Source organism: Variovorax paradoxus (assembly GCA_016806145.1).
In the GTDB taxonomy this organism is placed as follows: Bacteria; Pseudomonadota; Gammaproteobacteria; order Burkholderiales; family Burkholderiaceae_C; genus Variovorax.
The window spans coordinates 1,416,103-1,473,387 of record CP063166.1; the positions used below are offsets into that span (position 1 = coordinate 1,416,103).

51 protein-coding genes and 1 pseudogene (2 of these 52 cut by a window edge) are annotated in these 57,285 nt (G+C 68.1%); 41 read left to right on the forward strand and 11 right to left on the reverse strand.

Translation table 11 applies throughout. From position 1 onward, the window contains the following. From INQ48_06495 to ygiD, 4 genes are all read left to right on the forward strand, one after another. On the forward strand, positions 1-704 hold the 3' portion of the coding sequence (locus INQ48_06495; GenBank protein QRF58883.1) for an ABC transporter permease. Its footprint begins 208 nt before the window's first position; 704 of the gene's 912 nt are visible here — the last part of the coding sequence; its start codon lies off the left edge, out of view; it ends in the stop codon at positions 702-704. An 18-nt stretch (positions 705-722) separates the two neighbouring features. Then, the gene (locus INQ48_06500; protein ID QRF58884.1) at positions 723-1,793 is read left to right on the forward strand and encodes an ABC transporter ATP-binding protein; all 1,071 of its coding nucleotides are present in this window, start codon (positions 723-725) and stop codon (positions 1,791-1,793) included. After that, complete coding sequence (locus tag INQ48_06505; protein ID QRF58885.1) at positions 1,790-2,818, forward strand: dipeptide ABC transporter ATP-binding protein; 1,029 nt, start codon at positions 1,790-1,792, stop codon at positions 2,816-2,818. The genes INQ48_06500 and INQ48_06505 overlap by 4 nt, the downstream gene beginning before the upstream one ends. A gap of 163 nt (positions 2,819-2,981) precedes the next feature. Next, on the forward strand, positions 2,982-3,848 hold the full coding sequence (gene ygiD, locus INQ48_06510; GenBank protein QRF60638.1) for a 4,5-DOPA dioxygenase extradiol: 867 nt from the start codon (positions 2,982-2,984) through the stop codon (positions 3,846-3,848). 1 nt (position 3,849) lies between these two features. On the opposite strand, the gene zwf is transcribed toward ygiD, so the two are convergent. Continuing rightward, positions 3,850-5,319 (reverse strand): glucose-6-phosphate dehydrogenase, encoded by a 1,470-nt coding sequence (gene zwf / locus INQ48_06515; GenBank protein ID QRF58886.1) that lies wholly within the window; start codon positions 5,317-5,319, stop codon positions 3,850-3,852. Between the two features lie 156 nt (positions 5,320-5,475). On the opposite strand from zwf, the gene INQ48_06520 reads away from it, so the two are divergent. Genes INQ48_06520 through INQ48_06535 form a run of 4 tightly spaced genes read left to right on the forward strand, consistent with a single transcriptional unit; the run spans position 5,476 to position 10,522 of the window. Continuing rightward, entirely contained in the window at positions 5,476-6,489 is a 1,014-nt protein-coding gene (locus tag INQ48_06520) for an ABC transporter substrate-binding protein (GenBank protein QRF58887.1), read from the forward strand. A gap of 15 nt (positions 6,490-6,504) precedes the next feature. Then, positions 6,505-8,775, forward strand: a complete 2,271-nt coding sequence (locus tag INQ48_06525; protein ID QRF60639.1) for an iron ABC transporter permease — start codon at positions 6,505-6,507, stop codon at positions 8,773-8,775. 14 nt (positions 8,776-8,789) lie between these two features. Continuing rightward, positions 8,790-9,836, forward strand: coding sequence for an ABC transporter ATP-binding protein (locus INQ48_06530; protein ID QRF60640.1), 1,047 nt, complete (start codon positions 8,790-8,792; stop codon positions 9,834-9,836). Between the two features lie 23 nt (positions 9,837-9,859). Further along, the gene (locus INQ48_06535; GenBank protein ID QRF58888.1) at positions 9,860-10,522 is read left to right on the forward strand and encodes an HAD family phosphatase; all 663 of its coding nucleotides are present in this window, start codon (positions 9,860-9,862) and stop codon (positions 10,520-10,522) included. Here INQ48_06535 and INQ48_06540 read toward each other — a convergent pair. After that, positions 10,468-11,139 (reverse strand): lipocalin family protein, encoded by a 672-nt coding sequence (locus INQ48_06540; protein ID QRF58889.1) that lies wholly within the window; start codon positions 11,137-11,139, stop codon positions 10,468-10,470. The genes INQ48_06535 and INQ48_06540 overlap by 55 nt on opposite strands. A 268-nt stretch (positions 11,140-11,407) precedes the next feature. On the opposite strand from INQ48_06540, the gene tal reads away from it, so the two are divergent. From tal to INQ48_06555, 3 genes are all read left to right on the forward strand, one after another. After that, entirely contained in the window at positions 11,408-12,364 is a 957-nt protein-coding gene (gene tal / locus INQ48_06545) for a transaldolase (GenBank protein ID QRF58890.1), read from the forward strand. Between the two features lie 2 nt (positions 12,365-12,366). Further along, positions 12,367-13,932 carry a glucose-6-phosphate isomerase gene (pgi, locus tag INQ48_06550; protein QRF58891.1) on the forward strand — a complete coding sequence of 522 codons (1,566 nt, stop codon included), beginning with the start codon at positions 12,367-12,369 and terminating at the stop codon, positions 13,930-13,932. A gap of 107 nt (positions 13,933-14,039) precedes the next feature. Further along, positions 14,040-14,372: a DUF805 domain-containing protein gene (locus INQ48_06555; protein QRF58892.1), complete on the forward strand. Its 333-nt coding sequence runs from the start codon at positions 14,040-14,042 to the stop codon at positions 14,370-14,372. A 69-nt stretch (positions 14,373-14,441) separates the two neighbouring features. Here INQ48_06555 and INQ48_06560 read toward each other — a convergent pair whose 3' ends face one another. Beyond that, positions 14,442-15,500: a 4-hydroxythreonine-4-phosphate dehydrogenase PdxA gene (locus tag INQ48_06560; GenBank protein ID QRF58893.1), complete on the reverse strand. Its 1,059-nt coding sequence runs from the start codon at positions 15,498-15,500 to the stop codon at positions 14,442-14,444. Between the two features lie 35 nt (positions 15,501-15,535). Next, positions 15,536-16,531 carry a tripartite tricarboxylate transporter substrate binding protein gene (locus INQ48_06565; GenBank protein ID QRF58894.1) on the reverse strand — a complete coding sequence of 332 codons (996 nt, stop codon included), beginning with the start codon at positions 16,529-16,531 and terminating at the stop codon, positions 15,536-15,538. Between the two features lie 161 nt (positions 16,532-16,692). Between INQ48_06565 and INQ48_06570 the strand changes: the two genes are divergently transcribed. The 11 genes from INQ48_06570 (at position 16,693) to xylB (ending at position 28,636) form a co-directional block, all read left to right on the forward strand. After that, positions 16,693-17,592 carry a LysR family transcriptional regulator gene (locus tag INQ48_06570; protein QRF60641.1) on the forward strand — a complete coding sequence of 300 codons (900 nt, stop codon included), beginning with the start codon at positions 16,693-16,695 and terminating at the stop codon, positions 17,590-17,592. 174 nt (positions 17,593-17,766) lie between these two features. After that, complete coding sequence (locus INQ48_06575; GenBank protein QRF58895.1) at positions 17,767-19,077, forward strand: sugar ABC transporter substrate-binding protein; 1,311 nt, start codon at positions 17,767-17,769, stop codon at positions 19,075-19,077. 152 nt (positions 19,078-19,229) lie between these two features. Next, positions 19,230-20,087 carry a sugar ABC transporter permease gene (locus INQ48_06580; protein ID QRF58896.1) on the forward strand — a complete coding sequence of 286 codons (858 nt, stop codon included), beginning with the start codon at positions 19,230-19,232 and terminating at the stop codon, positions 20,085-20,087. A 149-nt stretch (positions 20,088-20,236) separates the two neighbouring features. Further along, positions 20,237-21,070 carry a carbohydrate ABC transporter permease gene (locus INQ48_06585; protein ID QRF58897.1) on the forward strand — a complete coding sequence of 278 codons (834 nt, stop codon included), beginning with the start codon at positions 20,237-20,239 and terminating at the stop codon, positions 21,068-21,070. A gap of 17 nt (positions 21,071-21,087) precedes the next feature. Then, positions 21,088-22,128, forward strand: a complete 1,041-nt coding sequence (gene ugpC / locus INQ48_06590; protein QRF58898.1) for a sn-glycerol-3-phosphate ABC transporter ATP-binding protein UgpC — start codon at positions 21,088-21,090, stop codon at positions 22,126-22,128. A 91-nt stretch (positions 22,129-22,219) separates the two neighbouring features. After that, positions 22,220-23,602 carry a mannitol dehydrogenase family protein gene (locus INQ48_06595; protein ID QRF60642.1) on the forward strand — a complete coding sequence of 461 codons (1,383 nt, stop codon included), beginning with the start codon at positions 22,220-22,222 and terminating at the stop codon, positions 23,600-23,602. Continuing rightward, on the forward strand, positions 23,599-24,387 hold the full coding sequence (locus INQ48_06600; protein ID QRF58899.1) for an L-iditol 2-dehydrogenase: 789 nt from the start codon (positions 23,599-23,601) through the stop codon (positions 24,385-24,387). Before INQ48_06595 ends, INQ48_06600 begins: the two co-directional genes overlap by 4 nt. A gap of 113 nt (positions 24,388-24,500) precedes the next feature. After that, entirely contained in the window at positions 24,501-25,172 is a 672-nt protein-coding gene (locus tag INQ48_06605) for a transaldolase (GenBank protein ID QRF58900.1), read from the forward strand. A gap of 23 nt (positions 25,173-25,195) precedes the next feature. Next, on the forward strand, positions 25,196-26,146 hold the full coding sequence (locus INQ48_06610) for a carbohydrate kinase (GenBank protein ID QRF58901.1): 951 nt from the start codon (positions 25,196-25,198) through the stop codon (positions 26,144-26,146). A gap of 42 nt (positions 26,147-26,188) precedes the next feature. Next, complete coding sequence (locus tag INQ48_06615) at positions 26,189-27,142, forward strand: AraC family transcriptional regulator (protein QRF58902.1); 954 nt, start codon at positions 26,189-26,191, stop codon at positions 27,140-27,142. A 36-nt stretch (positions 27,143-27,178) separates the two neighbouring features. Next, the gene (gene xylB / locus INQ48_06620; protein ID QRF58903.1) at positions 27,179-28,636 is read left to right on the forward strand and encodes a xylulokinase; all 1,458 of its coding nucleotides are present in this window, start codon (positions 27,179-27,181) and stop codon (positions 28,634-28,636) included. 45 nt (positions 28,637-28,681) lie between these two features. On the opposite strand, the gene INQ48_06625 is transcribed toward xylB, so the two are convergent. After that, a complete protein-coding gene (locus INQ48_06625; protein ID QRF58904.1) occupies positions 28,682-32,344 on the reverse strand; it encodes an indolepyruvate ferredoxin oxidoreductase family protein in 3,663 nt (1,220 codons plus the stop codon). A gap of 91 nt (positions 32,345-32,435) precedes the next feature. Here INQ48_06625 and INQ48_06630 point away from each other — a divergent pair, with 91 nt between their 5' ends. After that, entirely contained in the window at positions 32,436-32,954 is a 519-nt protein-coding gene (locus tag INQ48_06630; protein ID QRF58905.1) for an Lrp/AsnC family transcriptional regulator, read from the forward strand. Between the two features lie 105 nt (positions 32,955-33,059). On the opposite strand, the gene groL is transcribed toward INQ48_06630, so the two are convergent. Beyond that, the gene (groL, locus tag INQ48_06635; protein QRF58906.1) at positions 33,060-34,712 is read right to left on the reverse strand and encodes a chaperonin GroEL; all 1,653 of its coding nucleotides are present in this window, start codon (positions 34,710-34,712) and stop codon (positions 33,060-33,062) included. Between the two features lie 31 nt (positions 34,713-34,743). Then, a complete protein-coding gene (locus tag INQ48_06640; GenBank protein QRF58907.1) occupies positions 34,744-35,034 on the reverse strand; it encodes a co-chaperone GroES in 291 nt (96 codons plus the stop codon). Between the two features lie 206 nt (positions 35,035-35,240). Here INQ48_06640 and INQ48_06645 point away from each other — a divergent pair, with 206 nt between their 5' ends. The 4 genes from INQ48_06645 to arsH are packed head-to-tail and all read left to right on the forward strand — an operon-like array spanning position 35,241 to position 38,039. Then, the gene (locus tag INQ48_06645) at positions 35,241-35,567 is read left to right on the forward strand and encodes a helix-turn-helix transcriptional regulator (protein ID QRF58908.1); all 327 of its coding nucleotides are present in this window, start codon (positions 35,241-35,243) and stop codon (positions 35,565-35,567) included. A 17-nt stretch (positions 35,568-35,584) separates the two neighbouring features. Next, the gene (locus INQ48_06650) at positions 35,585-36,871 is read left to right on the forward strand and encodes an arsenic transporter (protein ID QRF58909.1); all 1,287 of its coding nucleotides are present in this window, start codon (positions 35,585-35,587) and stop codon (positions 36,869-36,871) included. 33 nt (positions 36,872-36,904) lie between these two features. Beyond that, positions 36,905-37,336: an arsenate reductase (glutaredoxin) gene (gene arsC, locus INQ48_06655; GenBank protein QRF58910.1), complete on the forward strand. Its 432-nt coding sequence runs from the start codon at positions 36,905-36,907 to the stop codon at positions 37,334-37,336. Continuing rightward, a complete protein-coding gene (gene arsH / locus INQ48_06660) occupies positions 37,305-38,039 on the forward strand; it encodes an arsenical resistance protein ArsH (protein QRF58911.1) in 735 nt (244 codons plus the stop codon). The genes arsC and arsH overlap by 32 nt, the downstream gene beginning before the upstream one ends. On the opposite strand, the gene INQ48_06665 is transcribed toward arsH, so the two are convergent. Continuing rightward, entirely contained in the window at positions 38,036-38,998 is a 963-nt protein-coding gene (locus INQ48_06665) for a LysR family transcriptional regulator (protein ID QRF58912.1), read from the reverse strand. The two genes, arsH and INQ48_06665, sit on opposite strands and share 4 nt — an antisense overlap. Before the next feature lie 105 nt (positions 38,999-39,103). Between INQ48_06665 and INQ48_06670 the strand changes: the two genes are divergently transcribed. From INQ48_06670 to INQ48_06680, 3 genes and pseudogenes are all read left to right on the forward strand, one after another. Then, on the forward strand, positions 39,104-40,075 hold the full coding sequence (locus INQ48_06670; GenBank protein ID QRF58913.1) for a tripartite tricarboxylate transporter substrate binding protein: 972 nt from the start codon (positions 39,104-39,106) through the stop codon (positions 40,073-40,075). 11 nt (positions 40,076-40,086) lie between these two features. Further along, positions 40,087-40,473 carry a hypothetical protein gene (locus INQ48_06675; GenBank protein QRF58914.1) on the forward strand — a complete coding sequence of 129 codons (387 nt, stop codon included), beginning with the start codon at positions 40,087-40,089 and terminating at the stop codon, positions 40,471-40,473. A 13-nt stretch (positions 40,474-40,486) separates the two neighbouring features. Continuing rightward, positions 40,487-41,478: pseudogene (locus tag INQ48_06680) on the forward strand (polysaccharide deacetylase family protein). A gap of 14 nt (positions 41,479-41,492) precedes the next feature. On the opposite strand, the gene INQ48_06685 reads toward INQ48_06680, so the two are convergent. Together INQ48_06685 and INQ48_06690 are read right to left on the reverse strand one after the other, a co-directional pair. Beyond that, positions 41,493-42,665: a calcium:proton antiporter gene (locus INQ48_06685; protein QRF58915.1), complete on the reverse strand. Its 1,173-nt coding sequence runs from the start codon at positions 42,663-42,665 to the stop codon at positions 41,493-41,495. Between the two features lie 148 nt (positions 42,666-42,813). Continuing rightward, the gene (locus tag INQ48_06690) at positions 42,814-43,449 is read right to left on the reverse strand and encodes a TetR/AcrR family transcriptional regulator (protein QRF58916.1); all 636 of its coding nucleotides are present in this window, start codon (positions 43,447-43,449) and stop codon (positions 42,814-42,816) included. A 367-nt stretch (positions 43,450-43,816) separates the two neighbouring features. Between INQ48_06690 and INQ48_06695 the strand changes: the two genes are divergently transcribed. The 11 genes from INQ48_06695 to INQ48_06745 all read left to right on the forward strand — a co-directional run bounded on the left by INQ48_06695 (position 43,817) and on the right by INQ48_06745 (position 57,225). After that, positions 43,817-44,464: a TetR/AcrR family transcriptional regulator gene (locus INQ48_06695; protein ID QRF58917.1), complete on the forward strand. Its 648-nt coding sequence runs from the start codon at positions 43,817-43,819 to the stop codon at positions 44,462-44,464. Continuing rightward, positions 44,461-45,225 (forward strand): response regulator transcription factor, encoded by a 765-nt coding sequence (locus INQ48_06700; GenBank protein ID QRF58918.1) that lies wholly within the window; start codon positions 44,461-44,463, stop codon positions 45,223-45,225. The genes INQ48_06695 and INQ48_06700 overlap by 4 nt, the downstream gene beginning before the upstream one ends. 33 nt (positions 45,226-45,258) lie before the next feature. After that, entirely contained in the window at positions 45,259-46,149 is an 891-nt protein-coding gene (locus tag INQ48_06705; GenBank protein ID QRF58919.1) for a response regulator transcription factor, read from the forward strand. 119 nt (positions 46,150-46,268) lie between these two features. After that, positions 46,269-46,802, forward strand: a complete 534-nt coding sequence (locus INQ48_06710) for a fimbrial protein (GenBank protein ID QRF58920.1) — start codon at positions 46,269-46,271, stop codon at positions 46,800-46,802. A gap of 175 nt (positions 46,803-46,977) precedes the next feature. After that, positions 46,978-47,760, forward strand: coding sequence for a molecular chaperone (locus INQ48_06715; protein QRF58921.1), 783 nt, complete (start codon positions 46,978-46,980; stop codon positions 47,758-47,760). Positions 47,761-47,770: 10 nt separating this feature from the next. Then, positions 47,771-50,332, forward strand: coding sequence for a fimbrial biogenesis outer membrane usher protein (locus INQ48_06720; protein ID QRF58922.1), 2,562 nt, complete (start codon positions 47,771-47,773; stop codon positions 50,330-50,332). Continuing rightward, positions 50,329-51,336 carry a fimbrial protein gene (locus INQ48_06725; GenBank protein ID QRF58923.1) on the forward strand — a complete coding sequence of 336 codons (1,008 nt, stop codon included), beginning with the start codon at positions 50,329-50,331 and terminating at the stop codon, positions 51,334-51,336. Before INQ48_06720 ends, INQ48_06725 begins: the two co-directional genes overlap by 4 nt. Positions 51,337-51,855: 519 nt before the next feature. Further along, positions 51,856-52,419: a fimbrial protein gene (locus INQ48_06730; GenBank protein QRF58924.1), complete on the forward strand. Its 564-nt coding sequence runs from the start codon at positions 51,856-51,858 to the stop codon at positions 52,417-52,419. 186 nt (positions 52,420-52,605) lie between these two features. Next, on the forward strand, positions 52,606-53,427 hold the full coding sequence (locus INQ48_06735) for a molecular chaperone (protein QRF58925.1): 822 nt from the start codon (positions 52,606-52,608) through the stop codon (positions 53,425-53,427). A gap of 4 nt (positions 53,428-53,431) precedes the next feature. After that, positions 53,432-56,092 (forward strand): fimbrial biogenesis outer membrane usher protein, encoded by a 2,661-nt coding sequence (locus INQ48_06740; GenBank protein ID QRF58926.1) that lies wholly within the window; start codon positions 53,432-53,434, stop codon positions 56,090-56,092. Between the two features lie 56 nt (positions 56,093-56,148). After that, positions 56,149-57,225 carry a type 1 fimbrial protein gene (locus INQ48_06745; protein ID QRF58927.1) on the forward strand — a complete coding sequence of 359 codons (1,077 nt, stop codon included), beginning with the start codon at positions 56,149-56,151 and terminating at the stop codon, positions 57,223-57,225. A gap of 9 nt (positions 57,226-57,234) precedes the next feature. On the opposite strand, the gene INQ48_06750 is transcribed toward INQ48_06745, so the two are convergent. Next, positions 57,235-57,285 carry the 3' end of a phospholipase D family protein gene (locus INQ48_06750; GenBank protein ID QRF58928.1) on the reverse strand. 1,551 nt of this gene lie beyond the right edge of the window, so the window shows 51 of its 1,602 coding nt (coding positions 1,552-1,602); the start codon falls outside the window, past its right edge; its stop codon occupies positions 57,235-57,237.

Sequence of the window (57,285 nt, forward strand, 5' to 3'; positions counted from 1 at the left end):
CGGCCAAGTACCTGCTGGGCACCGACGACCAGGGTCGCGACATCCTCTCGGCCGTGATCTACGGCGCGCGCATCTCGCTGATCGTCGGCGTGGTGTCGGTGGTGCTGTCGGTCCTCGTCGGCGTCGTGCTGGGCCTCTTGGCCGGCTTCTTCGGCGGCTGGCTCGACACCTTCCTCATGCGGCTGTGCGACGTGATGCTGTCGTTCCCGCCGATCCTGGTCGCGCTGCTGATCGCCGGCGTGGGCCGCGCGCTGTTCCCGCACGCCAACGATTCGCTGGCCTTCGGCGTGCTCATCATCTCCATCTCGCTGACCGGCTGGGTGCAGTACGCGCGCACCGTGCGCGGCTCCACGCTGGTGGAGCGCAGCAAGGAGTACGTGCAGGCCGCGCGCGTCACCGGCGTCGCGCCGATCCGCATCATGCTGCGCCACGTGCTGCCCAACGTGCTCGGGCCGGTGATGGTGCTGGCCACGATCCAGGTCGCGACCGCGATCATCACCGAGGCCACGCTGTCCTTCCTCGGCGTCGGCGTGCCGCCGACCTCGCCCTCGCTGGGCACGCTCATCAGCATCGGCAACCAGTACCTGTTCTCGGGCGAGTGGTGGATCACCGTGTTCCCCGGCGCGATGCTGGTGCTGATCGCGCTCAGCGTGAACCTGCTGGGCGACTGGCTGCGCGATGCGCTCAACCCGCGGCTGCGCTGAAGAAGCGGGAGACACGCCATGACACTGCTACAGGTCAAGAACCTCGTCGTCGAATTCCCGAACCGCCGCGGCACCCTGCGCGCGCTCGACGACATCTCCTTCGACATCGCACCGGGCGAGATCCTCGGCGTGGTCGGCGAATCGGGTGCCGGCAAATCGCTCACGGGCGCCTCGATCATCGGCCTGCTCGAGCCGCCGGGCCGCGTGGCCGGCGGCCAGATCCTGCTCGAGGGCCAGCGCATCGACAACCTCGGCTTCGATGCCATGCGGCCGATCCGCGGCCGCAAGATCGGCGCGATCTTCCAGGACCCGCTGACCTCGCTGAACCCGCTCTACACGGTGGGCCGGCAGCTCATCGAGACCATCCGCACCCACCTGCCCGTGACCGAGTCGGAAGCGCGCAAGCGCGCCATCGGCCTGCTGCAGGACACCGGCATTCCCGCCGCCGAGCAACGCATCGACCACTTCCCGCACCAGTTCTCGGGCGGCATGCGCCAGCGCGTGGTGATCGCGCTCGCGCTCGCGGCCGAGCCCAAGCTGATCGTGGCCGACGAACCGACCACCGCGCTCGACGTGTCGATCCAGGCGCAGATCATCCAGTTGCTCAAGCGCATCTGCAAGGACCGCGGCGCGGCCGTGATGCTGATCACGCACGACATGGGCGTGATCGCCGAGACCTGCGACCGCGTGGCCGTGATGTATGCGGGCCGCATCGCCGAGATCGGCCCGGTGCACGAGGTGATCCACCAGGCGGCGCATCCCTACACCGCGGGCCTGATGGCCTCGATCCCCGACATGGCGAGCGACCGCGAGCGGCTGAACCAGATCGACGGCGCGATGCCGCGGCTCAATGCGATCCCCAAGGGCTGTGCCTACAACCCGCGCTGCCCGCGCACCTTCGCGCGCTGCCTCGAGGAGCGGCCCGAGCTGATGCACGCGGGCGCCACGCGTGCCGCCTGCTGGCTGCACGACGCCACCGATCCGCACACCGGCCAGGCCGAGATCGCGGCGAAGCATCACGATGCGCTCGCGGCCGGCGAACGCGCCACGCCCGAGGCGGCCGAACCGATCGTGGAGGTGACGCGATGAGCGCCGTGATCGAACCCGGCAAGGCCGGCGGCGGCGAGCCGCTCGTGGTCGCCCACGACCTCGCGCGCACCTTCGACGTCTCGCCGCCCTGGCTCAACCGCGTGCTCGAGCGCAAGCCGCGCGTGCTGCTGCATGCGGTGGACGGCGTGAGCTTCTCGATCGAGCGCGGCAAGACACTCGCGCTGGTCGGCGAATCGGGCTGCGGCAAGAGCACGGTCGCGCGCCTGCTCGTGGGCCTGTACGCGCCCACGCGCGGCGGGTTGCAGTTCGACGGCCAGGACGCGCACGCGGCCTTCAAGACCGCCGAGGGCCGCAAGCTGCGCCGGCGCATCCAGATGATCTTCCAGGACCCCTACGCGAGCCTCAACCCGCGCTGGATCGTCGAGGACATCATCGGCGAGCCGCTGCGCGAGCACGGCATCTTGAGCGACAAGGCCCAGCTGCGCGAACGCGTGGGCCAGCTGCTGCAGTCGGTGGGCCTGTCGCCGCTGGACATGAGCAAGTACCCGCACCAGTTCTCGGGCGGCCAGCGCCAGCGCATCTCGATCGCGCGCGCGCTGGCCACGCAGCCCGAGTTCCTGGTCTGCGACGAGCCCACCTCGGCGCTCGACGTGAGCGTGCAGGCGCAGGTGCTCAACATCATGAAGGACCTGCAGCGCGAGCAGGGCCTGACCTACCTGTTCATCTCGCACAACCTCGCGGTGGTGCGCCACGTGGCCGACCAGGTGGGCGTGATGTACCTGGGCCGGCTGGTGGAGGTGGCGGACAAGCAGAAGCTGTTCGCGACGCCGCAGCATCCGTACACGCGCATGCTGCTCGACGCGATCCCGCAGATGAAGCACACGGGGCGCGCGCGCACGCCGGTGCAGGGCGAGGTGCCGAACCCGCTCATTCCGCCCGCGGGCTGCGCCTTCCATCCGCGCTGCCCGCACGCGAATGCGCGTTGCTCGGCCGAGCGGCCGAAGCTCCAGAGCATCCGCGGCGTGCAGGTGGCCTGCCATGCGGCGGAGGAGGGGCGGATCTGAGGATCGGGCCCGGCGCGCAAAGATGTGCGCAAAGGCACAGCCCGGCGCGCCGCATCGCGGCACAGTGGCGCGGCCCCTTCCGCACCGCGCCATGCCCCTTCCGATGACCCCTCTTCCTTCCGACGCCGGCGCGCTGAGCGCGCTCGGCCGCCGTGGCTTCCTCATGGGCTCGGCGCTCGGCGCGACCGCCGTGCTGGGCGCGCTGGCCTCGGTCTCGCAGGCGGCGTCGGCCGCCGGCGACGCGCCCGCGCGGCGCATGCCGGTGATCTTCATCGGCCACGGCTCGCCGATGAATGCGCTGGCCGACAACGCGTTCACGCGCCGGCTCGCCGCCTGGGGCCATGAACTGCCGCGACCCACGGCCATCCTCAGCGTCTCCGCGCACTGGCTCAGCAGCGGCGCGACCGGCGTCGGCGTGCAGGCCCGGCCCCGGACCATCCACGATTTCGGCGGCTTTCCGCAGGCGCTGCACGAGATCGACTATCCGGCGCCCGGCCATCCCGCGCTCGCGCGCGACGCGGCCGCGGCGGTGAAGCAGTCGCCCGTGGTCGCCACCGAGCAATGGGGCCTGGACCACGGCACCTGGACCGTGCTCAGGCATCTCTATCCGAAGGCCGACGTGCCGGTGTTCCAGCTCAGCATTGACTACGACAAGCCCGCGGCCTTCCACTACGCGGTGGGCCGCGATCTCGCCACGCTGCGCGAGAAGGGCGTGCTGGTGATGGGCAGCGGCAACGTGGTGCACAACCTGCGCGCCACCGACCGCGGCACGCCCGACGGCCCGGCGGCGAGCCGGCCCTGGGCCCAGTCCTTCGACGATGCGGTGAAGGCCGCGCTGGCCGGCCGCGACGACCGCGCGCTGATCGGCTACGAGCGGCTCGCGGGGGCGTCGACCGCGGTGGCCACGCCCGATCATTACTTCCCGTTTCTCTACGCGCTCGGCGCCGCGGGCGCGGGCGAGCGCGCGAAGACGGTCTACGAGGGCTTCCAGTCGGGCACGCTCGGCATGCGCTGCGTGCAGTTCGGCTGAGTTACTGCTCCTCGCCCCACGAGAAGCCGTCGCGCGCGATCATCGCGCTCGACGCGCTCGGGCCCCAGGTGCCGGCCGCGTAGGGGCGCGGTCCGCCGTCGTTGGCCCAGCTGTCGATCAGCGGTTCGACCCAGCGCCATGCCTCCTCCTGCTCGTCGCTGCGCACGAACAGGTTGAGCCGGCCGTCGATCACGTCGAGCAGCAGCCGTTCGTAGGCGCCCACGCGCTCGGAACCGAAGCGCTTGTCGAAGTCGAGGTCGAGCTGCACCGGCGCGAGCTGCGCCGCGCTGTCCTGGCGGCCGTTGCTGCGGCGGTTGTCCTGCGCCTGCGCGAGCATGTGCAGCTCGAGCCCGTCCTTGGGCTGCAGGTTGATCACGAACTTGTTCGCGCTGCCGGCCGGCGCGCGAAAGATCGCGTGCGGCGTAGGGCGGAAGTTGACCTCGATGCGCGCGTCGCGCGAGGCCAGCCGCTTGCCGGTGCGGATGTAGAAGGGCACGCCGGCCCAGCGCCAGTTGGCGATCTCGGTGCGCAGCGCAACAAAGGTCTCGGTGCGGCTCTCGCGGTCGACGCCCGGTTCATCGCGATAGCCTTGCACGCGCTCGCCGTAGGCCGTGCCGGCCGTGTACTGGCCGCGCACCGTGTGCAGGCCCAGCGTCTCGGGCGTCCAGGGCTTGAGCGCGCGCAGCACCTTGAGCTTCTCGTCGCGGATCGCGTCGGCATGCGAGTTGATCGGCGGCTCCATGCCGATGGCGCACAGCAGCTGCAGCGCATGGTTCTGCACCATGTCGCGCAGCGCGCCCGTCTGGTCATAGAAGGCGCCGCGCTTCTCCACGCCGAGGTCTTCCGCGATCGTGATCTGGATGTTGGCGATGTGCTCGCGGCGCCAGATGGGTTCGAACAGCGCATTGCCGAAGCGCATCGCGAACAGGTTCTGCACCGAGGGCTTGCCGAGGTAGTGGTCGATGCGGAAGACCTGCTTCTCCTCGAGCACCTTGCCCACCGCGGCGTTGATCGCGCGGTTGGAGGCCAGGTCGTGGCCCAGCGGCTTCTCGAGCACGATGCGGGTGCGCGCGCCGTTGAGGCCGGCGGCCGCGATCTGCTCGACCACCTGCGTGAACAGGCCCGGCGCGGTGGCGACATACATCACGACCGTTTCGGCATCGCGCTGCTTGAGCAGCTCGGACAGGCGCGCATAGTCGTCGGGCTTCGACAGGTCCATGCGCAGGTAGTGCAGCATCGAGGCGAACTTCTGGAACTCCTCGGGCGAGGGCCGCTTGGCGCCCTCGACGGCATTGAAGCGCGACTGGATCAGCTCGCGGTACTGGTCGTCCGACAGGTTGTCCCGCGCCACGCCGACGATGCGCCCGTCCTTCGGAAGACTCCCGTGCCGGAAGGCCTGGAACAGAGCGGGCATCAGCTTGCGCCATGCGAGATCGCCGGTGCCGCCGAACAGAACGAGATCGAAGCTCATGGGGAACACTTTCCTTGGGTCTGAGGGGCGATAGCAGGCAATGCGCCGGTCCGCCTAATCGCGATGGTACTTGTACCGATTCCACGCACTTGTACTAAAGCTACGCTGCACCCACGGCCGGGAGGCCTTTTTTTATTGGACAAAGCGGAGAACTCCATGAAGAAGCTTTTTGTTGCGGCGGCGCTGCTGGGTGGATCGGCGATGGCATCGGCCCAGGGCACGGTCAACGTGATCTGCTCGGTGCAGGCCGAGTGGTGCAGCGTGATCTCGACCGTGTACGCGCGCACCACGGGCACGCGCATCAACATGGCGCTCAAGGGCTCGGGCGAGGCGCTGGCCCAGCTCATCGCCGAGAAGGACAACCCCAAGACCGACGTCTGGTTCGGCGGCACCGGCGACCCGCACCTGCAGGCGGCCGAGCAGGGCCTGACGCTCGAGTACAAGTCGCCCTCGCTGCCGCAGTTGCATCCCTGGGCCCAGCAGCAGGCGAAGCAGTCGGGCTACAAGACCGTGGGCATCTACTCGGGCCCGCTGGGCTTCGGCTACAACCCCGAACTGCTGGCCAAGAAGAAGCTGCCCGTGCCCAAGACCTGGGCCGACCTGCTCAAGCCCGAGTACAAGGGCGACATCCAGGTGGCCAACCCCGCCTCGAGCGGCACGGCCTACACCATGATCGCCACGCTGGTGCAGCTCATGGGCGAGGACAAGGCCTTCGAGTACCTCAAGGCGCTGCACCGGAATGTCGGCCAGTACACGCGCTCGGGCACCGGCCCGATCAAGGCCGTGGCGCGCGGCGAGACCGCGGTGTCGATCAGCTTCGTGCACGACGGCCCGGGCGAGAAGATGCAGGGCTTCCCGGTCGAGACCATCACGCCGAGCGACGGCACCGGCGCCGAGATCGGCTCGATGAGCATCATCAAGGGCGCGCGCAATCTCGAGGCCGCGAAGAAGTTCTACGAATGGGCGCTCACGCCCGCCGCGCAGGAGCTCGGCGCCGCCAACAAGCAGTTCCAGCTGCCGAGCAACGCCGCCGCCAAGCTCGACCCGCGCATTCCCGACTTCAAGAAGATCAAGTTCATCGACTACGACTACGCCAAGTACGGCGCCAGCGCCGAGCGCCGCCGCCTGATCGCGCGCTGGGAGAAGGACGTCAACTCGCTGCCGCGCTAAGTGGAAGCGCATTCCATCGGGGCCTCGCCCCGTGCGGCGGCCCCGCGCAATCCGGCGTCGGAGGCCGCGGCGCGGCGCACCCAGCGCTGGATCCGTGCCTGGGTGCTGCTGGGCTTCGCGGCCTACCTGCTGCTGCCCTGGTATGCGATCCAGGACGCGACCTGGTACGAGGCCATTCCGCAGGTCTTCGGCGGCGCCGAGGGCGCCAACGGTCTGATGCAGGTCGCCTTGCAGGGGCGCGTCTGGCTGTTCGTCGGGCTGGCGGGCCTCGCCGTCTGCGCCGTCGGCGCCTGGCTGCCGCCGGGCCGCGCGCAGGGCCGCTGGCTTTTGGCCGGCGGCGCGGGCGGTGCCCTCGGGCTCGCGCTCGCGGGCTTCGCGATCGGCGCGCGTGGCTGGGCTTTCGCGGCGCTCGAGGCGCGCTTCGGCGAGCTCGGCATCAACCAGTTCGGCATCGGCGCCGGCGGCTTCGTGGCGCTGTGCGCGCTGGTGCTGCTCGCGGCCTTCGGCATCGCGCGGCTCGGCCGCTTCAAGGGCGACCTGTTCGTGGCCGCCTCGGTGCTGGGCTGCGGCGTGCTGATGGCGCTGTTCATCGCCTACCCCGTGAGCCGCGCGCTGTCGGGCGCCTTCCTCGACGAGGACGGCCGCGTATCGATGGCCGCCTTCCTCGCGCGCGTCTTCACCGAACGCATCTGGGGCCTGGGCTGCCTCGCGGGCGGCGTGCGCTGCGGCGTGGCCTGGAACACGCTGGTGCTGGCGCTGCTCACGGCCGCGGGCACCACCTTCCTGGGCACGCTGATGGCGCTGATGGCCGAGCGCGGCAGCCGGCGCGGGCAGGGCGCGCTGCGGGTACTGGCGCTGCTGCCGATCATCACGCCGCCGTTCGTGGTGGGCCTCGGCCTGATCCTGCTGTTCGGCCGCGCGGGCATCGTCAACCAGGTGCTCGAGAGCGTGTTCGGCATCGAACCCACGCGCTGGTTCTACGGCATGCCCGGCGTGCTGGTGGCGCAGCTGTTCGCCTTCACGCCGATCGCCTTCATGATCATGCGCGGCGTGGTGCAGGGCATCGCGCCCAGCCTCGAGGAAGCCGCGCAGATGCTGCGCGCCGACCGGCGCCGCGCCTTCTTCACCATCACGCTGCCGCTGCTCAAGCCCGGGCTCGCCAATGCCTTCCTGGTGGGCTTTATCGAGAGCATCGCCGACTTCGGCAACCCGGTGGTGGTGGGCGGCCAGTTCTCGGTGCTGTCGACCGACATCTTCTTCGCCATCGTCGGAGCGCAGTACGACCAGGGCCGCGCGGCCTCGCTGGCCTGGGTGCTCACCCTGTTCGCGCTCGGCGTGTTCGCGCTGCAGCGTGGGCTGCTCGGCAAGCAGAACTACACCACCGTCAGCGGCAAGGGCGACGCCGGCATCCCGATGGCGCTGCCCGACGGCGTGCGCCGCACCATCCACGGCATCGCGCTGCCCTGGATCGCCTTCACCGCGGTGGTCTACCTGTTCGCCTTCGCGGGCGGCTTCGTGCAGACCTGGGGACGCGACTACAGCTTCACGCTGCAGCACTTCAAGACCGCGTTCGCGCTCGAATGGGGGCAGTTCGGGCTGGTGTGGGCCGGCACCGCGTGGAACTCGCTGCTGACCACGCTCAAGCTGGCCGGCATCTCGGCGCCGATCACCGCGGCGCTGGGCCTGCTGATCGCCTGGCTGCTGGCGCGCAACGAGTTCAAGGGGCAGGGCGCGTTCGAGTTCGGCGCGCTGCTGGCCTTCGCGATCCCGGGTACGGTGCTCGGCGTGAGCTACATCCTGGCCTTCAACGTGCCGCCGTTCGAGCTCACGGGCACCGGGCTCATCATCGTGCTGTGCTTCATGTTCCGCAACCTGCCGGTGGGCGTGCGCGCGGGCACCGCGGCCTTCAAGCAGCTCGACCGCTCGCTCGACGAGGCCTCGCTGATGCTGCGCGCCTCGACCTCGCAGACGCTGTTCAAGGTGGTGCTGCCGCTGCTCAAGCCGGCGCTGGTGGCGGCGCTGGTCTACAGCTTCGTGCGCGCGATGACGACCGTGAGCGCCGTGATCTTCCTGGTCACGGCCGAGAACGAACTGGCCACCACCTACATCATCGGCCGCGTCGGCAACGGCGACTACGGCATCGCGCTGGCCTACTGCACGGTGCTGATGATCCTGATGTCGCTCGCGATCGCGCTGGTGCAATGGGTGGTGGGCGAACGCAGGCTGGGACGGCGCGGCACGGCACCCGGGCACCAGGGGCATCACAAGATGGAGGGGCTGGCATGACGGGCATGACGAGCATGAGTACTGGGATCGAGTTTCGCGACGTCACCAAGCGCTACGGCGCCGACAGGAACGGGCCGCTCGCGGTCAAGGGCATCAGCTTCGAGGTGCCCGAGGGCACGCTGACCACCATCCTCGGCCCCTCGGGCTGCGGCAAGACCACCACCTTGCGCATGATCGCGGGGCTCGAGTCGCCGACCTCGGGCGCGATCTTCATGGGCGGGCGCGACGTCACCACGCTCGGGCCTGCCGAGCGCAACGTCAGCATGATGTTCCAGAGCTATGCGCTGTTTCCGCACATGGACGTGATCGGCAACGTGGGCTACGGCCTGCGCATGAGCGGCGTGAAGAAGGACGAGGCCACGGCGCGTGCGCGCGAGGCGCTGCGCGGCGTGGGCCTGGTGGGCTTCGACCAGCGGCTGCCCAGCGAGCTCTCGGGCGGCCAGCAGCAGCGCGTGGCGCTGGCGCGCGCGCTGGTGCTCGAGCCCGCGGTGCTGCTGTTCGACGAGCCGCTGTCGAACCTCGACGCGCGGCTGCGGCGCGAGATGCGCGAGGAGATCCGCTCGCTGCAGCAGCGGCTCAAGCTCACGGTGGCCTACGTCACCCACGACCAGAGCGAGGCGCTGGCCGTGAGCGACCAGATCATCGTGATGGACCACGGCGTGATCGCCCAGCGCGGCACGCCCGAGCAGCTCTACGGCCGGCCCGAGAGCGAGTTCGTCGCGGGCTTCATGGGCGAGGCGATGGTGTTCCCGGCCGTGGCCGGTGCCGACGGCGACGTCACGCTCGGGCCGCTGCGGCTGCGGCCGCGCCATGCGGTGGCGCCGGGCGCGGTCAAGGTCGCGGTGCGGCCCGAGGCCTGGCGCATCGGCGAGGCCTCGGCGGCCGACACCGGCCTGCCGGCCACGCTGAAGAAGGTGGCCTACCTCGGCAGCTTCTACGAGTACGGTTTCGACACGCCGCTGGGCGCGGTCTTCGTGGTCTCGACCGACCTGTCGAACCCGCTGGCCGCGGGTGCGCAGACCCGGCTCTCGCTGGGGGCGCATGGCGTCAGCGTGGTGTAGCGCGCGCATGGAACAATGGCGCCATGAACGTGGTTTTCGATCTTGGCGCCGTGCTCTTCACCTGGGAGCCCACACGGCTGGTCCAGGCCCATCTGGCGGAGCATGCGCCCACTGAATCCGCCGCCGCGGCCCTGGGCCGCGCGCTTTTCCATCATGACGACTGGACCAGCTTCGATTGCGGCACCCGCACGCTCGAGGAATCCGTCGCGCGCATGGCGGCGCGTCTCGCGCTGCCGGCCGACCGCCTGCTGGCCATGCTCGACGGACTCGGCGAACGGCTGGCGCCGATCGATGTCACGGTGGCGCTGCTCGAGGAGCTGTTCGAGCGCCGCGAGGCCGGCGAGCCGCTGAAGCTCTACTACCTCTCGAACATGCCCGCGCCCTATGCGCGCGCGATCGTGGCGCGCCACGGCTTCATGCGGCGTTTCGACGGCGGCGTGTTCTCGGGCGACGTGAAGTTCCTGAAGCCCCATCGCGAGATCTACGAACTGCTCGCGGTGCGCCATGCGCTGGCGGCGGAGCAGACGGTGTTCATCGACGATTCGGCGCCCAACGTGGAAGCCGCGCGCGCCTTCGGCTGGCACGCGATCCACTGCACCGCGCCGGCCACGCTCGCGACCCAGCTCTCGCGCTACCTGCCGGTGCGCTCGACCTTGTCGATGTCGAAGCCCAGGCTGCCCGCGTAGTCGAGCTCGGCCTGCAGGGTCGCGTCGTCCAGGCAGGGCGCGCGCGACAGCACCCACAGGTACTCGCGGTTCGGCGTGCCGACCAGCGCCACCTGGTAGTCGCGGTCCAGCTTCAGGATCCAGTAGTCGCCCCACACCACCGGCAGCCAGGCCAGCCACGAGGGCGCGAAGCGCACCTCGAGCCGGCCCGCGCCGGGCTGGCCCGCCACCGGCACCACGCGCGCGGTGCCCAGCGATTCCTCGAAATTGCCGTCGGCGCGCTCGCAGCGGTTGAGCACCTCGATCGTGCCGTCAGGGCGCGGCGTGTACTGGGCCGTGACCGGGCCGGCGCAGGATTTCTGGAAGCGGTTGGGCAGCCGCGCCTGTTCATGCCACAGGCCGGCGTAGCGGTGCAGGTCCACGGGTGCCACCACCTGCAGCGGCGCGCGCATCAGCGGCGCGCCATCGGCCGGACCGGCCAGCCGCACGCGCGAGCGGCGCGCGGCATCCAGCGCGAGCCAGGCCGCCGCGCCGCCGATCACGAAGGCCGTGGCCAGCGTGCCGATGGCGGCGCTGGTGCGGCGGTCGTCGAAGGGGGCGAGGTCGGTGGAGGCTGCGGGAGGAAGTCTGCGCTGCATGTAGGGGGCTCCTGGGTCGGGACGGGACGGCGAATCCGACGATTCGCGAAGGAAGGACTCCGCAGCCTAGGCGCGCTCGCGGGTGCTCGCCGTCAGCCGTGGACCACAGCGCCTGTAGGGCGGCATGGGGCCGAAACCCTGCTGGCCGCATGTTGTTCGCGCCGTCATGGAACCGGGTGCCAAGCCGTGCTACGGTGCGCATGAAAGCATCGGCCCGCATGCACCAGCGTGCAGGCCCTGTCGCCATCACCGCAACATAATCATTGCCATGAACCAACTCGATGCACTCCGTCAATGGACCACCGTGGTCGCCGACACCGGCGACTTCAAGCAGCTCAGCGCCTCCAAGCCGCAGGACGCGACCACCAATCCGTCGCTGATCCTCAAGGCGGTGCAGAAGGCCGAGTACCGGCCGCTGCTCGACGAGGGCGTGAAGAAGCATGCGGGCAAGCCGCTCGACGAAGTCATCGACCGCCTGCTGGTGCGCTTCGGCACCGAGATCCTTTCGATCATCCCGGGCCGCGTCTCCACCGAGGTCGATGCGCGTCTGTCCTTCGACACCGCCGCCACCGTGGCGCGCGGCGAGCGCATCACGGCGCTCTACAAGGCCGAGGGCATCGACACCGAGAAGCGGCTGCTGATCAAGGTCGCCTCCACCTGGGAAGGCATCGAGGCCGCGCGCCAGCTCGAGAGCAAGGGCATCCGCACCAACCTCACGCTGCTGTTCTCGTTCGCGCAGGCCGTGGCCTGCGGCGCGGCCGGCGTGCAGCTGATCTCGCCCTTCGTCGGCCGCATCTACGACTGGTACAAGAAGTCCGAGGGCGCCAAGTGGGACGAGGCCGCCAATGCCGGCGCCAACGACCCCGGCGTGAAGTCGGTGCGCCAGATCTTCGAGTACTACAAGGCCAACGGCATCAAGACCGAGGTGATGGGCGCGAGCTTCCGCAACGTGGGCCAGATCAAGGCGCTCGCCGGCTGCGACCTGCTGACCATCAGCCCCGAACTGCTGGCCGAACTGGCCGCGAGCAACGAGCCGCTCGAGCATGCGCTCGACGCCAAGGCCGCCGCCAAGGGCAAGGCCGAGAAGATCGCCTACGACGAGGCCGGCTTCCGCTTCGCGCTCAACGAGGACGCGATGGCCACCGAGAAGCTCGCCGAGGGCATCCGCGCCTTCGCGGCCGACGCGATCAAGCTCGAGAAGCTGATGCAGGAAAGCGGCCGCTGATCATGGCGACCCCGCTTCGCTGCGACCGCGCGCCGGCCTGGGCGCAGCTGCAGTCCTATTTCGAGACCGCGGGCCGCCAGTTCGACCTGCGCCATGCCTTCGTCGACGACGCCGAGCGCTTCGCGCGCTTCAGCCAGGAGGCGCCGCACCTGTTCGCCGACCTGTCGAAGAACCTGCTCGACACGCGCGTGGAGGAGCTGCTGTTCGCGCTCGCGCGCGAGTGCGGCCTCGAGGCGCACCGCGATGCGATGTTCGCGGGCGAGCACATCAACAACACCGAAGACCGCGCGGTGCTGCACACGCTGCTGCGCGCGCCGGCCGATGCCACGGCCGGCAAGACCGCGGCGCAGCTGCGCGAGGTGCACGAAACGCTCGACGCCATGCTCGCCTACGCCGAGAAGGTGCGCGGCGACCACACCATCACCGACGTGGTCAACATCGGCATCGGCGGCTCCGACCTCGGTCCGCAGATGGCGGTGCTGGCGCTCGCGGAGTTCGCGGCGCCGGGCAAGCACTTCCACTTCGTCTCGAACGTCGACGGCCACGAGCTCGACGGCGTGCTCGAGGGCCTCGCGCCCGAGCACACGCTGTTCCTGATCGCCTCGAAGACCTTCACCACGGCCGAGACGATGACCAACGCGCAGTCCGCGAAGCGCTGGTACGAGCAGTCGGGCGGCAACGACATCGCGGGCCACTTCGCGGCGCTCACCACCAACGTGGAAGCGGCCAACAAGTTCGGCATCGAGACCACCTTCGGCTTCTGGGACTGGGTGGGCGGGCGCTATTCGCTGTGGTCGGCCATCGGCCTGCCGATCGCGCTGGCCATCGGCGCCGAGGGCTTCCGTCGGCTGCTCGCGGGCGCGCATGCGATGGACGAGCACTTCCGCACCGCGTCGCTCGCGAAGAACCTGCCGATGCGCCTGGGCCTGCTCGACGTCTGGTATCGCAACTTCCACCGCTTCACGAGCCGCTGCATCGCGCCGTATCACAGCGCACTGAAGCGGCTGCCGGCCTACCTGCAGCAGCTCGAGATGGAGAGCAACGGCAAGCAGGTCGACGCGACCGGTGCCGCGCTGCCGCCGGGCCTGGGCACTTCGCCCGTGCTCTGGGGCGAGCCGGGCACCAACGGCCAGCATGCCTACTTCCAGATGCTGCACCAGGGCACCGACGTGATCCCGCTGGAGTTCCTCGCGGTGCGCGATGCCTCGCACGACCTCGAGGGCCACCATCCGAAGCTGCTGGCCAACGCGCTCGCGCAGGCGCAGGCGCTGATGGTGGGCAAGCTCGACGCGGGCGGCCACAAGAACTTCCCGGGCAACCGACCCAGCAGCTTCTTCGTGTTCGAGAAGCTCACGCCCGAGGCGCTCGGCGCCTTCATCGCGCTGTACGAGCACCGCGTGTTCACCAGCGGCGCGCTGTGGGGCATCAACAGCTTCGACCAGTGGGGCGTGGAGCTCGGCAAGGTGCTCGCGAAGGACATCGAGCCGCGTCTCGCCTCGGGCGACATCACCGGGCTCGATGCCTCGACCGCGGGGCTGCTGCAGCGCCTGAGTCCGCCCGCGCAGTGAGCGCTTGGCCGTTCGAAGTACGCCATTCGTTGCCATTGCCGTTGCAGAAGGCGCCGATATGATGGCCCCGGGAAATTTCCCGGGGACCTCAAGAGGAGCCGAGCAAAATGGATTTTCAAACAGCGGTCAAGACCTGCTTTCAGAAGTACACGGATTTCAGTGGGCGCGCCTCGCGCTCCGAGTTCTGGTGGTTCATATTGGCCGAGGTGGTCGTGCTGATCGTCGCCAGCCTCATCCACCAGATCGTCTACCTGGTCGCCGCGCTGGGCTTCCTGCTGCCCGTGCTGGCCGCGGGCTCGCGCCGCCTGCACGACATCGGCAAGAGCGGCTGGTTCCAGCTGCTGATGATCATTCCGCTGATCAACCTCGTGCTGATCTATTTCTTCGTGCAGCCCAGCCAGCCCGAGGCCAATGCCTACGGCCAGCCGCCGGGTGCCTGAAGACCCCGGGACACGCAGAACAACGATTCGACAGGGCCGCGCATGCGGCCCTTTTTTATGGCGGCCGACTCAGGCCTCGGCCGTCGCGGCCGCGCGCACCGGCGCACCGCTGGCCATGCGCAGGCATAGGTCGAAGGCCTGCTGCAGGCCCTCGATCTGCGCGATGCCCTGGCCCGCGATGTCGAAGGCGCTGCCGCTGGCCGAGGTGGCCACGGGCACGGGCAGGCCGCCGTGCAGGGTCACGCCCTGCTCGAAGCCCATGAGCTTCATCGCGATCTGGCCCTGGTCGTGGTACATCGAGACCACCGCGTCGACGTCGCCGCGCCGCGCGCCGATGAACACCGTGTCGGGCGAGAACGGGCCGCGCGCGTCGTAGCCCTCGGCGCGCAGCTTTTCGATGGCCGGGCCGATGATCTCGATCTCCTCCATGCCGATCGAGCCGCCGTCGCCGGCATGCGGGTTGAGCCCCGAGACCGCGATGCGCGGCTGCGCCACGCCCGACTGGCGCAGCGCCGCGGCGATGATCTTCACCGCGTCGCGCACGCCTTCACCGGTGATGTGGCTCGCCACGTCCTTCAGCGGAATGTGCGAGGTCACGCGCGAGGTCCACAGCGCCCCCGTGAGGTTGAACTCGCAGACGAAGCCCGGCACCGCGAAGCGCGCCTGCATGTAGCGCAGCTCGTCCTCGTGCATCAGGCCGCCCAGGCGCAGCGAATGCTTGTTGAGCGGCGCGAACAGGATCGCGTCGACCTGGCCGCGGCGCACGGCCGCGGTCGCGAGCTCGAGCGCCTCGAAGGAGGCACGGCCCGAGGCCTCGTTCGATTCGCCGAGCACCGGCTCGGCACCGTCCATCCAGTCGCAGGCCAGCAGCGAGGGCCGGCCGTCCTCGAAGCGCAGCGTGTCGAGGCTCTCGGCCGCGAGCGGATCGAGCTTCGCGCCGGCGATGCGCTCGCCCGCGGCCAGCACCACCGGGTCGGCGATCAGCAGCACGCGCGCGGCGTCGAGGTTGCGCTGGCGCGCGAGCAGCTTGACCGCCATCTCGGGGCCGACCCCGCTGGGGTCGCCGAGCAGCACGGCGATACGGGGCTTGGCGGAGGTCACGGTCGGAATCTTCGAAGGAGTGGACATGGCGATCGTCGGTGGAGAAAAAGCGAGGGACGGCCTCATTCGGCCTTGATGTTGGCGGCGCGCACGAGCTGGCCGTAGTGCTCGAACTCCTGCCGGTTCATGGCCGCGAAGGGTTCGCCGATCAGGTTGCCGGGCTCGCCGCCCAGGGCCTTGATGCGGGCCTGCACGTCGGGCAGCTGCAGGCTGCGCGCCAGCTCGGCGCTCAGGCGCTCGACGGCCGGGCGCGGTGTGCCGGCCGTCACGTAGAGGCCGTACCAGGTCGAGACGTCGGCGCCCTTGACGCCCTGTTCGGCCAGCGTGGGCACGTCGGGCAGTTCGGGCGAGCGCTGCGGCGCGCTCACGGCCAGCGCGCGGAACTTGCCGGCCTTGATCTGGCCCATGGCCGAGGAGGTGCTGTCGAACATCATCTCGACCTCGCCCGAGATGATGTCGATGTGCGCCTGCGAGCTGCCCTTGTAGGGCACGTGCACCGACTTCATGCCGGTGGCCAGGTTGAAGGCCTCGCCGCCCACGTGCTGGGTGCTGCCGATGCCCGAGGAGGCGTACTTGAAACCGCCGGGCTTGGCCGCCATCGCGGCCAGCAGGTCCTTCACCGACTTGTAGGGCGAGCTGGCCGACACCACCAGCACGTTGGGCATCACGGCCACCAGGCCCAGCGGCTGCAGGTCTTTCAGCGGGTCGTACTTGAGCTTGAGGATGTGCGGCGCCACCGCCTGCGCGGTGTTGGTGGCCAGGAGCAGCGTGGCGCCGTCGGCCGGCGCGCGTGCCGTGAGCTCGCCCGCGATGGTGTTGGAGGCACCGGGCCGGTTCTCGACCACCACCGGCTGCTTGAGCGCGGGCGAGAGCTTGTCGGCCAGCACGCGCGCGAGGATGTCGGTGCCGCCGCCCGGCGAGGCGCCGACCATGATGCGCAGCGGCTTGTCGGGGTAGGCGGGCGCGGTCTGGGCGGCGGCGAGGCCGCAGGCCAGCACGAGCGTGGCGGCGAAGGCGCCGGCGCAGCGCTGCCGGAAGGCCGGGGAAAAGGGGCGCATCGGGGTTGTCTCCTGCTTGTTGGTCTTGGACGCCATTGCTTTCCATGCATGGCGAGGCTGCAGGTTAGGCCGTTCGCTCCTCGCGATCCAATCGAAATTGGCGGGGTCTCCATATACTTTTGGTGATGACCGTCCAGAAAACATCGCCCGATGCCTCGCTGATGCTGCAGGTGCGCCCGCGCCAATTGCTGCTGCTGGTGCGCCTCGACGCCCACCGCCACCTGGGCCGCGCGGCCGAGGCCATGAACATCAGCCAGCCCGCGGCCACCAAGCTGCTGCAGCAGCTCGAGGATTCGCTCGGCGAGAAGCTGTTCGAGCGGCTGGCGCGCGGCATGGAGCCCACGCCCTACGGCGAGATCCTGGTGCGCTACGCCCACCGCGTGGTCAGCGACTTCGGCAGCGCGCGCGAGGAGATGCTGGCGCTGCGCTCCGGCCTCAGCGGCGCGCTGCGCGTGGGCAGCGTGCCGGGCGCGGTGCCCGAGCTGCTGGCGCCGGCGCTGGTCGAGTACCGCCGGCGCCATCCGCAGGTGGCGGTGTCGGTGGTGGTCGAGACCAGCGACGTGATGCAGGCCCAGCTCGAGCAGGGCGAGGTCGACCTGGTGCTGGGCCGGCTCACCGACGGGCACGACGAGTCGCGCTACGCCAGCGTGCCGCTGCTCGGCGAATCGCAGGTGGTGGTGGTGCGCGGCGGCCATCCGGCCTTCGAGCGCGAGGGACTCACGCTGGCCGACCTGGCGGCCTGGCAATGGGTGCTGCAGCCCCCGGGCTCGCCGCAGCGCGGGCGCTTCGAGGCCGCCATGCGCGAGGCCGGCGTGCAGGCGCGGCTCGACATCCTCGAAACGGCCTCGCCGATCGCCATCACCGCGCTGCTCGAGAGCTCGGACATGGCGGCCGTCATGCCCGCCTCGCAGGCCCGGCACTACGCGCGGCTGGGCCTGCTGCGGGTGGTGCCGATCGAGTTGCCGGTGCGCGTGCCGCCGATCTGCCTGGTCACGCGCGAGGACCGGGCGCTCTCGCCCGCGGCGGCCCAGTTCCGGCGGCAGCTGCTGGGCACCGGTTGAACGCTTTGGATTGCCTGCGGCACATGCTGTATTGCGTTGACTAGGGAATTCACTAGCCAATCGGTGCATGAAAGTACTGTCGTTGACATTCGAAGTACCAAAACCGCAAGCGTGTTTATCCAGAATCCGGGCACGGCGACCCGAGGGGGCGTCGCTCACCCTCTAGGAGACAACATGCAGCGTTTTCTGAAAGCGGGCCTCGTCCTCGCACTCGCCGGCACCGGGCTCGTCGCCCAGGCCGCCACCGAACTCGTGATCGCGACCGTCAACAACGGCCACATGATCGAGATGCAGAAGCTCACGCCCTTCTTCGAGAAGGCCAATCCCGACATCAAGCTCAAGTGGGTCACGCTGGAAGAGGGCACGCTGCGCCAGCGCGTGACCACCGACATCGCCACCAAGGGCGGCCAGTTCGACGTGATGACCATCGGCCTGTACGAAGCGCCGATCTGGTCGAAGAAGGGCTGGCTGCAGCCCATCGCCACCGACGCCGCCTACGACGCCGACGACCTGCTTCCCGCGATCCGCGACGGCCTGTCGTACCAGGGCAAGCTCTACGCCGCGCCGTTCTACGGCGAGAGCTCGATGCTCATGTACCGCAAGGACTTGGCCGACAAGGTCGGCTTCCAGATGCCCGAGCAGCCGACCTGGACCCAGGTGAAGGAGTTGGCCGGCAAGATCCACGACCCGAAGGCCGGCGTCTACGGCATGTGCCTGCGCGGCAAGCCGGGCTGGGGCGACAACATGGCCTTCCTGACCACGCTGGTCAACACCAACGGCGGCCAGTGGTTCGACATGCAGTGGAAGCCGCAGATCGACACCAAGCCCTGGAAGGACGCGATCGGCTTCTACGTCGACCTGATGAAGGCCTACGGCCCGCCGGGCGCCTCGGCCAACAGCTTCAACGAGAACCTCGCGCTCTTCAATGAAGGCAAGTGCGGCATGTGGGTCGACGCGACCATCGCGGCCTCGTTCATCAGCGATCCCAAGCAGTCGAAGGTGGCCGACAAGGTGGCGTTCGCGCAGGCACCGGTGGCCGTCACGCCCAAGGGCGCCAACTGGCTGTGGACCTGGAACCTGGCGATCCCCGCCAGCTCGACCAAGGCCGCGGCCGCCCAGACCTTCGTGAAGTGGGCCACCTCCAAGGACTACATCAACCTGGTCGCCAAGGAGCAGGGCTGGGGCGCGGTGCCCACCGGCACGCGCAAGTCGACCTACGCGAACGCCGAGTTCCAGAAGGTCGCGAAGTTCGCCGCCGCCGAGAAGAAGGCCATCGACAGCGCCAACCTCAGCGACAGCACGCTGCCCAAGTCGCCCTACGTCGGCGTGCAGTACGCGGCCATTCCCGAGTTCCAGGCCATCGGCGTGGCAGTGGGCCAGCAGATGAGCGCGGCCCTCGCGGGCAAGGTCACGGTCGACCAGGCGCTGAAGACCTCGCAGACCACGGCCGAGCGTGAGATGAAGAAGGCCGGCTACTACAAGTAAGCCCCGCGGCTTGCTCCCTCCCCCTCTGGGGGAGGGTCGGGGTGGGGGCACGCACGGCGCGTCGTCCGTCGCCGCGCTCGATCGCGGCAGCCCCCATCCCCGCCTTCCCCCAGAGGGGGAAGGAGCCAGACAGAAGAGAGAAGGGACCTCCCATGAAAAGACTCCTGCCCCGCGCACTCATGGCGCCGGCCGTGCTCACGCTCTTCCTCTGGATGATCGTGCCGCTCGCGATGACGTTGTACTTCTCGTTCGTGAACTACAACCTCATGCAGCCCGGCGACCATCCCTTCGCGGGCCTCGCCAACTTCGAGTACTTCGTCACCGACCCGGACTTCTGGCCCGCGACCTGGAACACGCTGCTGTTGATCGGCAGCGTGATCGGCATCACCGTGGTGCTCGGCGTGCTGCTCGCGCTGCTGGTCAACGAGCCCTTCCCGGGCCGCGGCATCGTGCGCGTGCTCTTGATCTCGCCCTTCTTCGTCATGCCCGCGGTCAACGCGCTGCTGTGGAAGCACATGATGATGAACCCGATCTACGGCATCCTGGCCGACGTGTGGCGCATGTTCGGCGCCCAGCCGATCGACTGGCTCACCGACGTGCCGCTGCTGTCGGTGATCATCATGGTGGCCTGGCAATGGCTGCCGTTCGCCTGCCTGATCTTCATCACCTCGTTGCAGTCGCTCGACCGCGAGCAGATGGAGGCCGCGCGCATGGACGGCGCGAGCGCGTTCCAGCGCTTCTTCTATCTCACCGTGCCGCACCTCGCGCGTCCGATGGCGGTGGTGATCATGATCGAGATGATCTTCCTGCTCAGCGTGTTCGCCGAGATCGCCATCACCACCAACGGTGGTCCGGGCAACGAGAGCACGAACATGACCTACATGATCTTCAAGCAGTCGCTCATGAACTTCGACGTGGGCGTGGCCTCGGCCGGTGCACTGTTTGCGGTGGTGCTCGCCAACATCGTGGCCGTGTTCCTGATCCGCATCATCGGCAAGAACCTGGACTAGTCATGTTGCACACCCCCAGTCTTCGCGCACTTCGTGTCGCTTCGCCAACCCCCTTGCAGGGGGCAACACCAACGGCCCGGCAAAGCCGGCTCCGTGGTGTTCCTGGAATGGGCCGTGTCTTGCCCACCGCACGACGGAGTAGCTGAACCATGCAACCACAAGCTCCCAGCAACTTCCTGCCGCAACTGCTGCGCACCGTCGGTGCCTGGGCCGTCGCGCTGCTGCTGTTCTTCCCGCTCGGCTGGCTGTTCCTCACGGCCTTCAAGACCGAGCTGCAGGCGATCCACGTGCCGCCGCTGTTCATCTTCGAGCCCACGCTCGACAACTTCGGCGAGGTGCAACGGCGCAGCGACTACCTGCTGTACGCGCGCAACTCGCTGATCACCAGCCTGGGCTCGACCATCCTCGGCCTGTTGATCGCGGCGCCGGCCGCGTACTCGATGGCCTTCTTCCGCACGAAGAAGACGCGCGACATCCTGATGTGGATGCTCTCGACCAAGATGATGCCGGCCGTGGGCGCGCTGGTGCCGATCTACGTGCTCGCGCAGACCGCGGGCCTGCTGGATTCGCTGAGCGCGCTGACCATCGTGTTCACGCTGTCGAACCTGCCGATCATGGTCTGGATGCTCTACAGCGCCTACAAGGACATCCCGAACGAAATCCTCGAGGCCGCGCGCATGGACGGCGCGAGCCTGTGGACCGAGTTCCGCCATGTCGTGCTGCCGCTGTCGGTCGGCGGCCTCGCCTCCACCGGCCTGCTGTGCCTGGTGCTGAGCTGGAACGAGGCCTTCTGGGCGCTCAACCTCACCTCCGCCAAGGCCGGCACGCTGGCCACGCTGATCGCCTCGTACTCGAGCCCCGAGGGCCTGTTCTGGGCCAAGTTGTCGGCGGCCTCGCTGATGGCCATCGCGCCCATCGTCGTGTTCGGCTGGTTCAGCCAGAAGCAACTGGTGCAAGGCCTGACCTTCGGCGCCGTCAAGTAAAGAAAGGGAGACACCCCATGGCCTACCTCCAACTGAAGAACATCAAGAAGAGCTTCGGCGAAGTCGACATCATCAAGGGTGTCGACCTCGAGATCCAGAAAGGCGAGTTCATCGTCTTCGTCGGTCCCTCGGGCTGCGGCAAGTCAACCCTGCTGCGGCTGATCGCGGGGCTCGAGCCGATCAGCAGCGGCAACCTGCTGCTCGACGGCAAGGACATCACCTGGGCGCCCTCGGGCAAGCGCGACCTCGCGATGGTGTTCCAGAGCTATGCGCTCTATCCGCACATGAGCGTGTACGACAACATGTCCTTCGCGCTCAAGCTCGCGGGCACGAGCAAGTCCGAGATCAAGACCAAGGTCGAGCATGCGGCCAAGACGCTGAACCTCACGCAGTACCTCGACCGCCTGCCCAAGGACCTCTCGGGCGGCCAGCGCCAGCGCGTGGCCATCGGCCGCGCCATCGTGCGCGCGCCCAAGGTGTTCCTGTTCGACGAGCCGCTGTCGAACCTCGACGCGGCGCTGCGCGGCAACACGCGGGTGGAGATCCACAAGCTGCACCGCGCACTCGGCGCGACCACCATCTACGTCACGCACGACCAGGTCGAGGCCATGACCCTCGCCGACCGCGTGGTGGTGCTCAAGGACGGGCTGATCGAGCAGGTCGGCACGCCGCTCGAGCTCTACGACCGCCCGGCCAACCAGTTCGTCGCGCAGTTCATCGGCATGCCGTCGATGAACATGGTGGCGGCCAGCGCCATCCCGAGCTTCTCGGCCGCCACCGGCGGCCGGCTGCCGAGCGACGGCTTCCTCGGCGTGCGGCCCGAGGGCCTGCGCGTGCATCCGAAGGCCGGCGCACCGGTGTCCGATGTGCAGGGCCGCGTCGAGCTGATCGAGGCGCTGGGCGCCGACACCCTGATCCATGTCGACGTGGGCGGCGTGCCGCTGGTGGCGCGCCAGAACGACCGCACGCCGCTGCAGGCCGGCGACGACGTGGCGGTCGAGCTCGATCCCTCGGTGCTGCACCTGTTCACGCGCGACGGGCGCGCGGTCGCGGCCTGAATCCCTTTTCTCGTTTCACTCTTCCTCTTCCGGGACATTCTTCGTGACTCTCGCAGCAGCACCCCTTCCACCCGCTCCCTCGGAGTTCACGGTGCTCCACCTCGGCCTCGGGTCCTTCCACCGGGCGCACCAGGCGGTCTACCTGCAGCGGCTGATCGACGCGGGCGACAAGCGCTGGTCGATCTCGGGCGCCAACATCCGGCCCGACATGGCCGAGGTCGTCGAGGCGCTGCGCGCGCAGGGCGGCCGCTACACGCTCGAGACCGTGTCGCCCGCGGGCGAGTACCGCTACGAGCAGATCGAGGCCATCCGCGAGGTGCTGCCCTACGAGCCCTCGCTTGCCGGCCCGATCGCGCGCGGTGCCGCGCCGTCGACGCGCATCGTCTCGTTCACCGTCACCGAGGCCGGCTACTACCTCGACACCAAGGGCCGGCTCGACCTGTCCTTCACCGACCTCGCCACCGACATCGCGCGTGCCGCGAAGGGCGAGGCGGGCGGCGAGGGCGTGACCATCTATGGCGCCGTCTGCGCGATCCTGCGCGCGCGCAAGGCCGCGGGCGCAGGCCCGCTCACGCTGCTGAACTGCGACAACCTGCGCCACAACGGCGAGCGCTTCCGCGCCGGCCTGCTCGAGTTCATCGAGCGCGCGGGCGATGCCGAGCTGCTGGCCTGGACGCAGGCGAACACGCGCTGCCCCAATGCCATGGTCGACCGCATCACGCCGCGCCCGCCGCCCGAGCTGCGCGCGCGCGTGAAGGCCGCCACCGGCCGCGACGACGCGGCCGCGATCACCGGCGAGAGCTTCATCCAGTGGGTCATCGAGGACGACTTCGCGGCCGGCCGCCCCGACTGGGCGCGCGTGGGCGTCGAACTGGTCGACTCGGTGCAGCCCTACGAGGAGGCCAAGATCCGCATCCTCAACGCCACCCACAGCTGCATCGCCTGGGCCGGCACGCTGGTGGGCCTCGGCTTCATCCACGAGGGCACGCACGACGCCGCCATCCGCAAGATGGCCTTCGACTACGTGAGCGACGACGTCATTCCCTGCCTGAGCCCGAGCCCGATCGACCTCGCGGCCTACCGCGACGTGGTGCTCGACCGCTTCGGCAACCCCGCCATCCGCGACACCAACCAGCGCGTGGCGGCCGACGGTTTCTCGAAGATCCCGGGCTTCATCGCACCCACCGTGCGCGAGCGGCTGGCTGCGGGCCAGCCCATCGACAGCGTGGCGATGCTGCCCGCGCTGTTCCTGGCCTTCCTGCAGCGCTGGCACCGCGGCGCCTTGCCCTATGCCTACCAGGACCAGGGCATGGACGAAGCCGTGGCGCATGCCATCTGCGACGCGGCCGACCCAGTCGCGGCGCTGTGCGCGGACGCGGGCCTGTGGGGGCCGATCGCGGGCGATGCGCGGCTGGTCGATGCGGTGCGCCGCGCGAGCGGGCGTGTCGCGGACTTCGTGAGCGCGAAGGCATGAGCACGCGGCTGCAGGATCGCCATGTGCTGCTGACCGGCGCCGGCGGCGGCATCGGCCTGGCGGTCGCCGAAGCCTGCGTCGCCGAGGGCGCGCGCTGCAGCGTGGTCAATCGCGCGGCCGCGCCTTCCGAGGCGGTGCGTGCACTGCAGCAGCGCCATCCCGACCGCCTGGCCTACATCGCGGCTGATGTGACCGACATGCAGGCCATCGCACACCTGCTCGTGGAGGCGCAGGTGGCCTTCGGGCCGATCCACGTGCTGTTCAACAACGCCGCCGTGTTCGATCTCGCGCCGCTGCTCGACAGCGACGAGGCCTCGTTCGACCGCCTGTTCGCCGTCAACGTGAAGGGCATGTTCTTCGTCATGCAGGCCGTGCTGCGCCACATGGTCGAGGCCGGCACCCGCGGCGCCTCGGTCATCAACATGGCCTCGCAGGCGGGGCGGCGCGGCGAGGCACTGGTGTCGCACTACTGCGCCACCAAGGCGGCCGTGATCAGCTACACCCAGAGCGCGGCGCTCGCGATGGCGCCGCATGGCATCCGCGTCAACGGCATCGCGCCCGGCGTGGTCGACACGCCGATGTGGGACCAGGTCGACAGCCTGTTCGCCAGGGCCGAGGGGCTGGCCCTCGGCGAGAAGAAGCGGCGCGTGGGGCTCGAGGTGCCGCTGGGCCGCATGGGCCTGCCGGGCGACATCGCGGGCGCGGCCGTGTTCCTGGCCAGCGACGAGGCGCGCTACATCACGGCGCAGACGCTCAACGTCGATGGCGGCAACGTCATGAGCTGAGATGGCGATGCACGCCGCATTGAAGTCAGGAAAGTATCGGAACGCTTCCGTCGTGCGCGGTGAAGCGCGGGCCGCCCGGTGAGAAGATAGCCGTCCTCTGTTTCGAACCCTTCATGCACGACGACTTCCATCTCTACCTCGACAGCGCCGACCTCGCGGCGCTGCGAGCCTGCCTGCCGCATCCGGTCGTCCACGGCGTGACGACCAACCCGACCTTGCTCAGACGCGCCGGTGTCGGCCGCGCCGACGTGCCGGGCCTGCTGCAGCGCTGCATCGAACTGGGCGCGCGCCAGGTGCAGGCGCAGGTGTATTCGAGCGAGGCCGACGGCATGCTCGAGGACGCGCAGGCGCTGCTGCCGAAATTCGACGCCGGCCAGCTCGTCATCAAGATTCCCGCCACGCGCCAGGGCCTGGCCGCCGGCGCGCGGCTGATCGCGCAGGGCGTGCCCGTGACCTGGACCGCCGTCTACGCGCCCGAGCAGGCGCACTTCGCGGCGCAGCTCGGCGCGGCCTACGCGGCGCCCTACCTCGGGCGGCTCGAGGATGCGGGCGAGGACGGCCTCGCGCTGATCGCGCGCATGCAATCGCTGGTCGCGCAACGGCCCGCGTCGGGCACGCGGCTGCTGGTGGCGAGCATCCGTTCGCGCGAGGCCTACCTGTCTTTGCTCGCGCTGGGCGTCGGCGCCATCACGATCCCGCCGCGCCTGTTCGCCGAACTGCTCGACCATCCCGCCACCCTGGCCGCCGAACGCGGCTTCCTGGACGACGCTCGCGCCCTGAACTGACCGAAGAAAATCCTGTCCTCACCATGCGCATTGCACTCACGGGCGAAGCCCTGATCGATTTCACCGCCAGCGAGGCCGGCGCGCTGGCCTTCCTCGGCCACGAGGGCGGTTCGCCGCTCAACACGGCCGTGGCCTGCGCGCGGCTGGGCCAGCACACCGGCTTCTTCACGCAGCTCTCCACCGACCTGTTCGGCGAGCGGCTGATGGCCTTCCTCGAACGCAACGGCGTCGACACCGGCTTCATCCTGCGCAGCAGCGCGCCCTCGACCCTGGCCTTCGTCGAGCGCACGCCGCAAACCAACCGCTATGCCTTCTACACGCACGGCAGCGCCGACGCGACCTGGGCGCCCGAGCCGCTGCCGCAGCTGCCGGCCGACTGCCGCTTCCTGCACTTCGGCTCGATCTCGCTGCTGCAGGAGCCGGCCGCGACGCGCATCGCCGACCTGGTGAGCGCCAACGCGGGCCGCTGCGTGATCGTGTTCGATCCCAATGTGCGGCCCAGCCTGATCCCCGACCTCGCGGCCTACCGCCTGCGTGTCGCCAACTGGTTCGCGATGGCCGACCTCGTCAAGCTCAGCGACGAGGACGCGGCGCTGCTCGCGCCGGACCGCCCGGTCGATGCGCTGGCCGCCGAGATACTGGCCGCGGGCGCGCGCGCCGTCATCGTCACGCGCGGCGGCGAGGGCGCCACGCTCTGGCGCGCGGGCAAGGCGCCGCTGTCGGTGGCCGCGCCGCGCGTGCAGGTGGTCGACACCATCGGCGCCGGCGACACCTTCACGGCCGGCCTGTCGGTCGCGCTGCTCGAGCAGGGCGTCGAGCACCGCGACCAGCTCGCGGCGCTCGGCGACGACGGCTGGCGCGCGGTGATGCGCTTCGCCGCCACCGCCGCGGCCCTGAACTGCACCCGCGAGGGTGCCGATCCACCGGTGCTGGCGGCCGTGCAGGCGGCGCTGGCGCAGGGAGACAATCGCTAGTCGTTCTGGCAGCGGGCGCGGCCCGCCAGCGAGCATGCAGCCATGACCACCACCACCCGCAAGCGTTCGATTCCCCGCCAGCGCCAGCCCGAGCTGGAGCGCGACTTCGCGCGCTCGCCCTCGCTGGGCTACGAGGCGCCCGAGGAGACCGGCCTGGTGCGATGCCTGGCGCACGGCTTCCCGAGTCCGCTGGTGCGCTGGCACTTCCACGAGGACTACGAGCTGCACCTGATCACCGAGACCTCGGGCAAGGCCTTCATCGGCGACTGGATCGGGCCGTTCCAGCCCGGCCACCTGGTGCTGTGCGGCCCGCGGCTGCCGCACAACTGGATCTCGCTCGACGTGCCCGAGGGCGGCGCCGCCGGGCGCGACCGCGTGATCCAGTTCCGCCACGAGCCGATCGAGCAGGCCGCGGCCCAGATCCCCGAACTGCGCGAGGTCATGCAGCTGCTCGAGCGCGCGCGCCACGGCATCGAGTTCTTCGGCCTCTCGCAGCAGGCGCAGCGGCACTGGGACGACATCAAGGCCGCGCGCGGCGTGCGCCGGCTCGGGCTGTTCCTGGGCTTCCTGGCCGACCTCGCGCAGTGCACCGACTACCGGCTGCTGTCGAGCGTGCAGATGCAGGGCGCGCAGGGCGCCGATGGCGATGCGCAGGTCGACCAGATCAACGGCATCGTCAACCGCATCACCAACAACATGACCGAGCAGCTCTCGATGGCCGACCTGGCCGCCGAGCTCGGCATGAGCGAGAGCCGCTTCAGCCGCTTCTTCCGCCGCTCCACCGGCAACAGCTTCACCGACTTCGTCAACCGCGTGCGCATCAACAGCGCCTGCCACCTGCTGATGCAGACCGACCACTACGTGACCGACATCTGCTACCAGGTCGGCTTCAACAACGTGGCGAACTTCAACCGGCGCTTTCTCGAGATCAAGGGCATGACGCCCAGCGAGTTCAGGCGCCAGGCCGACACCCGCTTCGGCAGCGGCATGGCCTGAGCGCCGCCTTCCATCCAAACCCACCGGGAGCTTCTCTTGTATCTGGGACTCGACCTCGGCACGTCCGAGCTCAAGGCGCTGCTGCTCGCCGACGATCACCGCATCGTCGGCGTGGCGCGCGCTTCGCTGACCGTGGACCGGCCGCATCCGCTGTGGTCCGAACAATCGCCCGCGCAATGGTGGCAGGCGCTCGAGCAGGTGATGGCGCAGCTGCGCGCCGACCAGCCGGCGGCGCTCGCGCAGGTCCGCGCCATCGGGCTGTCGGGCCAGATGCACGGCGCCACCTTGCTCGACGCGGCCGGCGAGGTGCTGCGCCCGGCCATCCTCTGGAACGACGGTCGCAGCGGCGCGCAGTGCGAGGCGCTGACGCGCGCGGTGCCGCGGCTGGGCGAGATCGCGGGCAACCTCGCGATGCCGGGCTTCACCGCGCCCAAGCTGCTGTGGGTGCGCGAGCACGAGCCCGAGCTCTTCGCGCGCGTGGCGCGCGTGCTGCTGCCCAAGGACTGGCTGCGCTTCATGCTGAGCGGCGAGGCGGTCGGCGAGATGTCCGACGCGGCGGGCACGCTGTGGCTCGACGTTGGGGCGCGCGACTGGTCCGACGAACTGCTCGCGGCCACCGGCCTCACGCGTGCGCAGATGCCGCGGCTGGTGGAAGGCAGCGAGGTCTCGGCCACGCTGAAGCCCGCGCTCGGCGAACGCTGGGGCCTGGGCGCGGAGGTGAAGATCGCCGGCGGCGCGGGCGACAACGCCGCCAGCGCGGTCGGGATGGGCATCGTGGAGCCGGGGCAGGGCTTCGTCTCGCTCGGCACCTCGGGCGTGATCTTCGTGGCCTCGAGCCGCTTCGAACCGAATCCCGCGCAGGCGGTGCATGCCTTCTGCCATGCGTTGCCGGGCCGCTGGCACCAGATGTCGGTGATGCTCTCGGCCGCGAGCGCCGTGAGCTGGGCCTCGCGGCACCTGGGCTTCGGCGACGAGGCCACGCTGCTGGCGGCGGCCGCGCGGCTCGACGACGCGGCACGTGCGCGCGCGCCGATCTTCCTGCCGTACCTGTCGGGCGAACGCTCGCCGCACAACAACGCGAATGCGCAGGGCGTGCTGTTCGGACTCACGCAGGCGCACGGCGCCGACGACATCGCCTATGCGGTGGTCGAGGGCGTGAGCTTCGGCCTGCGCGACGGACTCGACACGCTGGCGCGGCCCGCGGGCGCGCTGGCGCTGGTGGGAGGCGGTGCGCGCAGCAGCTGGTGGGCGCAACTGCTGGCCGACATCCTCGAAGTGCCGCTGACGCTGGCCGAGGGCGGCGAGGCTGGCGGCGCGCTGGGCGCCGCGCGGCTGGCCTGGCTGGCCGATGGCGGCGCCATCGCCGCGGTCTGCACCGCGCCGGCGGTGCGGCAGCGCTTCGAGCCGAAGGCCGGGGCCGCGCCGGGGCATCGCGCGCGGCATGCGCGCTTTCGCAAGCTCTATCCGCTGCTGCGCGCGTCGTTCGAGGCCTGAGCGCCTGTTTTCCCCCTCTCCCAGAGGGAGAGGGAACCAGCGCGTTCAGTGCGCCGCGACGATCGCGATGCCCTTGATCTGCCCCGCGGCCTTGGTCGAGGCCGGCGCCGGATAGCGCTGCGGCCGCAGCCGGTGCAGCAGCTCGGCTTCGCGCGCACGCGCCAGCGCGAGGTTGCCGATCTTCACGTGGCCGTAGCCGCGGATCGTCATCGGCAGCGCGGCGATGTCGGCCAGCAGCTTCTGGTCGGCGGCCGCCATGTCCTGCGCCAGCTCGTCGAGCCGGGCCTCGAAGTGAGCGATCAGCTCGCGCTCCAGCCGCCGCTCCTGCGTACGGCCGAAGGGGTCGAAGGGCGTGTGGCGCAGCGCCTTGCCGCGCGCGAGCACGCGCATCGCCGGCAGCATCCAGGCACCGAAACGGATCTTGCGCGGCGCCTGGCCGTTCTTCGGCGGCGCGAGGAAGGGCGGCGCCATGTGGAACTCGAGCTTGATCTTCTCGCCCTCGAACTGCTCCATCAGGCTGCGCTGGAAGCTGCCGTCGGTGTACAGGCGCGCGACCTCGTACTCGTCCTTGTAGCTCATGAGCTTGAGCAGGCTGCGCGCCGCGTTGCGCGTGAAGGGCAGCGAGGCATCGCCGCCGAGCGCCGATTCGCGCTGCTGCAGCGCGCGGATGCGGGTCTCGAAGCGCCGCGCCCAGGCGGCGTTCTGGTAGCCCGAGAGATGGGCCACGCCGCGCGCGACGATGGCCTCGAGGTCGTTGCCGTCGGCCGCGTTCGCGAGGTCCATCGCCGACGCCGGCTGCAGCGTGTCGCCCAGGCGCTTGAGCCCCTCGGCGTCGGCCGCGGCCATGCGACCCAGCGCGAAGGCCAGGCGGTTGGCGGCGACCGCCACGCCGTTGAGCTCGATGGCGCGCATCAGCGCCTCGAAGCCCAGCGGCACCAGGCCGAGCTGCCACGCGTAGCCCACGGCGAGGATGTTGGCGGCCAGCGTGTCGCCGATGAACTCCTCGGCCAGCGCCTGCGCGTCGAAGGTCTTCACCTGCTCCTCGCCGGCCGCGAACTGCAGCTTCTCGAGCAGTAGGTCGATGTGCAACTCGGCGTCGGGATTGCGCAGCGACTCGGCGACCGGGATCTCGTGCAGGTTCGCGAGGATGCGCGTGCGGCCGTGGCGCACCGCCTGCAGCGCCTCGGGCGAGGCACCGACGACGAGGTCGCAGGCCAGCACGGCATCGGCCTGCTGGGTGTCGATGCGGGCCTGGTTCAGGCGCTCGGGATGGCTCGCCATGCGCACGAAGCTCAGCACCGAGCCGCCCTTCTGCGCGAAGCCCATGAAGTCGAGCACGCTCGCGGCCTTGCCCTCGAGGTGCGCGGCCATCGCGACCAGCGCGCCCACGGTCACCACGCCGGTGCCGCCGACGCCGGTGACCAGCAGGTCGTAGGGCGCGTTGTCCCAGTCGTGGCCCGGAGGCTGCGGCAGCGCGGCGGCACGCGCCAGCACGGCGTCCTTCTCGCGCTGCAGCGCGCCGGCCTTGCGGCGCAGCGAGGCGCCGGTCACGCCGACGAAGCTCGGGCAGAAGCCCTGGGCGCACGAATAGTCCTTGTTGCAGTGGGTCTGGTCGATCTGGCGCTTGCGGCCCAGCGGCGTCTCGTGCGGCACCACCGCCACGCAGTTGCTCTGCACCGTGCAGTCGCCGCAGCCCTCGCACACCGCCTGGTTGATGAACAGGCGCTTGGGCGGATCGGCGAGCTCGCCCTTCTTGCGCCGGCGGCGCTTCTCGGCGGCGCAGGTCTGTTCGTAGATCAGCACGGTGACGCCGGCCACCTCGCGCAGCTCGCGCTGCACCGTGTCGAGCAGGCTGCGGTCGTGGAAGCCGGTGCCGGCCGGGAAGCGGTCCTTCTGGCCGTCGTACTTGCGGATGTCGTCGCTCACCACCACCACGCGCGCCACGCCTTCCGACTCCACCTGGCGCGCGATCGCGTCGACGGTGATCACGCCGTCCACCGGCTGGCCGCCGGTCATCGCGACCGCGTCGTTGAACAGGATCTTGTAGGTCATGGTGGCCTTGGCCGCCACCGCCTGGCGGATCGCCAGGTAGCCCGAGTGGTAGTAGGTGCCGTCGCCGAGGTTCTGGAACACGTGCGGCACGCGCGTGAACTTGGAATGCGAGATCCAGTCCACGCCCTCGCCGCCCATCTGCACCAGGCCCGCGGTGCCGCGCTCCATCCAGCTGGCCATGAAGTGGCAGCCGATGCCGGCGCGCGCGGTCGAGCCCTCGGGCACCTTGGTGCTGGTGTTGTGCGGGCAGCCGGCGCAGAAGTAGGGCAGGCGCTTCACGGCGTCGCTGGCGTTGGCCAGCAGGTCGGGCGGCGTGAAGTCGCGCACGCGCTCGGTCGGGCGGCCGATGCCGTCGGCGCCGCCGACGTGGCGCTCGAGCCATTCGGCCACGCGCTCGATCAGCCGCGAGGGCCGCAGCTCGCCGAGCGCCGAGATGAAGGGGCGGCCGTCGCGGTCGTGCTTGCCGACCAGCGCCGGGCGTGCGTCCGCCGGCGCGTTGTAGAACATGTCGCGCAGCTGGTTCTCGACGAAGGCGCCTTTCTCCTCGATCACCAGCACCTCGGCCAGGCCCGCGGTGAAGGCGCGCATGCGCGTCTGCTCGAGCGGGAAGCTCAGGCCCACCTTGTAGATGCGCACGCCGGCCGCGGCCAGGCGCTCGGTCGGGATCTCGAGGCGGCGCAGCACCTCCATCAGGTCGTAGTGGGCCTTGCCGCAGGTCACGATGCCGACGCGGGCCTCGGGGCTCTCGACCGCCACGCGGTCGATGCTGTTGACGCGCGCGAACGCGGCCACCGCCTCGTGCTTGTCGGCCAGCCGCGACTCGATGCGCAGCGAGGGCAGGTCGGGCCAGCGGTAGTGCAGGCCGTCGGCCGGCGCATGGTGGCCGGTGGCCTCGCGCACGCCGTCGGCATCGAGCCAGGCGGCGCTGCGCGCGAGGATCAGGTCGAGGTCGACCGTGCTCGAGCTCTCGACCACCTCCGACAGCGCCGGCATGCCGACCCAGGTGCCCGAGTAGCGCGAGAGCGCGTAGCCGTAGAGGCCGAACTCCACCAGTTCGGCCACGTTGGCCGGCTGCACCACCGGCATGCTCCATGCCGCGAAGGCCTGGTCGGACTGGTGCGGCATCGACGAGGACACGCAGCCGTGGTCGTCGCCTGCCACCACCAGCACGCCGCCGTTGGGCGAGGCGCCGTAGGCGTTGCCGTGCTTGATGGCGTCGCCCGCGCGGTCCACGCCCGGGCCCTTGCCGTACCACATGCCGAACACGGCATCGACCTCGCGCTCGGGGTCGGACTCCACGCGCTGGGTGCCAAGCACCTGGGTGGCGGCCAGTTCCTCGTTGATGGCGGGCACGAAGCGCACGCCTTCCTGCTCGAAGCGGCTACCGGCCTTCCAGATCGCCTGGTCGACCATGCCGAGCGGCGAGCCGCGGTAGCCGCTGACGAAGCCGCGGCTGTCGAGGCCGCGCGCGGCATCGCGCTGGCGCTGCATGCACAAGAGGCGCACCAGCGCCTGCGTGCCGGTGAGGAAGACCACGCCCGCGCTCGCCCAGAGGTTGTCGGCGAGCTGGTAGCCCGGACGGGCGAGGGTGGTCGTGGTGGCGGTTTCGGCGGCGCGGGTGGGGGCTGCGGCCGAAGAGAGGTCATTCGAATTCATTGCGAGATTGTTGTTCTCGCTCAGGAGGAATATTCTCTCGAATCACTACAGGGTGACCCTGGAATCAGGAATATCCATCTCGAAAATCGCCATGAACGACGAATTCATTCCTCTCGACCATCATTCGCTGCGCATCCTCGACGAACTGCAGCGCGACGCGCGCCAGACGGTGCAGCAGATCGCCGACGCGGTGGGGCTGTCGCCCACGCCGTGCTGGCGCCGCATCAAGGACATGGAGGCCAGCGGCGTGATCCGCGGCTACACGGTGATCGTCGACCGCGAGAAGGTGGGGCTGAACCTCGCGGCCGTGACCGAGGTGAACCTCGACCGCCACAGCGAGGCCAAGGTGCGCGACTTCGAGCGCGCCGTGGCCGCGAGCCCGCAGGTGGTGCGCTGCGCCTCGGCCACCGGGCCGGCCGACTACATCCTCACGGTGCTGGTGCCCGACATCAAGCACTACGAGCAGTTCCTGCACACCACGCTGTTCGAGCAGGCCGGCGTGACGCACGTGCGCTCGGCGATCGTGCTGCGCGAGGTCAAGGCCGATGCGCCGCTGCCGATCGACATGGCGTCGACCGCGGCGGGGCCTAGGCGCAGGGCGCGCGGCTGACTGAAGCGGCGTGACCAAAGAAAAAGGCCGGGGCGAACCCCGGCCTTCTTCGTGTCTGAACGACCCGCCCGTCGAACGCCGAAGCGCTCGCCGGGCGAGAGGCAATTACATGCCCATGCCGCCCATGCCACCCATGCCGCCCATGTCGGGCATGCCGCCGCCGGCAGGAGCGTCGTCCTTCGGAGCGTCAGCCACCATGGCTTCGGTCGTCAGCAGCAGCGAGGCCACCGAAGCGGCGTTCTGCAGCGCGGTGCGGGTCACCTTGGTCGGGTCCAGGATGCCCAGCTCGAGCATGTCGCCGTACGAGTCGTTGGCGGCATTGAAGCCGTAGTTGCCCTTGCCGGCCAGAACCGCGTTGACCACCACCGAGGCTTCGCCGCCGGCGTTGTTCACGATTTCGCGCAGGGGAGCTTCGATGGCCTTCAGGACCAGCTTCACGCCGGCGTCCTGGTCGGCGTTGTCGCCCTTCACGCGGTCGCCCACGGCTTGCTTGGCGCGCAGCAGGGCCACGCCACCACCGGCAACCACGCCTTCTTCCACTGCAGCGCGGGTGGCGTGCAGGGCGTCTTCGACGCGAGCCTTCTTTTCCTTCATTTCGACTTCGGTGGCGGCGCCGACCTTGATCACGGCAACACCGCCGGCCAGCTTGGCCACGCGCTCTTGCAGCTTTTCACGGTCGTAGTCGCTGGTCGCTTCCTCGATCTGCACGCGCACTTGCTTCACGCGGGCTTCGATGTCGGCAGCAGCGCCGGCGCCGTCGATGATGATGGTGTTTTCCTTGCCCACTTCGATGCGCTTGGCCTGGCCCAGGTCGGCCAGCGTCACCTTCTCGAGGGTCAGGCCGACTTCTTCGGCGATGACCTTGCCGCCCGTCAGGATGGCGATGTCTTCGAGCATGGCCTTTCGGCGGTCGCCGAAGCCAGGCGCCTTGACGGCCACGACCTTCAGGATGCCGCGGATCGTGTTCACGACCAGCGTCGCCAGGGCTTCGCCCTCGACTTCTTCGGCAATGATCAGCAGCGGACGACCGGCCTTGGCGACTTGTTCCAGCGTGGGGAGCAGGTCACGGATGTTGCTGATCTTCTTGTCGAACAGCAGCACGAAGGGGTTGTCGAGCAGCGCCGATTGCTTCTCGGGGTTGTTGATGAAGTAGGGCGACAGGTAGCCGCGGTCGAATTGCATGCCTTCGACGACGTCCAGTTCGCTCTCGAGCGACTTGCCGTCTTCGACGGTGATCACGCCTTCCTTGCCGACCTTGTCCATCGCGTCGGCGATGAGCTTGCCGATGGTTTCGTCGCTGTTGGCCGAGATCGAGCCGACTTGCGCGATTTCCTTCGAGGTGGTGGTGGGCTTCGAAGCCTTCTTCAGCTCTTCGACCAGGGCCGACACGGCCTTGTCGATGCCGCGCTTCAGGTCCATCGGGTTGATGCCGGCGGCCACGTACTTGAAGCCTTCGCGAACGATGGCTTGTGCCAGCACGGTCGCGGTGGTGGTGCCGTCACCGGCGTTGTCCGAAGTCTTGGAAGCCACTTCCTTCACGAGCTGGGCGCCCATGTTCTGGAGCTTGTCCTTGAGTTCGATTTCCTTCGCGACCGACACACCGTCCTTGGTCACGGTGGGGGCGCCGAAAGAACGCTCGAGCACCACGTTGCGGCCCTTGGGGCCCAGGGTGACCTTGACCGCGTTGGCCAGGATGTTCACACCCTCGACCATGCGTGCGCGGGCTTCTCCGCCGAAGACGACGTCTTTTGCTGCCATGTTGTATTACTCCGAATAGGGGATGGGTGGATTACTTCTCGACGACCGCGAACAGGTCGTCTTCCTTCATGACCAGCAGTTCGTCGCCGCCGACCTTGACGGTCTGGCCGCTGTACTTGCCGAACAGGACGCGGTCGCCGACCTTGACGGTCAGTGCGGCCAGTTCGCCCTTGTCGTTGCGCTTGCCCGGGCCCACGGCCAGGACTTCACCCTGATCGGGCTTTTCGGCGGCGGCGTCGGGGATGACGATGCCCGAGGCAGTCTTGGTTTCGCTGTCAACACGCTTGACGATCACGCGATCGGCCAAAGGACGAAGTTTCATTGCATCTCCTGGATAAGAAACTGGGTGGTGGTTTTTGTGGGCGCCCATCCCGCAGGACCGGTTGCCCGTCGACTGGAGGCGAGGCTTGTTAGCACTCAACCACAGCGAGTGCTAATCATAAGGGCAATCGCCGGGGTTTCAAGCGCCGGGGCGGGTCGCGCGGGAAGTCGGTTGCCACGATTCAATATTTCAACGATGATTGAAATATGGAAGAAGAAGCCGTCATCCGTTCCCTCATGGCCCTCGCGCAGAGCGTGCGCCTGCGTGTGTTTCGCGCGCTGGTCGTGGCCGGCCCGCAGGGCATGACGCCCGGCGCGCTGACCGAAGCGCTGGGCGTTCCGGCCACGGGCCTGTCGTTCCATCTCAAGGAGCTGGGCCGCGCGGGCCTGGTGTCGCAGGAGCGGCAGGGGCGCCACCTGATCTACCGCGCCTCGTTCGACCAGATGAACGGGCTGCTGGCCTATCTGAGCGAGAACTGCTGCCAGGGGCAGCCCTGCGCGGTCGATGCGCCAGGCGCGTCCTGCGATTGCTGACGGTCGGCGCCATCCTCATGCTCTCGGCTGGTCTCATCTTTCTCGCGACCCTCGTGCTCGTGATCTGGCAGCCGCGCGGCCTCGGCATCGGATGGAGCGCCGCATTGGGCGCGCTGGTGGCCCTGGCGCTCGGCGTGGTGCATCTGGACGACGTCGTGCGGGTCTGGCAGATCGTCTGGAATGCCACCGCCACCTTCATTGCCGTGATCGTCATCAGCCTGCTGCTCGACGAGGCCGGCTTCTTCGAATGGGCTGCGCTGCACGTCGCGCGCTGGGGTGGCGGCAGCGGCGGCCGGCTGTTCGCCTTCATCGTGCTGCTCGGCGCGGCCGTCTCGGCGCTGTTCGCCAACGATGGCGCCGCGCTGATCCTCACGCCGATCGTGATGGCCATGCTGGTGGCGCTGGGCTTCACGCCGGCCACCACCTTGGCCTTCGTGATGGCGGCCGGCTTCATCGCCGACACCGCGAGCCTGCCGCTGATCGTCTCGAACCTCGTCAACATCGTCTCGGCCGACTTCTTCGGGATCGGCTTCAACGCCTACGCGGCGGTGATGGTTCCGGTCAACCTCGCGGCGGTGGCAGCCAGCCTGCTGGCCTTGCTGCTTTATTTCCGTCGCGACATTCCCGCGCGCTACGACGCCAGCCGCTTGAAGCGCCCGGCCGATGCCATTCGCGACCCGGCCACCTTCCGCGCGGGCTGGGTCGTGCTGGCGCTGCTGCTCGTCGGCTTCTTCGGCCTCGAGCCGCTGGGCGTGCCGGTCAGCGCCGTGGCGGCCGTTGGCGCGCTGCTGCTGCTGGCCGTGGCCGCGCGTGGCGAGGTCATCGCCACGCGCAAGGTGCTGCGTGGCGCGCCCTGGCAGATCGTCGTGTTCTCGCTGGGCATGTACCTGGTGGTCTACGGCCTGCGCAATGCCGGCCTGACCGAGCGGATCGCGTCGCTGCTCGACGTGTTCGCGCAGGGCGGCATCTGGGGCGCGGCCCTGGGCACGGGCTTCCTGGCGGCCGCGCTGTCTTCCGTCATGAACAACATGCCGACCGTGCTGGTCGGCGCGCTCTCCATCGATGCCTCGGGCGCCACCGGCGTGGTGAAGGAAGCGATGGTCTACGCCAACGTGATCGGCTGCGACCTGGGCCCGAAGATCACGCCGATCGGCAGCCTCGCCACCTTGCTGTGGCTGCACGTGCTCGCGAAGAAGGGCACCACCATCGGCTGGGGCTGCTACTTCAAGGTGGGCATCGTCATGACGGTGCCCGTGCTCGCCCTGACCCTCGCCGCGCTCGCACTGCGCCTGAGCTTCGGCTGATTTGCTTTCTCACCAGCGACATCCCTCCCTTCCATGAGCGACATCACGATCTATCACAACCCCGACTGCGGCACCTCGCGCAACGTGCTCGCGCTGATCCGCAACAGCGGCGAGGAGCCGACCGTCATCGAGTACCTCAAGCATCCGCCGAGCCGCGAAACCCTGGAGCAACTGCTCGCCGACATGGGCATCGGCGTGCGCGACCTGCTGCGCCAGAAGGGCACGCCCCACGACGAGCTCGGCCTTGCCGATGCAAAGTGGAGCGACGCGGAGCTGATCGGCTTCATGCGCGCGCACCCGATCCTCATCAACCGCCCGATCGTCGTCACGCCGTTGGGCACGCGCCTGTGCCGGCCGTCGGAGGCCGTGCTCGACCTGCTGCCGCACGCCCAGCGCGGCGCGTTCTCGAAGGAAGACGGCGAGCCCGTCATCGATGCGAAAGGCCAGCGTGTCGTCAAGCCCTGACCTGCCGAACCTGGATGCGGAGGCCTTCCGGCTCCCGGACCCACGGCACCTGTGGCCCGTCGAGCGTTCGACGCATGCGCCGCGCATCCTGCTGCTCTATGGCTCGGTCCGCGAGCGTTCGTACAGTCGCCTGCTGACCGAAGAGGCCGAGCGGCTGCTGCGCGCGCTGGGCGCGCAGACCCGCGTCTTCGATCCGCGCGGCCTGCCGCTGCCCGACAGCGAACCCGAGGACCATCCGAAGGTGCAGGAGCTGCGCGCGCTCGCGCAGTGGTCCGAAGGCATGGTCTGGTGCTCGCCGGAGCGTCATGGCGCGATGACCGGCATCATGAAGGCGCAGCTCGACTGGATCCCGCTGTCGGTCGGCTCCGTGCGGCCGACCCAGGGCAAGACGCTGGCCGTCATGGAGGTCTCGGGCGGCTCGCAGTCCTTCAATGCGGTGAACCAGCTGCGCGTGCTCGGGCGCTGGATGCGCATGATCACCATCCCGAACCAGTCCTCGGTGGCGAAGGCCTACCTCGAGTTCGACGAAGCGGGACGCATGAAGCCCTCGCCGTACTACGACCGCGTGGTCGACGTCATGGAGGAACTGGTCAAGTTCACGCTGCTGACGCGCGACTGCGCCGGCCATCTGGTCGACCGCTACAGCGAGCGGCGCGAGAGCGCCGAGGCCTTGTCGCGGCGCGTGAACCTGCGAAGCATCTAGCGCCGTGCCTTGTCGGGCGCGGTCCAGCCCGATGGCAGGTCCGGCGCGCCCGCGATCAGCGCATCCCAGAGATGGCGCGACGCGTTCGTGTGATGGCGCGTGCGTGAACGCACGAGGCAGGCCTTGCGCTGCAGCTCGACGCAATCGATGGGCACCGCGTCGTGCACCGCCAGGCTCGATGCGGCCGCGGCGTTGAGGATCGCGACCATGCCGCTCTCGCGCGCGGCGGCCACCAGGTCTTCGAATACATCCGATTCGAGCCGCACCCGCGGCTTGAGGCCCTGCGCGGCAAAGGCCGCGTCGAGCTCGCGGCGCATCGTGTATTCGCTCGGCAGCAGCGCGAGCCCGCAGGTCGCGAGCTGCGCCAGCGTGAGCCGCCGCGCGCGCCGTTGCGGAGCGCCGACGGCGACGGCCCGCTCGACGAAGCATTGCGCGATCTCGAGGTCGGCATGCGGGTGCGGATCGAAACTCACCGCGAACTCGAAGTCGCCGCGCAGCACGCCTTCCTCGAGCGCATGCGCGGTGCGCCGCCGCAGCGCCACGGACAGCGCGGGCCAGCGCGCCTGCGCCGCGCGCATCACCGGCACCACCCAGCAGGCGCCGTAGGACTGCACGAGTCCCACGCGCACCAGGCCCGAGATGGTGTCGGCCCGCTCGGGCACCTCGCGCAAGGCCGACTGCAGTTCGAGCAGGCTGCCCGCGATGCGGCGTTCGAGTTCGTGCCCCGACAGCGTGGGGACCGCGCGGCCGCCGGTGCGGTCGAAGAGCGGCACGCCCAGCACCTGCTCGAGCAGCGCGATCTGTTCCGACAACGCGGGCTGCGAGATCGAGCATTCGCGCGCCGCCTCGTTGAAGCTGGGCGCGCGCATCGCGGCGCTGAAATAGCGCAGCTGCCGCAGCGAAACGAGCTCGAGGGGATCGCGTGCGCGCTGGGCGCGGCTGCTGGGGCGTGCGGTCATGGCGATCGGATTATCCGATGAGGTGTGCCGAAAAATGCGATTTGCCGCGGCCGGCGCATGCTCTGAAACTGCCTCCCAAGACGAGACATCAGGAAGCACCGATTCATGCAGCGACGAAATTTTCTCCAGGCCAGCGCGGCCCTTGCCATCCCCGGCCTTGCCGGCGCATCGCACGCACAGGCCTTTCCCTCCAAGCCGATCCGCATCGTCTGCCCGTACCCGGCCGGCGCCACCACCGACGCGATCTCGCGCCTGATGGCGCATGCGCTGCAGACGGAGAGCGGCGCCACGGTGATCGTGGACAACCGCGGCGGCGCGGGCGGCAACATCGGCACCGAAGCCGTGGCGCGCGGTGAGGCCGACGGCCACACGCTGCTGCTCGCGGCGCTCGGCCCGATGGCGGCGAATGCCGCGCTCTATCCCAAGCTCAACTACGACCCGGCCAAGGACTTCGCGCCGCTGGCCTGGGCCGCGTCGGTGCCGCTGGTGATGGTGGCGCATCCCTCGTTCCCCGCGCCGAACCTGCGCGCGGCGCTCGAGGTGCTGCGCAAGGCGCCGGGCCGCTACTCCTACGCCTCGGCGGGCAACGGCACGCCGCAGCACCTGGCGGCCGAACTTTTCAAGCGCGAGGCGCGGGTGTCGATCCTGCACGTGCCGTACCGCGGCTCGGCGCCGGCGCTCAACGATCTGATGGGCGGCACCGTGCAACTGCTGTTCGAGGCCACGCCGGCGGTGCTGCAGCACATCGTGTCGGGCCGGCTCAAGGCGCTCGCCGTGACCAGCCCCGCGCGCATCCCCGCGCTGCCCGAGGTCCCGACGCTCAAGGAGAGCGGCGTCGATGCGCAGATCGGCGGCTGGTACGGCTTCGTCGCGCCCGCGGCCACGCCGAGCGAACGCCAGGCCTGGTTGGTCGATCACATGCGCCGCGCACTGGCGCAGAAGAACACGCGCGACAAGCTCGCGGAACTGGGATCGATCACGGTCGACAGCTCGCCGCAGGGCTTCGCGCGGATGATGGCCGGCGAGCGCATCCGCTGGCAGCAACTGATCCGCGAGGCCGGCATCAAGCTGGATTGAGGTCGCGCGCCATGCCCCACATCGTTGTCGAGGCATCGCCTCCTCTGCTCGCGGCCATCGATTGGCCGCAGACCCTGCGAACGCTGCACCGCGCACTCGCGGACAGCGGGTCGGCCGCGCTCGGCGATCTGAAGTCGCGCGTGCAACCCATCGTGGCCGAACTCTGCGGCGACGAGCCCGGCGCGCAGCAACTGATCGCCACGCTGGTGCTCACTAATCCGCGTGCGAGCGAGGTGAGCCAGCGGATGGCCGACACCGCGTTCACGGTGCTGTCCCGCGCGGTCGAGGCACTGTCGCCCGGCCAATGGGTGCAGTGCTGCGTGTTCCTGCGCGAACACCCCAAGGCGAACTACTGGAAGCAGCAGTGGAACCCGCCATCGAACCCCCACCATCCATGAAAGGGATCTCCAGATGAACGCCAACCCCTCCATCGGCAGCCTCGAGCGCCGCAACATCCTGCGCGGCGGCGCGGGCACGGTGGCGGCTGCCGCGCTGTCCGGCCTCGCGGCCGGCGAAGCGCGGGCCCAGGCGCGGCCGAAGGCCGCAGCCACGTCCGGTACCGGCCGCTACTGGCCGAACGGCGCGCGGCTCGTGATCTCGGTGTCGATGCAGTTCGAGTCGGGCGCGCAGAGCGAGCACGACAACGGTTCGCCGTTTCCGCCGATGGATGCGAAGTACCCGGACCTGCCGGCGCGCACCTGGTTCGAATACGGCGTGCGGGAAGGCATCCCGCGGCTGCTCGACCTGTGGGACCGGCATGGCGTGAAGGTGACTTCGCACATGACCGGCCAGGCCGTGGAGCGCAACCCGCAGCTCGCGCGCGAGATCGTGCAGCGCGGCCACGAAGCCGCCGCGCATGGCCAGACCTGGACCCCGCACTGGGACATCTCACCCGAACAGGAGCGCGCCTCCTACCAGGCCAACATCGATGCGCTGGCAAGGCCACCGGCACCCGTCCTGCGGGCTACAACGCGTTCTGGCCGCGCGGCACGCCGCGCACGCTCGGCATCCTGCAGGAACTGGGCTTCACGTACCACATCGACGACCTCTCGGCCGACGAGCCGATGACGACGCAGGTCAACGGCAAGCCCTTCGCGGTCGTGCCCTACACGCTGCGCATAAACGACATCGCCCGCTTCGGTGCGGAGGGGCCGCTCACGGCCGCGGCCTTCGGCCAGGAGCTCAAGGACGAGTTCGACCAGCTCTATGCCGAGGCGGCCGGCCGCCGGCGGATGATGTCGATCTCCACCCACGACCGCATCGGCGGCACGCCCGCGCGCGTGAAGGCGCTGGGCGAGTTCCTGGCCTATGCGAACAAGCACCCGGGCGTGGCCTTCGAACGAAAGGACCGGATCGCGCAGTGGGCGCTGTCGATGTCGGGCGTGCCGAACCGGAGCTACTGAGCGGGTATCTCGGCTCAGGGACTGAAGAGGAGCAGCCCGAAGATCGCGAACAGCGCGAGGTGCATCCAGCCCTGCACCGCCGAGGTCTTCTGGCCGTTGAAGGTGAGCATGCTCAGCGCCACGGTGGCAACGTAGAGCACCGTCTCCGCGTTCGAGATCCCCATGATCACCTGCTTGCCGGTCACGAGGCCGATGACGAGCACGGCCGGCACCGTCAGTCCCACCGTGGAGACGAAGGCGCCCAGGCACAGATTGATGGCGCGCTGCATCTCGTTGTTCATCGCGGCCTTCACGGCCGTGATGGACTCGGGCGTGAACACGATGATCGCGATCAGGACGCCGCCCAGGGCGGTGGGCGCGCCGGCCGCCGCGATGCCGTAGTCGGTGACCACCGCGAGATGGTGGGCGAGCAGCACGATCGGCAGGATCAGCGCGATCAGCAGCGCCGAGCGCAGCAGGAGGAAGCGCGTGTCCGTCCGCGCGGGCTGGGGCAGCAGGCCGACGGCATGGCGGGGCGGCGGCTCGGCATCGACGGCTGGCGAGGGCTCCATGTAGAGCTTGCGGTGGCTTCGCATCTGCATGCCGAGGAAGACTGCGTAGACCACGGCCGTCACCGCCGTGATGCCGAGGGCCTGGAAGGTCGTGAACTCGCCCGCGTCGCTCAGGTACTTCGGCAGCACCAGTGCGATGCTGGCGAGCAGCACCACCATCGCCAGGTACGAAGCCGTGCCTTGCGCGTTGTAGGCCTGATGGCCGTTGCGGCTGTGGCCCGCGATCAGGCACAGGCCCATCACGAGGTTCATGATGATCATCATGACGGCGAAGATCGAATCGCGGCCGATGGTGGGGAAGTCGCCCGGGCCCAGCAGCACCGAGGCGATCAGCACCACCTCGATCAGCACGATCGACAGCGTCAGGATCAGGGTGCCGTAGGGCTCTCCGAGCGCATGCGCGAGATGGTCGGCCTCCTTCACCACGCCGAAGGACGCGGCCAGGATCGTGACGAACAGCGCCGCGAAGGCGATACCCGCCGCGACGGGCGTCATCGAGGGGCCGAGCCATTCGGCACCGAAGACGGTGAACGCGCCGACGACGCCCCAGGCGGCGATCAGCAGCAGCCAGGTCGAGGGTGGAACGGAAGGCTTGGGGGCAGCGCCCGGAGGCGGCGGGTTGCGGGGAGTGACCATGGTTGAACTTCAGCAGAAGCGCAGGGTCGTCCCCGAACGGTGATCGCGTTTTGGAGTCGTCCCCAAAGGCGAGCGCGGCAGATGCGCTGGAGGCACTCTATCACAGGCACTGCCGGGTGAAGGAGCACCGTCCGCGGCTCAACTGCCATCAAGTTGCGTTGCCGGCCGGCAAGGGCACCAGGGTGGCCATGAGGTTGTCCATGCTCTTCTCGACGAGTTCCATGTCGAGGGTCGGCTCGCGGACCGCGCGAATCAACAGGCCCTCGACGAAGCATTCGAGCGTGAGGACGCGAATCGCGATCTCGTGCTCGCTCAGCGCCGCGCCGGACTTGGCGAGCAGATCGCCGAGCCAGGCCGTCAGCGACGTCTTGGCTTCTCCGTCCACCTTCAGGATCTGTCGCGAGATCGCTTCGTTGCGCGTGCTCTCGGCGCTCATCTCGAGGATCAGCGTGGCGCTCGGCACGTCGGGGTCGCCGGCCAGCCAGCGGCGCAGGTATTCGCAGATGCGCGTCGTCACGACCTTCGGCGGCAGTCCCAGCAGTCCCGCGCCATTGCCGGTGCTGATCTGCCGGTGCATGAGCGCGAGAACGATCTCTTCCTTGCTCGAGAAGTAGCGATAGATCAGCCCCGGGCTCATCTGCGCCGCTTCGCTGATGCGGGCGATGGTGCCCGCATGCAGCCCGTCCTGGATGAAGCATTCCGTCGCGGCCTTCAGGATCCGTTGCCGCTGCGACTCCGCCCGCAGTTCGATCTTGGGGGACGAGCGCTTGGTAGTGCTATTCACTCGGGAATTCCTCGTGGGTGGGGTGGCATGGGAGGCTGGTGACGACGTTCATGAACGTCCTGAAAGTATAAACATTCATTCATGTTTTGAGTGATGACGGGAGCCGGCGGAAGGGCGCCGCGGCCCTCGCTGTGTGGCGCGGTTCGATCTTTCACCAAGAGGGGCGTTGTCGACAACTTGGTGGCAACAGCCCCCATGTATCGAGAACTAGTTCCGTATTTTTGCGTGAATGTTGTTGCTTTCCCCTAGGAATCCGGTGGACTGGGTTCTCTGAAAGGAGGGAGTAGGTTAACCTAAGAAAAAATGAATATTCACTCTCTTCAATGCAACAGATTCTGTCTGTTCGGCATCCGTCGAAAGGATTCAAGTGGTACAGGAAACAGGGATAAAGCAAGCAGTCGGCGCACGCGATGAAGAGCCAGCGCGCAACCGCATTCTTTCGGTGGCGGCCACATGCTTCGCGCAGCGCGGCATCCGGGCCGTGTCGATGGTCTGCATCTGCGATGCGGCCGAAGCGAGTCCTGACGAAATTCGTCGGCACTTCGCGACCAAGGACGACATCGTGCTGGCCTTGCTCGAGCGCCTGCAGGGGCTGGGGCTTGGCAGCCTGACGGCGCTCACCCCCGAGACGGTGGCGGACTTCGTGTGCGACCGGATGCGCTGCTGGCGCGCCACGGGTGCGGCGAACGCCGCCTTCATGCTGGAAGCGATCGCGGAGGGAGCGCGCCGGGCGCGCGTGGCCGGCGCCAGCATGCAGGCCGTGGTTCAGGAACGCCAGGCGCTGGTCACGCTGTTGCAGGCCCACTTGCGGGAGGTCCACCGTTTCTTGCCCGAGGCGGAGATTCGCGGCCGGGTTTTTGCATTGCAATGCTTCGTTGAAGGCGTGGTGCTGCGCGCGGCGCGTGAGCCGGACATGGAGCTCGACGTGGTCCGCGAAAGCGTCCGACGCTTCGTGGCCGAGGTGGTCCCGGGCTTCGAATCGGCGGCGCGGTCGTCCGGAGGGTTCGCGCCATGAGCCCGACGACCCATGCCGGGATCTCGAACCCGGGATCCATCTCCTCGCTGGCTCTCGTCTTCGGCGACGACCGCAACCGCGGCGCGTTGCGCGATGCCCTCGATTCGCAGGGCTTCGCCTCGGCGGCCTTCGATTCGGTGCAGACCCTGTGGGACTCGCTGTCCTCGGGCCGCCGCTACGACGCGCTGATCGCCTGTGCCGACAAGGCGTGGAGCCCGCGACGATGGGTGAATCTGCGCAGCATGGTGAAGCTGCCGATCCTCGTGGTCGTCTCGCGCGATGCGCTGGAACTGGCGTCCACCTTCGACGACGAATCCATCAACGGCGAACGTATCGAGTTCGCCACGGCACCGGTGGACGGCGCGGAACTGGCCATGCGCCTGCGCCTGCTGCATTCGCGCAGGAACGGCGCCAACGCGCAGCCGGTCGAGGAAGACCTGATCTGGGGCAGCTTCCATTTCAAGCGGCAGGCGCGCGTGGTGCTGGTCGATGGCGTGGAGGTCCGCCTGCAGCCGCGCGAGTTCGAGGTGGCGCTGATCCTGTTCCAGAACCTCGGCAAGGTCATCGGCCGCGCGGAGATCGAGGCACAGCTTTTCGACCGGCCCGCCAGTCCGGGCTCCCGCGTGCTCGACGTGCACGTGACCCGCGTGCGACGAAAGCTTTCGCTGGGGCCGGAGAAGGGGGTGCGCTTGTTGACGATCTATGGCGTCGGTTACCGCCTGGTGGCGCTGAATCCACCGTCGGAAATGCGCTCGGGGTGACGGTGTTCGTGTATTGCAGATGCAGGAGACAGTATGTTTTGGCAGGGTTCCATCTCTCGTGGTTTTCACGGCAGCCATGCGCGCGCGATGTCGCGCACGGCCGAAGTGCCCCAGAGCGACAAATGGAGTGTTTCGACGCACCGCATCGAGATGGACTCCGAAGAAGAGCGCTGCGCCGAGCAGCCGTTGCAGATTGCGCTGCTGGGTGACGACCCAGTCCAGGCCGAGGTGCTCGCCAGGTTGCTCGTGGACCTCGGCTATTCGATTCGCACCATGGCGCTCGACGTTCATTCCGTCGAGAAGGACGACACGGGAAATGCCGGCCTGTTCGTCCTCGACCTGCACCGTTTCTCCGCCGAGAAAGCCTGCCTGCTGATCGAGCGGATACGAGCGCGAGCTGGCGTCTTGCCGCCCGTTCTGCTGTTGAGCACGGAACTTCGCGAAGACGTGATCGCTACCTTGTATGCGGCCGGCGCCGACGATGTACTGCCGAGGCCCGCGCATCGCTCCGTGTTCGCGGCGCGCATCCAGGCGCTGGCCCGGCGCGCCTATCCGCATCTCGAACTCCCCAGCGATGTGCTGCGCGTGGGTGTCTATGCCATCGACCTTCCGGCCCGTCATCTCTGCCTGTACGGCCAGCCGGTCAAGTTGTCGCGTCGGGAGTTCGATCTGGCGCTGTACCTGTTTCGCAATGTCGGAAAACTGGTCACCCGAACCATGCTCGAAAAGGCCATATGGGGTCGGGAACTCGGCATCGATTCCAAGACGCTCGATACGCACATCTATCGATTGCGCGTCAAGCTGAAACTGCAACCCGAGAACGGCGCGCAATTGGCAAGCGTCTATGCGCAGGGGTTCCGGCTGGTGCGCATCGTGACATCGAGTGGCGATCGATCGGAGTCCGAGGTGCGAGTCACACCTTAGTTGCAATATTGAACAATTGTCAAAGTTCAATTTTTGACTTGTTTTTCCTGAATAGACTTCGCTCCGCCATCTCGGCACTGGTCTCTTAATTTATTAATCTAATTTCCTAGGAAATAAAAATGAATCAATTCACGATCGCAAAGATCGTCGCTGTCGCCGCGTTGGGTGTCGCCGCCCAGAGCGCTTTCGCGATCGATGGCAACGTCAACTTCAACGGGAAGATCATCGACGCGCCTTGCTCCATCGCTGGCGAGAGCCAGAACCAGAACGTGGAACTGGGCACCATCTCCAGCGCCCACATGGCCGCCGCGGACGGCACCAAGTCCACGCCGGTGCCGTTCGTGATCAAGCTGATGAACTGCGGCGAAACGGCCACCGGCGCCACGGTGACGTTCAGCGCACCGCCCCATGCCGATGACTCCGCGCTTCTGGCCGTTGGCCTGGGCGAAGTCAACGCGGCAGGCGGCGTCGGCATCGAAGTGCTCGATTCCGCCGGCACCCGGATCGCGAACAACGCGGCGTCCGCCAACTACCAGCTGGGCAAGGGCGACTTCTCGTTGCGCTTCAAGGCCGGCTACGTGACGACCAAGAAGGACAAGGTCACGAGCGGTTCGGGCAACGCCGTCGCGAACTTCACGATCGCCTACAAGTAAATCCGGCAACCCGTCCGGCCACAGTCGGATGGGGTATTTCAAACGGATACGGCCCGTCCATTCACGGGCCATTTTTTCTCCCTCTTCTTCTTTCTTCTTCTTCTTGGCGCCGGACCGGCTCGCCGCGCACATGAGGCGCGTCACGCTCCGCCTGAGCCGCGCATCGGGGAACTCCATGCTTTTCAAAAACGCGCTGCGCTCGGCAGGTGTCACGTTGATGGTGGTCGGCTTGCTGGGTGCACATATCGCGCCGGCCGATGCCGCCGTCATGCTCGGTGGTACCCGCGTCATCCTCAACGAGAAAGACCGCGAAGCATCGATCTCGATGAAGAACGAAAGCGGTTCGCCGTATGTCGTGCAAGCCTGGATCGATGCCGGCGAAGGCAGGAACAAGACACCTTTCCTGGTCACGCCGCCTCTTTCGCGGCTGGACCCCGGCGTGGAAAACATTCTGCGCGTACTGCGCACATCCAAGGATCTTCCCGCCGACCGCGAATCGGCGTTCTGGCTCAACGTGAAAGAGATTCCCGAGAAGGCGCAGGAAGACAACGTGCTGCAGATCGCGGTGCGCACGCGCATCAAGCTGTTCTATCGGCCCACGGCCCTGCGGGATAGCGATCCGGCGGCCGCCCGGAACCGGTTGAAGTGGGCCATCGTGGCGGGGCAGGACGGCAAGGGCGCCGCATTGAAGATCGTCAACCCGACGCCCTATCACGTCACCTTCACCTATCTCCATGTCAATGGAAATCAGCAGGAGATCAATCCCGACATGTTGCCGCCGATGGAGGAGCGCATCTATCCGCTGAACAGCATCACGGAGCCACAGGCTGTTTCCGTGAAGTTCACCACGATCAACGACTTCGGCGGGCAGACCCCTCAGGAAAGCGTCCGCGTTCCCGCGGCGAACGAGCCCGTGGAACTCCAGCCTCAAGCCGCGGCGACCGACAAGCGGCCATGACGTCACGGAGATGAATGTCGTGAGTGCCTCCGCCCACCCTCGAAATGTTCGAAAGCACGCGCTTTCGGCCATTGCGCTCGCGCTCGTGGCACACGCCAGCCATGCGCAGAAGCCGAAGGAAAGCATCTTCAACGAGAAATTCCTGACCATCAACGGCGACCAGGCGAACGCCGATCTTTCGATGTTCTCGTTCGGCAACCAGGTGATGCCCGGCGTCTACATGGTCGAAATCATCCGCAATGGTGCCCCGCTGAGCAAGGTGGAGGTCCGCTTCGATGCGGTGGAAGGAAAGCGCGATGCCGTGCCCTGCCTCACGGTGGACCTGCTGCGCAGCTCGGGCATGAACGTGGACGCCTTCTCCGGCCTGGCGACGCTGCCGCCCGAGAGCTGCGTCGACCTGAATGCCGCGGTGCCGGAGGCCACGGCCACCTACGACGCAGGCCAGCAGCGGCTGCTGCTGAGCATTCCCCAGGCGGCCCTGAAGCGTTCGGCCCGGGGCGCGGTCGAGCCGTCGAAATGGGACCATGGCATCAGTGCCGCCATGCTGGACTATCAGCTCAGCGTGTCGCGCAGCCATGGATCGAACAGCCTCTCCTATCGAGGGCCGACCTCGACTGGCGCCTTCGGCGGCGAGAAGGTCGAGCGCAACACGTTCTATGCCTCGGTGCTGGGAGGGTTCAACGTCGGCGATTGGCGTTTTCGCCACCGCTCCAACTACGACCGCGGCTTCGATGCCAAAGGGCGCTGGCAGGCCGTCCAGACGTACGCGCAGCGCGATCTTCCTTCGATCGGCGGCCAACTGCTGATCGGCGATGGCTTCACATCGGCCGAACTGTTCGACGGCTTCCAGTTCCGGGGCGTGCAGGTGGCCTCGGACACCGCCATGCTGCCGGACAGCCTGCAAGGCTATGCGCCCACCATCCGGGGCGTGGCGCAGACCAATGCGCGCGTCACGGTACGGCAAAACGGCTACATCATCTACAACACCTACGTCGCGCCCGGACCTTTCGCGCTGGACGACCTGTACCCGACTTCATCGGGTGGTGACCTGGAAGTGACGATCACCGAGGCCGATGGCCGCGAGACGCGCTACATCCAGGCATTCGCCGCGGTGCCCACGCTGCTGCGCGAAGGCACGTGGCGCTACAGCGCCACCGCGGGCCAGTTCCGCAGCGGTGACGAGCGCTACAGAGGCAACGCCGAGCGTCCCTATTTCGTCCAGGGCACGCTGGCGCGAGGCTTGCCGAAGGATTTCTCCGTCTATGGCGGCGCCACGCTGTCGCGCGGCTATCAGGCCGGGATGGTCGGCATGGGCAAGAACATGTATGGCTTCGGCGCGGTGTCACTGGACCTCACGCATGCCCGAACCGAGGAGCAGGGCGACAAGACGCTCAGCGGCCAGTCGCTGCGGGCCCTGTATTCCAAGACGATCGATGACACGGGCACCACCTTCCGCATGGCCGGCTACCGTTATTCGACGAGCGGCTTCCGGACCTTTTCCGAATCGGTCGAGATGCGCTATGCCGCGGAGAACCTGTTGCCCTTCTTCAACCGGCGCAGCGAGGTGCGGCTGGACCTGGCGCAGCCATTGGGCGATTGGGGCTCGCTCTACGCGTCGGCCCGGCAGCAGAGCTACTGGGGCAGCGACCGCAAGGACAAGCTGGTGCAGGTCGGCTATTCCGGCAGTTACGGGCGGGTGGGCTACAACATCTTCTACAGCCAGGTTTCCAATCTACGGGGACCGGCCAATCGCCAGGTCATGCTGACGCTGTCGATTCCGCTCGGATCGAACGTCAATGCGAGCTACGCCGTCTCGCGCAACAACCAGGGCCGTGTCACCCATCAGGCGGGGGTTTCCGGCAGCGCATGGGACGACTTCCGCCTGACCTACGGCCTGACGGTGGACCGCTCCAACGAGGACGGATCGAATGGCAGCGCGAACCTGACCTACAAGGGACGCAGCGGGCAGGTAAACCTGAGCCGCAGCCAGGGCCAGGGCTATGGCCAGACCAACATCAGCGTGGCGGGCGGCCTGGTGGCGCATGGCGAAGGCCTGACCTTGTCGCAGCCCTTGGGCGAAACCATCGCGCTCGTGCGTGTTCCCAAGGCCTCGGGCGTGGGCATCGAGTCGCAGTCCGGCGTGAGCACCGACGCCACGGGCCATGCCGTCGTCCCCAACCTCACGCCCTATAGAAACAACCGCCTCGCACTGCTGACACAGGACCTGGACGACAAGGTCGAAGTCAAGCATGCCGCGCGCGAGGTCGTGCCCACGCGCGGCGCCGTGGTGCTGGCGCCGTACGAGACCTCGGTCGGCTATCGGCTGATGTTGACGCTGACCAATCCGCAAGGACGGCCGCTTCCCTTCGGCGCGCGCATCGACAACGAGGCGGGCCAGGAAGTGGGTGTGGTCGGACCCGAGGGCCAGGCCTATGTGACCGGCGCGGGTGAAACGGGCACCTTGAAAGTCATCTGGGGCGACCGTGCCGGCGCGCAATGCCAGGTCAGCTATCGCGTACCCGCTCAGGACGTTGCGGCGCCCATCCACGAAATGAAGGAGATCTGCCGATGAGCGCGCTGCATCGATGCTTTCTGGTGTCGGGAATTCTGGTGGGGGCGAGCATCGCTTCGGGCAGTGCGTTCGCGGAGTGTGCATACAGCGCGAAGATGAACAAAGGCGCCCGTATATTCAATGCGCCCAGCACGATCATCGTGCCGCGGACAGCTGGCATCGGTAGTGTCATTGCGAGCAGCGGCAACCTCAGTTTCGGTGGCGGCCCCTTCTGGATCTGTCAGGGCTCCTCTTCCGGCACCGGCGTCTACGCCATCCTCAGTCCCCTGATGGGAACGCAGGTCGAGGGGATGTCGCCGACCACCTATTCGACCAATATCGATGGCATCGGCTACAGGGTGCGAATCACGCCGGGCAAGGTCAATCAATTGGGCAGTCGCCATGAACAACATGGCAATAACTTCTCGCCCGTCTATATCGACTGGCGAGCGGTGGTGATCGAGCTGGTCAAGACGGCGCCCGTCGTGGGAAATGGCGCGATCACGCCCGGCGCCTACGCCCGCTTTCACATGGTGGGCAACCCTGCCCAGCAGTGGTTCACCGCGGACATCAACTCGGTGCAAATCCTCGCGCCCACCTGCCAGATCACCACGGCGACGAAGAACCAGACGGTCTCGCTGGGCGAAGTGCGCATGAATCGCTTCTCGGGGGTGAGCAGCACGGCGGCGGAGAAGACGTTCAATATCGGCGTGGCTTGCGATGTGTCGGAGAAGCAGCAGGGCAATGCGGTGTCTCTGATCCTCGAGGGAGCGGCGGATCCATCGAACAAGCCCGGCGTGCTCCAGCTTTCTTCCGATGCCGACAAGGTCGCCGTCGGCGTGGGTATCCAGATACTCGACGGCAAGACCAACACGCCGGTCAAATTCGGCGAGCCCGTCGCGATCGGCAATTCCGCGGCTGGCACGATCGACATGCCGTTCAAGGCGCGCTACTACCAGACGGCCAAGGACATCATCCCCGGTCAGGCCGACGGCATGGTCACGTTGACGCTTTCCTACAAGTAAGCAGGACGGCCGGCGCACCCCCGTGAGGGCGGTGCGGTCGTGCGGCCGTCGCGCGCTGACCGAGGCGTCGCGCGCATTTCACCGTCCCGAATCAGGGCATGTCGAGCCGCGACATGTCCATGGCATCGACGGATGCACGTCGCGCGTGCTATGTCGACCGGAGCGCAGCTTCAGCCGCGTATTCTTAACGGCATCCCCACCTTCACCCTTGCGCATCAGCAGGCCAGTCGCGGCGTGATGCGGCCGCACCCCGGCGCTCGCCGCTTCGGGCGGCCCGGTCGATCGGAGGCTCAAGCCCTCTTCAAACCCCAATTGTTTATTTATTATTATCTTATTGAAAATGAATTTTTCATTGTTCAATTAGACACATCGCGTTCGTAAGAAACCTTAAAGAGATTTAATCACAATTGCATTGAATATTGAATCGAGAGTAGCGTTTATTTGTTTTTGGTAACTACCATTGCGTTGGTCCGATTGATGTCGGACTTGTAATTCACATTACTTTTACCAAGGAAACCAATGCTTAAGAACGCATTTATCAAGATCGCAGTGATCGCCGCCGTCGGCGCCATGTCGCAAGCTGCCCTGGCCCAGGATGGAAAGGTCAATTTCGTGGGTGAAGTCACCGACAGCATCTGCGGCATCGCCCCCAACAGTGTCAATCAGACGGTGGACCTGGGCAGGCCGAACAAGGGTGCTTTCCCGACGGTTGGTTCGGGCTTCGACTACAAGAACTTCGAGCTTGGTCTGCGGGACTGCCCCGCGACCGCCACCAAGGCCAAGGTGACCTTCCAGGGCACGGCAGACACGCTCAACGCGGAACTGCTGGCGATCGATCGCGTGAATGGCACTGGTGACCCGACGGCCAAGGGTGTCGCTATCGAAATCAGCGACTGGGGCAAGGTGAAGATTCCGCTGGGCCAAGCCTCGCGCGATTACATCATTGCTGAAGGCGACAACGACCTGAAGTTCTTTGCACGCTACGTTTCGACCCTGCCGGTGACGCCCGCTACTCCGAACGGCCCTGCGCTCACGCCCGGCTCGGCCACCGGCTCGGCGCAATTCACGGTTGCCTACAACTAATTGAGCATGACGGCGCGAGGTCTTCGCGATCTCGCGTCGTTCTGAGGCGCGCATCGGCGGCGCAAGGCCGCGCAGTTCTTGCGTTCGTCTCCAGTTGATCGATTTTTTCCTTTGAGGCGTCGCCATCGGCGCGTCGGAGTGCGCGTGTGCGCGCGTCATGGATGCGGTTCGCACCGAGGAATACATATGTACAGCAACAAACGAATTCGGTGGGTCTTCGGCATTCTGGTGATGCTTGGATTCCAGTGCCTGGCGAGCGCCAGCGTGATGCTTTCCGGCACGCGCGTGATCCTGCGCGAGAAGGACCGTGAAACCTCCCTGCCGATGAAGAATTACGGCACATCGCCCTACGTGATCCAGGCCTGGGTCGATGCCGGCGAGGGCAAGAACAAGACCCCGTTGATCGTCACGCCGCCGCTGTCGCGGCTCGATCCGGGCAAGGAGAACCTTCTGCGCGTGATGCGCGTCGCCGGTGACCTGCCGGCCGATCGCGAGTCCGTGTTCTGGCTCAACGTCAAGGAGATTCCCCAGCTGTCGAACCAGGACAATGTGCTGCAGGTCGCGATCCGCAACCGGCTCAAGCTGTTCTACCGGCCCGCGGGCCTGCCGGGCAGTGCATCGGAGTCGCGCACCCTGCTCAAATGGTCGGTGAGCGCGGGGCCGCAAGGCCAGGGCGCCGTGCTCAAGGTCGGCAATGCGAGCGCCTATCACATCACCCTGCTGAAACTGACGGTCAACAAGGGGCAGGGGCCGGACGGGAAGGACCAGGAAGAGCTCGATGCGGGTATGGTCCCGCCGTTCGGCGAGTTGAGCTTTCCGTTCAAGACCCTCAAGGTCCCGCAGGCCATCCAGATCAATTTCACGACCGTCAGCGACTACGGCAGCGAAACACCCGAGGAATTCGTCAAGGTGCCCGAGGGTGCCGAACCCGTGGCCTTGAAGGCCGAGCCGGCACCCATTCCCGAAGCTCCTTCCGTTTCCGCCACCCGCAGCGGCGCGCCGCGTTAAGCCGATGCGACGTACGTACCCCCCGCAGGCGCGCGCAGGCGTGCCGTTCCGCCTCAGCCTGTGCGCCGCCGTGCTCGGCGCCCTCGGTGCGCCGGTCGTCGCGCAGCAGTTCGTCGCATCGAGCTTCAACGAGGGCTTTCTCGGCGTCGGCGGTGACCAGCAGAGTGCCAACCTGTCGCTGTTCGCCTTCGGCAATCGCGTGCTGCCCGGTTCGTACACCGTCGACGTGTCGGTCAACAAGCGAAGCGCGGGCCAGGCCGTGATCCGCTTCGATGCCAAGGACGGCAAGAGCGACGCCCAGCCTTGCCTCACGCGCGGCATGCTCGACGGGTGGGGTCTCAACGTGGCGGTGTTTCCAACGCTGGCGGCGCTGGCGGACGACGCCTGCGTGGATCTGGCTGCGGCCATTCCCGATGCGTCCTCCAGCTACGACCCCGACAAGCTGCGCCTCGCGGTCAGCATCCCGCAGGCGGCGATGAAGCGCTCGGCGCGCGGTGCCGTGGATTCCGACAGGTGGGACAAGGGCATCACGGCCGGGATGCTCGACTACCAGGTCAACTTCGCGCGCCATGGCGGCGACAACGCCCCCCGCGGGCCCGACCCCTTCGCGGTGCCGCGCAGCGCGTTCGACGGCAACCCGTTCGGCGAGCGCTACCGGGAGCCCCGGCGCGACAGCCTGTTCGCGGGCATTCGTGCCGGCTTCAACCACGGCGACTGGCGCTTTCGCCACTTCTCGACCTACAGCCGCGGTTCCGATGGGCGAGGCCGCTGGCAGGCGGTCAACACCTATGCGCAGCGCGACCTGGTCTCGCTCAAGTCCCAGGTGATGATCGGCGACGGCAACACCCCCGGCAACCTGTTCGACAGCGTGCCGTTCCGTGGCGTGCAGATCGCCACCGACGAGTCGATGCTGCCCGACAGCCAGCAGGGCTATGCGCCCACCATCCGCGGCATTGCGCGGACCAATGCGCGCGTGACCGTGCGGCAGAACGGCTACGCCATCTACAGCACCTTCGTGGCACCTGGTGCCTTCGTGATCGACGATCTCTATCCCACGGCGGCGAGCGGCGACCTGGAAGTGATCGTCACCGAGGCCGACGGACGCGAAACCAAGTTCATCCAGGCGTTCTCGGCCGTGCCGACGCTGTTGCGCGAAGGAACCTGGCGCTATTCGGCCACGATCGGCAAGTACCGCCGCGCGCTCGGCGACGAGTTCATCCAGTCCTCCTACGGCTGGGGGTATGGCGGCCTTGCGCCCTGGGCCTGGCCGCGGCGATCGCGGGCCGAGCCGGCCTTCGTGCAGGGCACGGTGGCGCACGGCCTGAGCAACGACTACAGCGTCTATGGCGGGCTCATCGCCTCGGGGCGTTACCAGTCGGTGATGGCCGGCGTGGGCAAGAACATGCAAGCGCTCGGCGCCATCTCCGCCGACCTCTCGGCCGCGCGCGCCGTGGTGTCGCAGCCGCTGCTGATCGATCGAACCTACAACGGCCAGTCGGTGCGCTTCCTGTACTCGAAGGCCTTCGACGCGGGGACCACCGTGCGCGTGGCCGGCTACCGCTATTCCACCAGCGGCTACCGCACCTTCCAGGAAGCCGCGGACATGCAGGGGCTCGATCCGCGGGAACGCCTCCACAACCGTCGCAACGAGCTGCGGCTGGAGCTTTCCCAGTCGCTCGGCGACTGGGGCGCGGTGACCGCGTCGGCGCGCCAGCAGAGCTACTGGGGCACCGGCGCCAAGGACAGCCTGGTGCAGATCGGCTACTCGGGCAGCTACAAGCAGTTCGGCTACGGGATCTACTACAACCGCAGCAGCAACCTCTACAACCGGGCGCCGACCAACCAGATCATGGTCACGCTGAGCATTCCGTTGGGCGCCTCCGGCGCCAACGCCCACTACTCGGTGATGCACGAGCGCAACGGTCGCACCAGCCAGCAGGCCAGCATCTCCGGCACCGTGCTCGAGGATTCGCGCCTGAGCTACAGCGTGTCGGCCAGCCATGCCGGGGACCAGGGCTCCACCGGCGGCGCCAGTGCCAGCTACATGTCGCCCGTGGGGCGTTTCGACTTCAGCCATTCGCAGGGCTCGGGCTACCGGCAGACCAGTGTCGGCATGGCCGGCGGCTTGCTGGCGCACGGCGGCGGCGTGACGCTGTCGCAACCGCTGGGCGACACGATCGCGCTGGTGCAGGTGCCCAAGGCTTCGGGCGTGGGCATCGAATCGCGGCCCGGCCTGGCCACCGACTGGGCCGGCAATGCGGTGGTCGCCAACGTCAGCCCCTATCGCGAGAACCGCCTGGCCGTGCGCACGCAGGACCTGGGCGACAACGTGGAGGTCAAGAACGCGGTGACCGAGGTCGTGCCCACGCGCGGCGCGGTGGTGGTGGCGAAGTTCGACACGGCCGTGGGCTATCGGCTGATGCTGACCTTGAAGGGCCGCAAGGGCGAGCCGCTGCCCTTCGGATCCATGGTCGAGAACGAGGCGGGCCAGGAAATGGGCATCGTGGGCCCCGATGGCCAGGCCTTCGTGACCGGCGCGCCACCGAGCGGGCGCTTCACGGTGCGCTGGGGACGGCGCGACGAGGATCGCTGCACCTTTGGCTACAGCCTGCCCGAGGAGGTCGGCGCGCCGCCGATTCGCGAAGCGGCGGCGACTTGTGAATGAAGCAACGGTGAAGGGCGACCCGCTCGCCCCGCGCCGGAAATGATGAAGGATTGAATGTGAACCCCACCCAGATTCCGGATGGCCGATGCGCAGGCCGGGCACAACCGTTGCGCGCCGCTCGGCGTGCAGCCCCCCCGCTTCTTCTGGCGGCGATTTTTCTTCTGATGGCGAAAGATGCCGAGGCTGCCTGCCGCCGGAATCCCGATTTCCCCATCAACAACGTGTACCTGAAGGTGGGCCAGACCATCGTGATGCGTGCGAGCGATCCGATCAACAAGGTGTATGTCGATCAAACATTTCCCATGAATATTCCGGGAAATATTCGGCCGTTTCTTTGCCAATATACGGCGCTACTGACGGGAACCATCGACAAGACAGGAATAACGGCGCTCGGAGACTCCTGGTACTCGACGAACATCCCCGGCGTCGCGATGCGGCTCTCGCGACAGGACAGAGACAGCGGGGGGAGCGGGAACTACCGAGATGTTCCTTATCCGTATTCCTTCTCCGGCAGCGATCCGAGTGGCACCAGTCCGATCGTGGGTTTTTTCGATCCCAACATGACGGTGCGCGTTCAGATCAAGAAATTCCAGCCGAGGACGGGCAGCGGTCCGATCGCCCCGGGCCTCTACTCGAGATATTTCGGGGACGACCAGGTATCCCTCATCAATATCTTCGTGGAGGCCAATGGGATCACGGTCGTGACGCCGAGTTGTACGGTGGACGCCGGATCGCAAAATATCCCCGTGGTTTTCGGCAAGGTGCCCATGAGCAGCTTCAGCGGGCGGGGGACCACGGCCGAGGAGCGCAAGTTCACGATCAAGCTCGATTGCGAGGCTGGCGTGAGCGAGAACAAGATGGTGAGCCTGCGCATGGATGGCGCCCGGGATCCGGCCGGCGGCGACGGCGTGCTCAAGATCACCCCGGGCGTCGGGGTCGCCGGCGGCGTGGGCATCCGGCTCAAGAACGAACAGCGCAACGAGCTCGTCAAGTTCGGCGAGAGCATGCAGGTCGGTCCCGCGGTGAGCACCATCTACGACGTGCCGTTCTCCGCGAGCTACATCCAGACCGCCGACAAGGTGACGCCGGGCCAGGCGAACGGCATGGCGACCTTCACGCTCACCTACCAATAGCGCCCGCGCTCACAGCTGATCCGTCGGTACGAACCACGAGAACAGCAGCAGCTGGAACCG

Bases quoted from the DNA above. Each gene is read 5' to 3' on its own strand.
- INQ48_06665 (QRF58912.1), bottom strand. From the start codon at position 38,998: ATGACCGCACGCCCCAGCAGCCGCGCCCAGCGCGCACGCGATCCCCTC.
- arsC (QRF58910.1), top strand. From the start codon at position 36,905: ATGAGCGACATCACGATCTATCACAACCCCGACTGCGGCACCTCGCGC.
- INQ48_06740 (QRF58926.1), top strand. From the start codon at position 53,432: ATGCGACGTACGTACCCCCCGCAGGCGCGCGCAGGCGTGCCGTTCCGC.
- ugpC (QRF58898.1), top strand. From the start codon at position 21,088: ATGGCCTACCTCCAACTGAAGAACATCAAGAAGAGCTTCGGCGAAGTC.
- INQ48_06555 (QRF58892.1), top strand. From the start codon at position 14,040: ATGGATTTTCAAACAGCGGTCAAGACCTGCTTTCAGAAGTACACGGAT.
- INQ48_06685 (QRF58915.1), bottom strand. From the start codon at position 42,665: ATGGTCACTCCCCGCAACCCGCCGCCTCCGGGCGCTGCCCCCAAGCCT.
- INQ48_06535 (QRF58888.1), top strand. From the start codon at position 9,860: ATGAACGTGGTTTTCGATCTTGGCGCCGTGCTCTTCACCTGGGAGCCC.
- INQ48_06720 (QRF58922.1), top strand. From the start codon at position 47,771: ATGAATGTCGTGAGTGCCTCCGCCCACCCTCGAAATGTTCGAAAGCAC.
- INQ48_06520 (QRF58887.1), top strand. From the start codon at position 5,476: ATGAAGAAGCTTTTTGTTGCGGCGGCGCTGCTGGGTGGATCGGCGATG.
- groL (QRF58906.1), bottom strand. From the start codon at position 34,712: ATGGCAGCAAAAGACGTCGTCTTCGGCGGAGAAGCCCGCGCACGCATG.
- INQ48_06580 (QRF58896.1), top strand. From the start codon at position 19,230: ATGAAAAGACTCCTGCCCCGCGCACTCATGGCGCCGGCCGTGCTCACG.
- INQ48_06710 (QRF58920.1), top strand. From the start codon at position 46,269: ATGAATCAATTCACGATCGCAAAGATCGTCGCTGTCGCCGCGTTGGGT.
- INQ48_06640 (QRF58907.1), bottom strand. From the start codon at position 35,034: ATGAAACTTCGTCCTTTGGCCGATCGCGTGATCGTCAAGCGTGTTGAC.
- pgi (QRF58891.1), top strand. From the start codon at position 12,367: ATGGCGACCCCGCTTCGCTGCGACCGCGCGCCGGCCTGGGCGCAGCTG.
- INQ48_06575 (QRF58895.1), top strand. From the start codon at position 17,767: ATGCAGCGTTTTCTGAAAGCGGGCCTCGTCCTCGCACTCGCCGGCACC.
- INQ48_06730 (QRF58924.1), top strand. From the start codon at position 51,856: ATGCTTAAGAACGCATTTATCAAGATCGCAGTGATCGCCGCCGTCGGC.
- INQ48_06630 (QRF58905.1), top strand. From the start codon at position 32,436: ATGAACGACGAATTCATTCCTCTCGACCATCATTCGCTGCGCATCCTC.
- INQ48_06540 (QRF58889.1), bottom strand. From the start codon at position 11,139: ATGCAGCGCAGACTTCCTCCCGCAGCCTCCACCGACCTCGCCCCCTTC.
- INQ48_06570 (QRF60641.1), top strand. From the start codon at position 16,693: ATGCTGCAGGTGCGCCCGCGCCAATTGCTGCTGCTGGTGCGCCTCGAC.
- INQ48_06585 (QRF58897.1), top strand. From the start codon at position 20,237: ATGCAACCACAAGCTCCCAGCAACTTCCTGCCGCAACTGCTGCGCACC.
- INQ48_06675 (QRF58914.1), top strand. From the start codon at position 40,087: ATGCCCCACATCGTTGTCGAGGCATCGCCTCCTCTGCTCGCGGCCATC.
- arsH (QRF58911.1), top strand. From the start codon at position 37,305: ATGCGAAAGGCCAGCGTGTCGTCAAGCCCTGACCTGCCGAACCTGGAT.
- INQ48_06625 (QRF58904.1), bottom strand. From the start codon at position 32,344: ATGAATTCGAATGACCTCTCTTCGGCCGCAGCCCCCACCCGCGCCGCC.
- INQ48_06735 (QRF58925.1), top strand. From the start codon at position 52,606: ATGTACAGCAACAAACGAATTCGGTGGGTCTTCGGCATTCTGGTGATG.
- INQ48_06610 (QRF58901.1), top strand. From the start codon at position 25,196: ATGCGCATTGCACTCACGGGCGAAGCCCTGATCGATTTCACCGCCAGC.
- INQ48_06705 (QRF58919.1), top strand. From the start codon at position 45,259: ATGTTTTGGCAGGGTTCCATCTCTCGTGGTTTTCACGGCAGCCATGCG.
- zwf (QRF58886.1), bottom strand. From the start codon at position 5,319: ATGAGCTTCGATCTCGTTCTGTTCGGCGGCACCGGCGATCTCGCATGG.
- INQ48_06670 (QRF58913.1), top strand. From the start codon at position 39,104: ATGCAGCGACGAAATTTTCTCCAGGCCAGCGCGGCCCTTGCCATCCCC.
- INQ48_06560 (QRF58893.1), bottom strand. From the start codon at position 15,500: ATGTCCACTCCTTCGAAGATTCCGACCGTGACCTCCGCCAAGCCCCGT.
- INQ48_06650 (QRF58909.1), top strand. From the start codon at position 35,585: ATGCTCTCGGCTGGTCTCATCTTTCTCGCGACCCTCGTGCTCGTGATC.
- INQ48_06615 (QRF58902.1), top strand. From the start codon at position 26,189: ATGACCACCACCACCCGCAAGCGTTCGATTCCCCGCCAGCGCCAGCCC.
- ygiD (QRF60638.1), top strand. From the start codon at position 2,982: ATGGGCTCGGCGCTCGGCGCGACCGCCGTGCTGGGCGCGCTGGCCTCG.
- INQ48_06565 (QRF58894.1), bottom strand. From the start codon at position 16,531: ATGCGCCCCTTTTCCCCGGCCTTCCGGCAGCGCTGCGCCGGCGCCTTC.
- INQ48_06600 (QRF58899.1), top strand. From the start codon at position 23,599: ATGAGCACGCGGCTGCAGGATCGCCATGTGCTGCTGACCGGCGCCGGC.
- INQ48_06505 (QRF58885.1), top strand. From the start codon at position 1,790: ATGAGCGCCGTGATCGAACCCGGCAAGGCCGGCGGCGGCGAGCCGCTC.
- INQ48_06500 (QRF58884.1), top strand. From the start codon at position 723: ATGACACTGCTACAGGTCAAGAACCTCGTCGTCGAATTCCCGAACCGC.
- INQ48_06725 (QRF58923.1), top strand. From the start codon at position 50,329: ATGAGCGCGCTGCATCGATGCTTTCTGGTGTCGGGAATTCTGGTGGGG.
- INQ48_06530 (QRF60640.1), top strand. From the start codon at position 8,790: ATGAGTACTGGGATCGAGTTTCGCGACGTCACCAAGCGCTACGGCGCC.
- INQ48_06605 (QRF58900.1), top strand. From the start codon at position 24,501: ATGCACGACGACTTCCATCTCTACCTCGACAGCGCCGACCTCGCGGCG.
- INQ48_06715 (QRF58921.1), top strand. From the start codon at position 46,978: ATGCTTTTCAAAAACGCGCTGCGCTCGGCAGGTGTCACGTTGATGGTG.
- INQ48_06645 (QRF58908.1), top strand. From the start codon at position 35,241: ATGGAAGAAGAAGCCGTCATCCGTTCCCTCATGGCCCTCGCGCAGAGC.
- tal (QRF58890.1), top strand. From the start codon at position 11,408: ATGAACCAACTCGATGCACTCCGTCAATGGACCACCGTGGTCGCCGAC.
- INQ48_06700 (QRF58918.1), top strand. From the start codon at position 44,461: ATGAGCCCGACGACCCATGCCGGGATCTCGAACCCGGGATCCATCTCC.